General features: G+C 67.6%; 57 protein-coding genes and 1 pseudogene (2 of these 58 only partly in view). 18 read left to right on the top strand and 40 right to left on the bottom strand.

Translation table 11 applies throughout. From position 1 onward, the window contains the following. From ACIA12_RS00765 to ACIA12_RS00745, 5 genes and pseudogenes are all read right to left on the bottom strand, one after another. A protein-coding gene (locus tag ACIA12_RS00765) for a S8 family peptidase (RefSeq protein WP_396364670.1) crosses the window boundary here: on the bottom strand, positions 1 to 862 show its beginning. 947 nt of this gene lie to the left of the window's left edge; 862 of the gene's 1809 nt are visible here — the first part of the coding sequence; it begins with the start codon at positions 860 to 862; its stop codon lies off the left edge, out of view. A gap of 34 nt (positions 863 to 896) precedes the next feature. Further along, complete coding sequence (locus ACIA12_RS00760; RefSeq protein WP_396364669.1) at positions 897 to 1280, bottom strand: phospholipase D-like domain-containing protein; 384 nt, start codon at positions 1278 to 1280, stop codon at positions 897 to 899. After that, positions 1253 to 2056, bottom strand: a complete 804-nt coding sequence (locus tag ACIA12_RS00755) for a phospholipase D-like domain-containing protein (RefSeq protein ID WP_396364668.1) — start codon at positions 2054 to 2056, stop codon at positions 1253 to 1255. Before ACIA12_RS00755 ends, ACIA12_RS00760 begins: the two co-directional genes overlap by 28 nt. Positions 2057 to 2415: 359 nt before the next feature. Continuing rightward, a pseudogene (locus ACIA12_RS00750) lies at positions 2416 to 2929 on the bottom strand (integrase core domain-containing protein); the annotation flags it as partial. Between the two features lie 136 nt (positions 2930 to 3065). Further along, positions 3066 to 3983: a DUF3560 domain-containing protein gene (locus ACIA12_RS00745; protein ID WP_396364667.1), complete on the bottom strand. Its 918-nt coding sequence runs from the start codon at positions 3981 to 3983 to the stop codon at positions 3066 to 3068. Positions 3984 to 4133: 150 nt separating this feature from the next. Between ACIA12_RS00745 and ACIA12_RS00740 the strand changes: the two genes are divergently transcribed. After that, positions 4134 to 5414 (top strand): tyrosine-type recombinase/integrase, encoded by a 1281-nt coding sequence (locus tag ACIA12_RS00740; RefSeq protein WP_396364666.1) that lies wholly within the window; start codon positions 4134 to 4136, stop codon positions 5412 to 5414. A gap of 72 nt (positions 5415 to 5486) precedes the next feature. Here ACIA12_RS00740 and ACIA12_RS00735 read toward each other — a convergent pair whose 3' ends face one another. The 16 genes from ACIA12_RS00735 to ACIA12_RS00660 form a co-directional block, all read right to left on the bottom strand. Then, the gene (locus ACIA12_RS00735) at positions 5487 to 6704 is read right to left on the bottom strand and encodes an acyl-CoA dehydrogenase family protein (protein WP_396364665.1); all 1218 of its coding nucleotides are present in this window, start codon (positions 6702 to 6704) and stop codon (positions 5487 to 5489) included. Next, positions 6704 to 8029, bottom strand: coding sequence for an acyl-CoA dehydrogenase family protein (locus ACIA12_RS00730; RefSeq protein WP_396364663.1), 1326 nt, complete (start codon positions 8027 to 8029; stop codon positions 6704 to 6706). The genes ACIA12_RS00735 and ACIA12_RS00730 overlap by 1 nt, the downstream gene beginning before the upstream one ends. Positions 8030 to 8137: 108 nt before the next feature. Beyond that, complete coding sequence (locus ACIA12_RS00725; RefSeq protein ID WP_396366009.1) at positions 8138 to 9388, bottom strand: RNA polymerase sigma factor; 1251 nt, start codon at positions 9386 to 9388, stop codon at positions 8138 to 8140. 135 nt (positions 9389 to 9523) lie between these two features. Continuing rightward, on the bottom strand, positions 9524 to 11116 hold the full coding sequence (locus ACIA12_RS00720) for a phytoene desaturase family protein (RefSeq protein WP_396364662.1): 1593 nt from the start codon (positions 11114 to 11116) through the stop codon (positions 9524 to 9526). A 10-nt stretch (positions 11117 to 11126) separates the two neighbouring features. Then, positions 11127 to 11882 (bottom strand): CGNR zinc finger domain-containing protein, encoded by a 756-nt coding sequence (locus ACIA12_RS00715; RefSeq protein WP_396364661.1) that lies wholly within the window; start codon positions 11880 to 11882, stop codon positions 11127 to 11129. After that, positions 11879 to 12727: an MBL fold metallo-hydrolase gene (locus tag ACIA12_RS00710; RefSeq protein ID WP_396364660.1), complete on the bottom strand. Its 849-nt coding sequence runs from the start codon at positions 12725 to 12727 to the stop codon at positions 11879 to 11881. Before ACIA12_RS00710 ends, ACIA12_RS00715 begins: the two co-directional genes overlap by 4 nt. Before the next feature lie 158 nt (positions 12728 to 12885). After that, positions 12886 to 13707 (bottom strand): HpcH/HpaI aldolase/citrate lyase family protein, encoded by an 822-nt coding sequence (locus ACIA12_RS00705; RefSeq protein ID WP_396364659.1) that lies wholly within the window; start codon positions 13705 to 13707, stop codon positions 12886 to 12888. After that, positions 13708 to 14895, bottom strand: a complete 1188-nt coding sequence (locus ACIA12_RS00700; protein ID WP_396364658.1) for a CaiB/BaiF CoA transferase family protein — start codon at positions 14893 to 14895, stop codon at positions 13708 to 13710. A gap of 16 nt (positions 14896 to 14911) precedes the next feature. Next, on the bottom strand, positions 14912 to 16900 hold the full coding sequence (locus ACIA12_RS00695; protein ID WP_396364657.1) for an SUMF1/EgtB/PvdO family nonheme iron enzyme: 1989 nt from the start codon (positions 16898 to 16900) through the stop codon (positions 14912 to 14914). Beyond that, positions 16897 to 17781 (bottom strand): ribokinase, encoded by an 885-nt coding sequence (locus ACIA12_RS00690; protein WP_396364656.1) that lies wholly within the window; start codon positions 17779 to 17781, stop codon positions 16897 to 16899. The genes ACIA12_RS00695 and ACIA12_RS00690 overlap by 4 nt, the downstream gene beginning before the upstream one ends. Further along, on the bottom strand, positions 17774 to 19207 hold the full coding sequence (locus ACIA12_RS00685; RefSeq protein WP_396364655.1) for an ADP-ribosylglycohydrolase family protein: 1434 nt from the start codon (positions 19205 to 19207) through the stop codon (positions 17774 to 17776). Before ACIA12_RS00685 ends, ACIA12_RS00690 begins: the two co-directional genes overlap by 8 nt. Then, a complete protein-coding gene (locus tag ACIA12_RS00680) occupies positions 19204 to 20340 on the bottom strand; it encodes an ADP-ribosylglycohydrolase family protein (RefSeq protein WP_396364654.1) in 1137 nt (378 codons plus the stop codon). The genes ACIA12_RS00685 and ACIA12_RS00680 overlap by 4 nt, the downstream gene beginning before the upstream one ends. Then, positions 20340 to 21623 (bottom strand): ABC transporter substrate-binding protein, encoded by a 1284-nt coding sequence (locus ACIA12_RS00675; RefSeq protein ID WP_396364652.1) that lies wholly within the window; start codon positions 21621 to 21623, stop codon positions 20340 to 20342. The genes ACIA12_RS00680 and ACIA12_RS00675 overlap by 1 nt, the downstream gene beginning before the upstream one ends. Positions 21624 to 21643: 20 nt before the next feature. Then, positions 21644 to 22477 carry a carbohydrate ABC transporter permease gene (locus ACIA12_RS00670; RefSeq protein WP_396364651.1) on the bottom strand — a complete coding sequence of 278 codons (834 nt, stop codon included), beginning with the start codon at positions 22475 to 22477 and terminating at the stop codon, positions 21644 to 21646. Further along, a complete protein-coding gene (locus tag ACIA12_RS00665; RefSeq protein WP_396364650.1) occupies positions 22474 to 23397 on the bottom strand; it encodes a carbohydrate ABC transporter permease in 924 nt (307 codons plus the stop codon). Before ACIA12_RS00665 ends, ACIA12_RS00670 begins: the two co-directional genes overlap by 4 nt. Further along, positions 23394 to 24425 (bottom strand): LacI family DNA-binding transcriptional regulator, encoded by a 1032-nt coding sequence (locus ACIA12_RS00660; protein WP_396364649.1) that lies wholly within the window; start codon positions 24423 to 24425, stop codon positions 23394 to 23396. The genes ACIA12_RS00665 and ACIA12_RS00660 overlap by 4 nt, the downstream gene beginning before the upstream one ends. Positions 24426 to 24627: 202 nt before the next feature. Between ACIA12_RS00660 and ACIA12_RS00655 the strand changes: the two genes are divergently transcribed. Next, positions 24628 to 25767, top strand: a complete 1140-nt coding sequence (locus ACIA12_RS00655; protein WP_396364648.1) for an LLM class flavin-dependent oxidoreductase — start codon at positions 24628 to 24630, stop codon at positions 25765 to 25767. A 37-nt stretch (positions 25768 to 25804) separates the two neighbouring features. Here ACIA12_RS00655 and ACIA12_RS00650 read toward each other — a convergent pair whose 3' ends face one another. The 3 genes from ACIA12_RS00650 to ACIA12_RS00640 form a co-directional block, all read right to left on the bottom strand. Then, positions 25805 to 26887, bottom strand: a complete 1083-nt coding sequence (locus ACIA12_RS00650; RefSeq protein ID WP_396366008.1) for a potassium channel family protein — start codon at positions 26885 to 26887, stop codon at positions 25805 to 25807. Next, a complete protein-coding gene (locus ACIA12_RS00645; RefSeq protein WP_396364647.1) occupies positions 26853 to 27863 on the bottom strand; it encodes a GNAT family N-acetyltransferase in 1011 nt (336 codons plus the stop codon). Before ACIA12_RS00645 ends, ACIA12_RS00650 begins: the two co-directional genes overlap by 35 nt. Before the next feature lie 99 nt (positions 27864 to 27962). Then, positions 27963 to 28355, bottom strand: coding sequence for a hypothetical protein (locus tag ACIA12_RS00640; protein ID WP_396364646.1), 393 nt, complete (start codon positions 28353 to 28355; stop codon positions 27963 to 27965). A 66-nt stretch (positions 28356 to 28421) separates the two neighbouring features. Here ACIA12_RS00640 and ACIA12_RS00635 point away from each other — a divergent pair, with 66 nt between their 5' ends. The 6 genes from ACIA12_RS00635 to ACIA12_RS00610 all read left to right on the top strand — a co-directional run bounded on the left by ACIA12_RS00635 (position 28422) and on the right by ACIA12_RS00610 (position 36086). Continuing rightward, the gene (locus tag ACIA12_RS00635) at positions 28422 to 29027 is read left to right on the top strand and encodes a hypothetical protein (RefSeq protein WP_396364645.1); all 606 of its coding nucleotides are present in this window, start codon (positions 28422 to 28424) and stop codon (positions 29025 to 29027) included. Positions 29028 to 29389: 362 nt separating this feature from the next. Next, positions 29390 to 30478, top strand: coding sequence for a glycoside hydrolase family 5 protein (locus tag ACIA12_RS00630; protein WP_396364643.1), 1089 nt, complete (start codon positions 29390 to 29392; stop codon positions 30476 to 30478). Between the two features lie 161 nt (positions 30479 to 30639). After that, positions 30640 to 31374: an ABC transporter ATP-binding protein gene (locus tag ACIA12_RS00625; protein ID WP_396364642.1), complete on the top strand. Its 735-nt coding sequence runs from the start codon at positions 30640 to 30642 to the stop codon at positions 31372 to 31374. Continuing rightward, positions 31371 to 34148: an ABC transporter permease gene (locus ACIA12_RS00620; RefSeq protein ID WP_396364641.1), complete on the top strand. Its 2778-nt coding sequence runs from the start codon at positions 31371 to 31373 to the stop codon at positions 34146 to 34148. The genes ACIA12_RS00625 and ACIA12_RS00620 overlap by 4 nt, the downstream gene beginning before the upstream one ends. A gap of 134 nt (positions 34149 to 34282) precedes the next feature. Continuing rightward, a complete protein-coding gene (locus ACIA12_RS00615) occupies positions 34283 to 36001 on the top strand; it encodes a glycerophosphodiester phosphodiesterase family protein (RefSeq protein WP_396364640.1) in 1719 nt (572 codons plus the stop codon). Further along, a complete protein-coding gene (locus ACIA12_RS00610; protein ID WP_396366006.1) occupies positions 35925 to 36086 on the top strand; it encodes a hypothetical protein in 162 nt (53 codons plus the stop codon). The genes ACIA12_RS00615 and ACIA12_RS00610 overlap by 77 nt, the downstream gene beginning before the upstream one ends. Here ACIA12_RS00610 and ACIA12_RS00605 read toward each other — a convergent pair. Then, positions 36083 to 37138 carry a glutamate--cysteine ligase gene (locus ACIA12_RS00605; RefSeq protein WP_396364639.1) on the bottom strand — a complete coding sequence of 352 codons (1056 nt, stop codon included), beginning with the start codon at positions 37136 to 37138 and terminating at the stop codon, positions 36083 to 36085. The genes ACIA12_RS00610 and ACIA12_RS00605 overlap by 4 nt on opposite strands. Before the next feature lie 97 nt (positions 37139 to 37235). Here ACIA12_RS00605 and ACIA12_RS00600 point away from each other — a divergent pair, with 97 nt between their 5' ends. Both ACIA12_RS00600 and ACIA12_RS00595 read left to right on the top strand, forming a co-directional pair. Beyond that, a complete protein-coding gene (locus ACIA12_RS00600; RefSeq protein WP_396364638.1) occupies positions 37236 to 37973 on the top strand; it encodes a HipA family kinase in 738 nt (245 codons plus the stop codon). Next, positions 37970 to 38377, top strand: a complete 408-nt coding sequence (locus ACIA12_RS00595) for a DUF3037 domain-containing protein (RefSeq protein WP_396364637.1) — start codon at positions 37970 to 37972, stop codon at positions 38375 to 38377. The genes ACIA12_RS00600 and ACIA12_RS00595 overlap by 4 nt, the downstream gene beginning before the upstream one ends. A gap of 3 nt (positions 38378 to 38380) precedes the next feature. On the opposite strand, the gene pgm is transcribed toward ACIA12_RS00595, so the two are convergent. From pgm to ACIA12_RS00565, 6 genes are all read right to left on the bottom strand, one after another. Next, positions 38381 to 40003, bottom strand: a complete 1623-nt coding sequence (gene pgm, locus ACIA12_RS00590; RefSeq protein WP_396364636.1) for a phosphoglucomutase (alpha-D-glucose-1,6-bisphosphate-dependent) — start codon at positions 40001 to 40003, stop codon at positions 38381 to 38383. Positions 40004 to 40078: 75 nt separating this feature from the next. Further along, positions 40079 to 41575 (bottom strand): fused MFS/spermidine synthase, encoded by a 1497-nt coding sequence (locus ACIA12_RS00585; protein WP_396364635.1) that lies wholly within the window; start codon positions 41573 to 41575, stop codon positions 40079 to 40081. 51 nt (positions 41576 to 41626) lie between these two features. Next, entirely contained in the window at positions 41627 to 41992 is a 366-nt protein-coding gene (locus tag ACIA12_RS00580) for an MmcQ/YjbR family DNA-binding protein (protein ID WP_396364633.1), read from the bottom strand. Positions 41993 to 42012: 20 nt separating this feature from the next. Next, the gene (locus tag ACIA12_RS00575) at positions 42013 to 42675 is read right to left on the bottom strand and encodes a response regulator (protein WP_396364632.1); all 663 of its coding nucleotides are present in this window, start codon (positions 42673 to 42675) and stop codon (positions 42013 to 42015) included. Beyond that, entirely contained in the window at positions 42672 to 43910 is a 1239-nt protein-coding gene (locus tag ACIA12_RS00570; RefSeq protein WP_396364630.1) for a sensor histidine kinase, read from the bottom strand. Before ACIA12_RS00570 ends, ACIA12_RS00575 begins: the two co-directional genes overlap by 4 nt. Before the next feature lie 41 nt (positions 43911 to 43951). Further along, positions 43952 to 44485, bottom strand: a complete 534-nt coding sequence (locus ACIA12_RS00565; RefSeq protein WP_396364629.1) for a hypothetical protein — start codon at positions 44483 to 44485, stop codon at positions 43952 to 43954. A 272-nt stretch (positions 44486 to 44757) separates the two neighbouring features. Between ACIA12_RS00565 and ACIA12_RS00560 the strand changes: the two genes are divergently transcribed. Next, positions 44758 to 45327 carry a hypothetical protein gene (locus tag ACIA12_RS00560; protein ID WP_396364628.1) on the top strand — a complete coding sequence of 190 codons (570 nt, stop codon included), beginning with the start codon at positions 44758 to 44760 and terminating at the stop codon, positions 45325 to 45327. 169 nt (positions 45328 to 45496) lie between these two features. Here ACIA12_RS00560 and ACIA12_RS00555 read toward each other — a convergent pair whose 3' ends face one another. Together ACIA12_RS00555 and ACIA12_RS00550 are read right to left on the bottom strand one after the other, a co-directional pair. Then, a complete protein-coding gene (locus ACIA12_RS00555) occupies positions 45497 to 46000 on the bottom strand; it encodes a hypothetical protein (protein WP_396364626.1) in 504 nt (167 codons plus the stop codon). Between the two features lie 172 nt (positions 46001 to 46172). After that, on the bottom strand, positions 46173 to 46724 hold the full coding sequence (locus tag ACIA12_RS00550; RefSeq protein WP_396364624.1) for a YceI family protein: 552 nt from the start codon (positions 46722 to 46724) through the stop codon (positions 46173 to 46175). 145 nt (positions 46725 to 46869) lie between these two features. Between ACIA12_RS00550 and ACIA12_RS00545 the strand changes: the two genes are divergently transcribed. From ACIA12_RS00545 to ACIA12_RS00535, 3 genes are all read left to right on the top strand, one after another. Next, entirely contained in the window at positions 46870 to 47271 is a 402-nt protein-coding gene (locus ACIA12_RS00545) for a hypothetical protein (protein ID WP_396364623.1), read from the top strand. 257 nt (positions 47272 to 47528) lie between these two features. Beyond that, positions 47529 to 47789 carry a hypothetical protein gene (locus ACIA12_RS00540; RefSeq protein ID WP_396364622.1) on the top strand — a complete coding sequence of 87 codons (261 nt, stop codon included), beginning with the start codon at positions 47529 to 47531 and terminating at the stop codon, positions 47787 to 47789. Positions 47790 to 47808: 19 nt separating this feature from the next. Then, positions 47809 to 48657 (top strand): class I SAM-dependent methyltransferase, encoded by an 849-nt coding sequence (locus tag ACIA12_RS00535; RefSeq protein ID WP_396364621.1) that lies wholly within the window; start codon positions 47809 to 47811, stop codon positions 48655 to 48657. A 27-nt stretch (positions 48658 to 48684) separates the two neighbouring features. Here ACIA12_RS00535 and pyrE read toward each other — a convergent pair whose 3' ends face one another. Together pyrE and ACIA12_RS00525 are read right to left on the bottom strand one after the other, a co-directional pair. Beyond that, positions 48685 to 49203 carry an orotate phosphoribosyltransferase gene (pyrE, locus tag ACIA12_RS00530; RefSeq protein ID WP_396364620.1) on the bottom strand — a complete coding sequence of 173 codons (519 nt, stop codon included), beginning with the start codon at positions 49201 to 49203 and terminating at the stop codon, positions 48685 to 48687. Between the two features lie 202 nt (positions 49204 to 49405). Further along, positions 49406 to 50638, bottom strand: a complete 1233-nt coding sequence (locus tag ACIA12_RS00525) for an exonuclease domain-containing protein (protein WP_396364619.1) — start codon at positions 50636 to 50638, stop codon at positions 49406 to 49408. Positions 50639 to 50825: 187 nt separating this feature from the next. Here ACIA12_RS00525 and ACIA12_RS00520 point away from each other — a divergent pair, with 187 nt between their 5' ends. After that, positions 50826 to 51488: a DUF6308 family protein gene (locus tag ACIA12_RS00520; protein ID WP_396364618.1), complete on the top strand. Its 663-nt coding sequence runs from the start codon at positions 50826 to 50828 to the stop codon at positions 51486 to 51488. Between the two features lie 33 nt (positions 51489 to 51521). Here the strand turns inward: ACIA12_RS00520 and ACIA12_RS00515 are convergent, their stop codons facing one another. Further along, entirely contained in the window at positions 51522 to 52160 is a 639-nt protein-coding gene (locus ACIA12_RS00515) for a hypothetical protein (protein WP_396364617.1), read from the bottom strand. A 17-nt stretch (positions 52161 to 52177) separates the two neighbouring features. Here ACIA12_RS00515 and ACIA12_RS00510 point away from each other — a divergent pair, with 17 nt between their 5' ends. Beyond that, positions 52178 to 52333: a hypothetical protein gene (locus ACIA12_RS00510; RefSeq protein ID WP_396364616.1), complete on the top strand. Its 156-nt coding sequence runs from the start codon at positions 52178 to 52180 to the stop codon at positions 52331 to 52333. On the opposite strand, the gene ACIA12_RS00505 is transcribed toward ACIA12_RS00510, so the two are convergent. Continuing rightward, positions 52330 to 52821, bottom strand: a complete 492-nt coding sequence (locus ACIA12_RS00505) for a metallophosphoesterase family protein (RefSeq protein ID WP_396364615.1) — start codon at positions 52819 to 52821, stop codon at positions 52330 to 52332. The two genes, ACIA12_RS00510 and ACIA12_RS00505, sit on opposite strands and share 4 nt — an antisense overlap. Positions 52822 to 52825: 4 nt before the next feature. After that, positions 52826 to 53812, bottom strand: coding sequence for an oxidoreductase (locus ACIA12_RS00500; protein ID WP_396364614.1), 987 nt, complete (start codon positions 53810 to 53812; stop codon positions 52826 to 52828). 173 nt (positions 53813 to 53985) lie between these two features. On the opposite strand from ACIA12_RS00500, the gene ACIA12_RS00495 reads away from it, so the two are divergent. Then, positions 53986 to 54297: a hypothetical protein gene (locus ACIA12_RS00495; protein WP_396364613.1), complete on the top strand. Its 312-nt coding sequence runs from the start codon at positions 53986 to 53988 to the stop codon at positions 54295 to 54297. A 51-nt stretch (positions 54298 to 54348) separates the two neighbouring features. Here ACIA12_RS00495 and ACIA12_RS00490 read toward each other — a convergent pair whose 3' ends face one another. Together ACIA12_RS00490 and ACIA12_RS00485 are read right to left on the bottom strand one after the other, a co-directional pair. After that, positions 54349 to 54711: a hypothetical protein gene (locus ACIA12_RS00490; RefSeq protein WP_396364612.1), complete on the bottom strand. Its 363-nt coding sequence runs from the start codon at positions 54709 to 54711 to the stop codon at positions 54349 to 54351. Further along, positions 54708 to 54932, bottom strand: a complete 225-nt coding sequence (locus tag ACIA12_RS00485; protein WP_363824967.1) for a hypothetical protein — start codon at positions 54930 to 54932, stop codon at positions 54708 to 54710. Before ACIA12_RS00485 ends, ACIA12_RS00490 begins: the two co-directional genes overlap by 4 nt. Before the next feature lie 274 nt (positions 54933 to 55206). On the opposite strand from ACIA12_RS00485, the gene ACIA12_RS00480 reads away from it, so the two are divergent. Further along, positions 55207 to 56112, top strand: the start of a protein-coding gene (locus ACIA12_RS00480) for a hypothetical protein (protein WP_396364611.1). Its footprint extends 3489 nt past the window's final position; the window shows 906 of its 4395 coding nt (coding positions 1-906); it begins with the start codon at positions 55207 to 55209; the stop codon falls past the right edge of the window.

Below are 56112 nucleotides of genomic sequence, written 5' to 3'. Positions count from 1 at the left end.
CAAGGCTGATGTTCACTACACAGGGCCGATCCCCGGCCTCGTCGAATAGGAAGCGCGCCGCCTCGAGTTGCTGTACGGAGTCTCCGAAGGAGGAGTCGACCACCGCCTCCCCTTCCCAGGCGATATCCGAGACAGCGGGCTCTGCGAACGCAATGTCCGCCTCCGGCGCCACACCGGACATGCCCGAACCACCACCGTTGCCTGCCGCGATGTCGGTCACATGCGTTCCGTGAGTGCCTTTCGGCCGCCCAGGGCTGTCCGGCGCGGGTCCGTAGCCGAGTGCGTCGTACTGGTTCGGCAGGCTCAGCGCTAGATCGATGTCCCGAGCGCTGTACCGCTTGCCGTAGCCGAACGGGCTGTCCGGCGTGGACGGTCCGTCCTGGTGCCACAGCGCGACCACCCGCGTGGACCCGTCCGGTCGCAGAAAGTTCCGGTGCGCGAAGTCGAGGCCCGAGTCGATGATTCCGACTACGACCCCCGATCCACCCGCCGCGAGTGAGCCTGGCGGCAGTGCAGCCGGGTCCGCTTCGATCTCCGGGACAGTGGCGCTCAGCAGAGGTCGCACCGGTTGTGCAGCCTTCATACTGCGGACGCCGTCAGCCTGGCGGACGGCCTCGATCCTGCCCAGCGCCACCCGGGCAGTCAGCAGCCAGCCGTCATCGACCTCACCGATCACCGCACCCAGCCGTACATCGCTTCGAGCGGCGAACCGCTCTGGGTCGTCGACGAGCACCAGCACGCCGACCTCGGCCACGTCGCTCGACGCCGTGGCCACGGTCCGCAGCCCGCGCCGACGGCGCTCCACGGCGCGCTGCAGCCTCGGATCCATCTCCGAATAGATGTCGGTGGTCTCCAGATACATCACGATCCCCCTTGGTTCTTTGTTCGGTAGCTCGTCAGCTCGGGTCGTACAGAACGCTGCCCGCGATGATGCGTTCGATCTCGGCCTTCAGGTGCCGTGCGAGTTGCCTGCACGGGTTCGCATCGACGACGAGTCCTTCGACCTCGTCGTGAACCGAGCCGATGACGAAGATGTTCTCGTCGTTGTAGTCGTTGGCCGGGGCTGTGTAGTTGAAGCTGCCGGCGACGACGACCTGCTCGTCGATGACCATCAGCTTGTGATGCAACTTGCGCAGATTGCCGAACACACCCGTTCTCTGCGGGATATACAGCTCGATGTTCGGATGGACAAGCCAGGCAGGCGCTGCCCACTTCTGCCGCGCCTGCCCCGGGTCGAACACACCTTTGATCTTCATCCCGCCGCGGGCCAGCGCGAGCATTGCGTCTCGATACCGGAGGAGCCGGCGAAGGTAAAGATCGCGAAGAAGATCTCTTTCTCGCCTTTGAGCATCTGTTTGATGATTTCCAGCTCGGGAGTGTGATCAGGAGCGAACAGAATCTTCACCGGGACGCCCGCCAGGTCGTATACCTTCGGCACGTCGCCATGCATTCCGCGACCGAACGACCCGCGCCGCAACTGGGCGACCTCGGCCTGGTACTGCCGGCAGACGAATGCGCTGTCAAAAACGACCACGTGATTGAGATTGCGGTGCGTATCGGTCTCGGTGAAGTTGGCCGAGCCGCTCAGTAGCGCTGCGGTCGGGCACGACTTCCCGTCGCGGTAGTCGCGCAGGATGAACTTCTGGTGGAACAACTTCGGGTTGAAGTCACCGCGCACCTGGACATCAGATCGCAGCAAGGCCGCGAGGATGCGGCGGTTCTCGGCCAACTGGGTCTCGTCATCCAGCCACTGGGTCCGGAACAGTGCTTGCTCGGGCGTCTCGCCATTCCTCGGCTTCGGCTGTTTGGGAGGTCGGCCTTGGAGCAGGCTGCGCAGGTAGTCCTGCTCGAGGAAGACCTCGACGTCGATCCCACGCCAACGGGCATCCAGAATCGCCTGGGCGATCTTCGGGTTGTCGATCTCCTGGACAGCGATGTCCAGCGATCTCTTGGCACCGTTCAGAAATTCGATGATCACCGACTCGAGATCGTCGGGTGCCCCGAGCTCCACCGGCCCCAGGTAAGCGTTGATCTTCCCGTCCGCGAATGCGGTCATCTCGTATCCCAGGTTCGAATGCCGTGCCGTCGTCGCAGAGACGTATGTGGCCGCCGTGTCAACGGTCGTCTCGCACCGCCATCGGCCAGACCGCGCTACCGATCTCCCCCGGATCCTGCTTCTCCTCTTTCGATTTCTCGATTCGGTAACTGGATCATGTACTAGCTATTGCAGGCCCTCCCCTGATCCCCCAATGTCCTCCCCGCCACAGGAATTGTCCACAGCCCCTGAGCCCTCCTGCCACCAGTGCGAGAATGTCCGCGCGTGCGCACCCGGCGGTTTCTCCGCTTCCGGCGACAGCCAGTGGACCTGGCTAGGCGTCAACTGCCACCTTGTCGATCCCCACGACCCGGAGCCGGCTAGCTGTACTGCCCAGGCAGGTTAGTTAAGCGGGTGACGGGTGGGACCTTGCCGATCGCGGTGTGGGTCGGTGGTGGTTGTAGTGACGGAGCCATGCTGGCAGGCGATCGCGGCGGGCTTGCTCGGTGGGGTAGAGGCGGGCGTCGGCCCAACCGTCGGCGAGGGTGCGGTGGAAGCGTTCGGTCTTGCCGTTGGTCTGGGGACAGTAGGGGCGGGTTCGTTTGGCCTGATGCCGAGTTCGGTGCAGGTGTCGGTGGCGGCGATTTCGTCGTCGTTGATTTCGGAGTAGGCGACGCGGGAGTGGTCATCGATGACGGTGTGGACGTAGGCGGTGCCCATGTTGGGGGTCGCTGCGGGTAATGCGTCGGCCTGTGCGGGCTGCGCTCGCGTTGCGGTTGCGTTAGCCGTGTGTTTGCCCAGGTAGCGCCAACCGCCGCCGTCGGGGATGTTGCCGAGCCGCTTGACGTCGACGTGGAGCATCGCACCGGGATAGCCGTGTTCGTAGCGGCGGATCTGCGGCAAGGCCGGGCCACCATGGCCGTTCAGCCCGCGACGAGCGCCGGCCCCTCTTCCTCAACATGTCTTTCGAGTGGATTGAAGCATGGGGCCAGCGCAGTCGTTCGTCAGTGCTGGGCATCGAGGCTTGGGGTCATGGCGCTGGCGGTTCGTTGTTGGCTTCGATGTCGTTGGGTGAGCGGTGGTCCGTGATGTCGTGGTACGGCGCCCGTGCGGTCCATGGGAAGCCCGTCTCGACGCTCACTGACTTCTGGTTCACTCGTTCTACTCGACGCCACAAGCCGCTCACGCGGACAAGATCTCCCTTGCTGATCGTCTCGGGCGAGTACGTCGGTTGCGTAGCGGCGTTCTCGTCACGAATCCCGTGCCAGTAGGCGATCTGGTCCTCAAGGTCGTTGCGCTGCTGCACCAACTCGTCGGTCAGGAACCCGGCCTCCAAGTACCGATCCACCTTGCGCAGCCGGCCTTCAAGCCTCTCGATCCGCCGCCCGACTGCTTTGACCGAATAGCGGTATTCGGTCGCGCCGGCCAACGTATCGGCGCGACGTTGGTCTTCGTCCGCAGCACGGCTTTCCGCAACGGAGTTGCTGGTCAGGTCCTGGATTCGCTCGATATCCCGACGATGTCGCCGTTCTGAGTGATGACCGACGATGATCGGCTGTCCGAGCGGGATTCCGTCACTGATCTGGTGGACCGCAGCATCCATCGCCTCGGCCGCACTGCGGCGCTTCTCCGCGCGCTCCTGCAGCCGCTCTCCACGCGCCTCGATACGTTCCGCACGCTCGGCCTCGCGTTCCTCGATCGGCCTCATCGCCGAGTCGTCGATGTCGACCGAGACTTCGAACCCAGCGACCGCGAGCGCTTCCTCGGTGAGTTTGATGACGCCGGTCTTCGCCGACCGGTCCCGGGAGTGGGGCAGGAACCACGCGCCTAGGTGACCAGACCATCGCCAGCCCTTGGCCTTGAGGATCTCCCCCGCACCATCACCTCTCCGTGTCCCACCAGCCACGGTGCCTTCGGCATGACGGTGCACGATCTCGATCTCAGCCATCGTCCTCCACCTCCAGAGATTCGTTCCGCAGTTCCTCAACGGGTCGGCGCGGTCAACTTCTGGAGTGGTTATCCACAGGGAGCAAGATTCATGTCCCAGTTCCCTGGGCGCCGAGCGACGTTGAGTGCTCGACGAACCAGGAGGTTGCAGATGGCGTATGCGAAGGATCAGTGGACGAAGCCGGTCAGGCAGGCTGATGGGCAGGTGCGGCGGGAGCGGAACGAGAAGCGGTGGGGGCGGGGCAAACGGTGGTTGGGGGTGTGGCTCGATCCGCACGGGGATGAGAAGTCGAGGGCGTTCGAGACGAAGACCAGAGCGCTGCAGTATGCCACCGGGATGGAGACGGATCGGGATCGTGGGGACTACCTGGATCCGAACGCCGGAAAGGTGCGTCTAGATGAGGTTTGGCCGCGGTGGATTAGGTCTCGGACGATCGATCCGGCCAGCGAGATTCAATACGAGTCCAAGTGGCGGCTGCACGTCCAACCTACGTTCGGACGGCGGATGCTCAAGAGCATCCTCCCGTCGGAAATCGCCGTCTGGCTGACCGATCTGATCGGCGTGTACGGCCCGTCAACGGCGCGGAGTGCGTTCCTCGTGCTGTACGGATGCCTCGAACTTGCAACTGCCGACGAACTCATCAAGCGCAACCCCGGCAACTCGAAGATCGTCAAGAAGCCCGCCCGACGATTCTCCCAAGTCGTGGCATGGTCCGACGAAACGGTCGAAGGGATCATCGCGGAGCATCCTGCGGAGTTCAGGCTCATTCCGGTGATCGGCTCGGCAACAGGTCTGCGGCAGGGCGAACTGTTCGCACTCTCGGTTGAGGACTTCGATTTCGAGCAACAGGTCATTCGAGTTCGGCGTCAGGTGAAGAGGCTCCGCAACAAGTACGTCTTCGCCCTGCCCAAGAACGACAAGGAGCGCCTTGTGCCCATGTCCCCGGCGCTGGCCAAGCTGGTCAAGCAGCACATAGCGCAGTTCGGTACGACGACCATCTCCCTACCTTGGGAGCAAACTGACGGCGAACTCCAGGAGCACGATCTCCTCTTCGTCTGGTCGGACGGCCGGATAATCCGAGCCGGTGTCTACAACCTGATGATCTGGAAGCCTGCACTCGCAGAGATCGGCCTCATCGCGCCGCCTGTCAAGGGCACGCGAGGCCGATGGATCTTTAAGACCGACTACACCAAAGGAATGCATGCGCTGCGCCACTACTTCGCCAGCATCACACTGGCGGATGGTGTCAACATCAAAGAGCTGTCCGAGTACCTCGGACACTACGATCCCGGGTTCACGCTTCAGATGTACACCCACATGCTCCCGTCGTCCTACGATCGCGCCAGGCAGGCCGTCGACCGTCGTCTCGAACGACTTGCTTCGCGGCTGACGGAGCAGCGACGGAGCAGGGACGATTCCACCGCAGCATGAGGCCCGGCATCCACACCGCCGACAGTCCAGCATCGACCGGCGAATCCGCCGCCGAATCCCTTCTGATTAAGGCTATTTCAGTTCAGCTGAAGTCTTCCCGAGCAGCCTCCTCGCGACGATGAGCTGCTGAATCTGCTGGGTTCCTTCGAAGATGTCCAGGATTTTGGAGTCTCGGGCCCACTTTTCGAGGAGTTCGTGTTCGGAGTAGCCGATGCTGCCGGCTAGTTCTACGCAGCGGAGGGTGATGTCGTTGGCGACGCGGCCGGCTTTGGCTTTGGCCATGGAGGCTTGGAGGGAGTTGGGTTGGGAGTTGTCGGCCATCCAGGCGGCTTGGAGGGTGAGGAGGTAGGCAGCTTCCCAGTCGGCTTCCATTTGGAGGTACGAGGCCGCGGCGGCGGGTTGTCTGAAGATCGGGCGGTCGTAGTCGACCTCGACGCCGGCCTCCGACAACAGGGAACGGGTGACCTCCAACGACGCGCGGGCGCAGCCGACGGCCATGGCGGCGACCAGTGGACGGGTGTTGTCGAAGGTCTGCATGACGCCGGCGAAGCCTTTGTCAGCGTCGATCTCGGGGGTGCCGAGCAGGTTGGCGGCTGGGACGCGGCAGTTCTCGAAGCGGATCGTGGCGGTGTCCGACGAGCGGATCCCCAGTTTGTGTTCGAGCCGCTCGACCGTCATCCCCGGGGTGTCCTTGAAGACGACGAAGGACTTGATCGCGGCCCGCCCGACAGACTTGTCCAGCGTCGCCCACACGACGACCGCGTCGCAGCGGCCGCCGGCGGTGACGAAGATCTTTTCGCCGTTGATCACGTAAGAATCGCCGTCGAGCCGCGCCGTCGTCCGGATGCTCGCCGAATCCGAACCGCACTCCGGCTCCGTGATCGCCATCCCGGCCCAGACGCCGTCGAACCGCCGCAACTGCTCGTCCGACGCCACCGACGCGATGGCCGAGTTCCCAAGCCCCTGCCGCGGCATCGACAGCAACAGCCCGACATCGCCCCAGCACATCTCCATCACGGACAGTACCGACGACAGGTTCGACCCGTTCTTCACCTTGCCGTCGTCATCTTCAGCACCAGCAGTACGCCGTACGCCGCCGGCCCCCGCCCCTGACCCGGTACCGGACGCCCCCAACCCGTCGACCATCGCCGCGAGCATGTCGAGCTCCTTCGGATACGCATGCTCAGCCAAGTCGTACTGACGCGAATTCGGCCGCAACATCTCCGCCGCGACCTGATGCGCCTGATGAATGAAGGCGCGAAACTTCCGCGGCGTCTCAAGGTTGATCATCAGACCAGCACCGCGCCTTCCATCACGCCGACGGCCCGCAGGTCGCGGTACCACCGTTCCACCGGATGCTCCTTGACGAACCCGTGCCCGCCGAGCAGTTGCACCCCATCCGTCCCGATCTGCATACCCTTCTCGGTGCACAACCGTCGTGCGAGCGCGACTTCCCGAGCAAACGGAAGCCCTTGCTCAGCACGCGATCCGGCCCGGTACGTCACCAGCCGCATCCCCTCGAGCTCGATCGCGATGTTGGCGACCATGAACGCGACCGACTGCCGATGACTGATCGGCTCGCCAAAAGCGGTCCGCTCGTTCACGTACGGCGTGACGTAGTCGAGCACCGCCTTCGCAGTACCGAGCGACAGCGCACACCACCCGAGCCGCGACAGCCGAACACATTCCGCATAGTCCGACAGCGTCCCCAACTGCACAGCCGGTACGTCCTCCAGCAAAACGCGACTCAATGAAGCCGCCCGCAACCCCATCGACGGCTCAGCCTCGATCGTCACACCCGGATGCCCCGACTCGACCAGGAACAGTGCCGGCCCCTGATCCTCCAGTTGAGCGGCGATCACGAACACCTCGGCCTCGGCACCCCGTGGCACCAACGACTTGACCCCGTTGAGCAGATGCCCGGTTCGTTGCCGCGTCGCCCTGGTCTTCAACGCGAAGGGATCGAACAGCGCACGCGGCTCGACGATCGCCAGCGCGGCGGCCGGTACCGACTCACCCGTGAAGGCCGGCAGGTACGTCGCCTGTTGCGTCTCGTCACCCCACAACGAGATCGCCGTGCTCACGGCCGCGGGCGCCAGACACGCGACAGCCTGCCCCATGTCGCCATGCGCCATCGCTTCAGCAACCAGTACGCCGGTCATCGCCGACCGCTCGCTGACGATCCCACCGAGCTCTTCCGGTACTTCGATCAGGCTCAACCCGAGCTCCGCCGACTGAGCGAGCACCTTGGCATCCGTCGTACCGGCGACATCCGCCTCAGCCGCCGCGGGCCGCAGTACCTCCGCCGCGTACTCCGTGACGACCCCGACCACCATTTGCTGATCCTCGGTCGGCGTCAGATCGAACCGCCCGGTCCCCTTCGCAGCGGGCAGCCGCGACGGCTTGGCCAGCTTCGACGCCGCGACAAAACTCCGCGTCAGCGCCCCAGCCGTCCGGAACCCGGTCTTCGTCGCCTCGAACACCACCCGCTCGGTCTGCTTGCGCCACCCGAACCGGTCGATCACCTGGGACTTCGCCAGCCGGTTCAGCAGCGCGACCCCGACCCCGATCGGATCCCGCCGGCGACCGGGCTTCGCACTCTGCTCGATGACCATGCAGTAACTGTAAACCGAAGTTACAACCCAAGTCACGTGACCCAGGTCACGACCGCCCCACCCCCGGGCCCGCCGCGGCACCGGGTAGACGAGCGTGGTCGAGCAGATTCAGGAGCCGTCGGCGATCTGAGCGGCCTTGGCGGTCAGGTACCGCTGCTCAGGCAAGGACGTCGTACGCCGCGCTGCCGCGAGGTAGTGCTCACGAGCCTCGGCCACTCTCCCAAGGCGCTCGAGCAGATGCGCCCGGACGGCGTCCAGCCGGTGACTGTCCGTCATCCGGTGGTCGTCGTCGAGCGTGCTGAGCAGCTCCAGCCCGGCCTGCGGGCCCTCGACCTGGGCGAGGGCGATCGCGCGGTTGAGCGTCACCATAGGGTTCGGCGCGACCTTCTCCAGCAGCAGATAGAGCCCGAGGATCTGGTTCCAGTCGGTCTCCTCGGTGCTCGGCGCCTCGGAGTGGATCGCCGCGATGGCCGCCTGCAACTGGTATGAGCCGACCTCGCCACGCGCGAGCGTGCGCAGTACCAGCGCGGACGCCTCCTCGATCGGCTCACGCCGCCACAGGCTGCGGTCCTGCTCGTCGATCGGGATCAGGCTGCCGTCCGGCTTGGTCCGCGCCGCCCGCCGCGCATCGGTGAGGAGCATCAGCGCCAACAGGCCGGCGACCTCGCCTTCGTCCGGCAGCAACTGGTGGAGCATGCGCGCCAGCCGGATCGCCTCGGCGGTCAGCTCGACCCGTTGCAGATCGGGACCGGAGCTGGCCGTGTAGCCCTCGTTGAAGATCAGATAAAGCACCTGCAGTACTACCCGCAGGCGATCCGCCCGCTCCTCCTCCGGCGGCAGCACGAACCGGCTGCCGGCCGCCTTTATGCTCTTCTTCGCCCGGCTGATCCGCGGCGCCATCGTTGCCTCCGGCACCATGAACGCCTTCGCGATCTCAGCCGTCGTCAAGCCACCGACCGCACGCAACGTCAGCGCCACCTGCGAGGCGGGAGTCACCGCCGGGTGGCAACACAGGAACAGCAACGTCAACGTGTCATCCGACTCCGGTACCTGATCCTGGTCAGCGCCCGGCGCGACCAGTTCCTCGGTCCCCGCCATCGCCGCCACCGAGTCCTCACGCCGCCGCCGAGCACTCTCACTGCGGAACTGATCGGTCAGCTTCCGGGTGGCAACGGTGATCAACCATCCGCGGGGATTCCCCGGCACCCCATCGCTGGGCCACTGAGTGGCTGCTGCCAGCAACGCCTCCTGGACGGCGTCCTCACACAGATCGAACTGCCCATGCCGCCGAGCCAAGAATCCCAGAACCTGAGGCGCCAACTCCCGCAGCAACCCCTCGACCCGCTCGCCCGAATTCATCCCCTTCACACACCCACACTCCCACCCCGCCGGTGCAGCAGCCCCGAGGGGCCTGTGGATAACCACCGTCCGCGCGAGGCCTCAACGGATACGCTCAGTTTGGAAGGACAGAAGGCGGCGGGCGGCGGCGGCGGCTCAGCGCTGGAGGTGGCGGAGGGCGGCTGTGGTGGGGATGCGGGTCAGGGGGCCGAGGAGGGAGGCGTCGCGGAGGGCGGCTCGGGCGGCCAGGTGACCGCATGCGCCGTGGACACCGGGGCCGGGGTGGATGGCGGAGCTGCCCAGGTACAGGCCGTCGATGACGGTGCGAGGGCTGCCCAGGCCGACGGTGGGGCGGAAGATGAGTTGCTGGTGGAGTTGCGTAGTACCGCCGCCGAGCGCGCCGAGGCCGAGGGAGGCGTTGGCTCGGACGAAGTCGCTGGGGCGTTGGAGGTCGCGGCCGACGACGAGATCGAGGAAGCCTGGGGCGTGGCGTTCGATGGCGCGGTCCATCCGGCCGGCCAGCTTCTCGGCATCGGCGTCGTCGGCCAGGCCGCGGGGTAGGTGCGAGTAGGCCCAGACGGCCTCGGTGCCTTCCGGGGAACGCGACGGGTCGGCCTTGGTGGTCTGGCCGATCAGCAGGAAAGGTGCCTTGGGCAAGCGACCGGTGTCCAGGTCGGCGCTGACGTGGACGAGGTCGTCGGCGGTGCCGCTGAGGTGTACTACGCCCGCTTCGCGGGCCTGGGTGCCGCGCCATGGGATCGGGCCGCTGAGGCGGTAGTTGAGTTTGACCGTCGGGTAGTCCCATTCGAAGTTCTCGAGGTCGCGCCGGAGCCCGGCCGGGATGCTTGCTGCGGGCAACAGTTCGGCGTACAGAGTCTGGGCGGAGACGTCGGCGATGACGGCACGCCGGACGGAGATCGTCTCGCCGCTCGCGGTCCGTACTGCGGTCGCCTGGCCGGCCGAGACGTCGATCGAGGTGATCGGGGTGCCCGTCGAGAGGAGGGCGCCGGCGCGCTCGGCCCGGCGTACCAGGGCCGAAGAGAGCATGCCCGAACCGCCTTGGGCGACAGGGAAGCCGACGTCCTGGGCGAGCATCGCGAGCAGCCAACCCATCGTCCCGCTGACGCTGCCGGTGAGCGGAGCATCGGCGTGGAACGCGTTGCCGGCGAGGATCGCGCGGCCGCGTTCGCCCTCGAAGAGCTCCTGGCCCATCCGGTGCATCGGCATCGCCATGAACCGGGCGAATCTGGCCAACTCCCCCACCGATCCGAGCTTGCGCGCGAGCCGGAGGCCGGGGGCGACAGGTGGCCAGGAGGTGAGCAAGGACTGGAGGAAAGGCGCGCGGATGTTGGTGTACTCCTGGTAGAGGCGCAGCCAGGTGTCGCCATCCTTGGAGTGGTCGCGGCCGATCGAGGCGGCGGTGTCGGCTGGATCCGGGTGGATCGCAGGCGCGTCCTCGTCGTCGGGGTCGATCAGGTGCGCCAACGGGAGCGGGGCGTGGGACCAGCGGAGTCCGAAGTTCTCAAGCTCGAGCGCACGTAGTACCGGCGAGGCCACTCCGAGTGGATAGCTGGAGCTGAAGCGGTCGCTGATCCAGCCGTCGCTGGTGGTCGAGCGCACGGCACCGCCCAGCTCGTCGGCGGCTTCCACGACCAGGACGTCCCAGCCGGCGTCGGCCAGGGCGATCGCGCTCACCAGCCCGTTCGGTCCGGATCCGATCACCACAGCATCAACCACGCGCGGCAGCATGCTTCCGACCTTAGCTGCTCGCCTCTTTGTTCCGGGCGCGGAAGGCCCGCAGGTTCGCAGGATTTCCACAGGTCTTCAGCGAGTGCCAGACGCCGCTGTTGTTCCGCGACCGGTCGTAGAACACCACCTGGCACCTGTCGTTCTTACAAGCCTTCAACCGCCGCCAGGTATCAACCTGCTGCCCAGCCAGTACTTCCGCCAGCACCCGCGAGATCACGTACTCCGCCCCGCCGCCGCCCGGCCACAACTCCACCACCCCGTCCACCCCCAACACCAACTCCGCCGCCACACTCCACCCACCGGCGGCAACCGGGCTGGCGCTGAGTGGGTTGGCGGTCGACGCCGTGGCGTCGAGCGGGGTGACGGTGTCGGCCGCGACCGCCCCTGGGGCTGTCGCTCCGCTCGCCAGCTCTCCTCCACCCGGCAGCGCCGCTCCGCCCGGCGGCCTCCGCTCCCCCGCCGCGCTTAGCGCGGCACCGGCTGCAGTAGCAGGTGCGCCGCCCTCGTCCACCGGCTGCGACTGCTGGGCGTCGGGGGTGACCAGGCGGTGCAGTTCGGCGCGGAACGTTCGCAGGCGTTGGAGGTCCGCAGCGCTCAGCTGTACCCCGTCAGCGAGCGCCTCCGCGACCCAGGCCGTCGCGGTTGGTACGTCGGCCAGGAGGTCCGGTTGGGTGCCTACTCCTCTGGTGTTGAGGAAGTCTTGGGGCAGGGACAGCCCGTCGGGGGCGGGATCGAGGGTGTAGCGGGTGGTGGCGAGCGAAGTCATCGGGCGAGCAGCGCCAGGGCGCCGTACCAGAGTGGGCTGAGGTTGAGGCGGTCCGGGTGGAGCGCGGTCATCTGGTCGAAGAACTCCTGCGGAGTCGGCCGGCCGGCGAGCAGTTTTCTCACGTCCTGAAGGTACTGCTTGGTCTGCTGCAGGATGATCGGGTCGTCGGGCAGGTCGCGGTTCTTGTGACCGGCGACCACAGCGGTCGGCTCGAGAGCAGCCACCTGGTCCAGCGCCGCGATCCACTCCTCGAATCCACCGTCACCGCCCTCCACGATGTACTGGTGGATGCCGTTGTAGGCGACATCTCCAGCCACCACCAGACCAAGAGAAGGCACATGCAGTACCGACGTCTTGTCGGTGTCCGTGTGACCGGTCTCGACCGCCGTCAGCACCTCCCCTTCAAGCACGATCCCCTCAACCGGTACCGGCACGGCAAGCACCGGCGTCACCGGGATCTGCCCCGGGAAGATCCGGTCCCACAACTGCTCCCGCCCCACCCCGGCCTGCTGATGCATCATCTCGATCGTCCCCGGCGTCGCGTAGGCGACAGCACCCGGGAAGCGCTTGACCAGCTCCCCCGTGCCGAACCAGTGGTCCCCATGCCCGTGCGTCGCGTAGATCGCGATCAGCCGCTTCCCCGACCGCTCGACCCAGTCCCCGACCTCCTGGATGTGCTCGCTCAGGAACGGCGGATCGACCAGCACCGCGTCGCGCTCGCCGGAGATCAACGTGGTGGAGAGCGGGTTCCAGTACAGCGGATCGCCATTCGGCATCCGCTGGTCACCGGAACGCAAGGCGCTCGGACTGACATGCACCTGGTAGGACAGCTTGGTTGTCGTCATGAAAGAACCATAGCTCGTTCACCTCTTGCACATCAAGCCGACTCTCCACGCATGCACAACTCGACGGCTCAGCCCGTCGCAAGGCGGAAGGTGGGCCGTCGAGGCAGGTTGTGCATGCGTGGCCGTCCGCCACCCATCGGTCCGGGCGAGCGGAGGGGTCAGAGGTCGATCTGGCCCATCAGTTCGACGATCTCGCGGGCGCGGCCGAGCATCGCTGGGTCGACCATGCGGCCGTCGGGAAGGACGAGCACGCCGCCCTCGGCGAATCCGGCCTTCTCGTCGGCGGCCAGGAGTGCGGCGGCGTCGGCGACCTGGGTGGCCGTCGGGGTGAAGCACTCGACGATCGTCGGCAACTGCCGGGGGTGGATCGCCGTCCGCCCGACGAAACCGAGCGCGCGCCCGTCCAGCGACGTACGCCGCAGCCCGTCCTCATCGTCGACGTGTGGGTAGACCGACATCATCGGCGCCCCGAGCCCAGCCGCTCGCGAGGCCGACACCAGACGGCCGCGGGCCCACGCCAACCCGTCCGGCCCGTCGACACCCAGCGAGCTCGCCAGGTCGGCTTCGCCCAAGGCGACAGCAACCACGCGCGGATCAGCCGTCGCGATCTCGAACGCCCGCTCCAGCCCCAGCGGCGTCTCGATCAACGCCGTGATCCTTGCCGACGGCACCCGATCCAACACCCACCGGACGTCGTCGGCGCTCTCCACCTTCGGCACCCGCACCCGCGCGGCCGGTACCGCGGCCAGCGCCGCCAGATCGTCCTCGATCCACGGAGTCCCCGGCGCGTTGACCCGAACCTCGACCGGCGTCCGCCCGGTGAACGCGGCGATCCACGCGACGGCCCACCCCCGCGCATCCACCTTGTCGTCCACCGGTACGGCGTCCTCGAGATCGAACACCACCAGATCGGGGCCGGCGGCAACAGCCTTCGCATACCGGTCCGGTCGATTGGCCGGTACGTACAAAGCCGTCAGCACCTAAACAACTCCTGCCTCACGCAAAGCTGCCAACTGCTCCGGGGATACGCCGATCTCCGCCAGCACCGCGTCGGTATCGGCGCCGTGCGGCCGGCCCGCCCAGCGGATCGAGCCCGGAGACTCGGACAGCCGGAAGAGCACGTTCTGCATCTGTACCGGCCCGCCGAGCTCCTCGTCGTCCACCTCGACGATCGTGTTCAGCGCGGCGTACTGCGGATCCGCCATGATCCCGCGGATGTCATGCACCGGCCCGACCGCCGCCTCAGCCTTCTCGAAGGCGACCATCACCTCATCCAGGGAGCGCTCTCCGATCCAGTTGCCCACGGCATCGTCCAGCTCGTCGGCATGCTCGGCCCGCTCCCGTCCACTCCCGAACCACGGCTCGGCAACGAGATCCGGCCGGCCGACCAGGGTCACAACCCGCTCAGCGATGCTCTGCGAGCTCGTCGAGACAGCCACCCAGCGACCGTCAGCAGTCCGGTACACGTTGCGCGGCGCGTTGTTCGACGACCGGTTCCCGAGTCGCGGCTGGACGTACCCGGTCTGCTGGTACGCCGTGATCCCACCACCCAGCATCATCAGGATCGGCTCGATGATGGCCATGTCGATGACCTGGCCGGCCCCCGACTGATCGCGCTCTCTCAGCGCGACCAGTACCGCGTAAGCCGTAGCAAGCGCAGTGATCCCATCGGCCAGCCCGAACGGCGGCAGCGTAGGCGGCCCGTCCGGCTCTCCTGTCACGGCCGCGAACCCACTCATTGCCTCAGCCAACGAGCCGAACCCGGGCCGCCGCGACCACGGACCGACCTGACCAAAGGCAGTCACCCGCGCGATCACCAACCGCGGATTGACCTCCAGCAACACCTCCGGCCCGAGCCCCCACCGCTCCAACGTCCCCGGCCGGAAGTTCTCCACCAGTACGTCGTTGGCGCGGACCAACTCGAGAAACACCTCCCGCCCTTGCGACAGGTCGAGCGTCGCCAACCGCTTGTTGCGCCCGAGCGTCTTGAACCACAGCCCGACGCCGTTCTTGCTGGTTCCATGCCCCCGCGCGGCATCCGGCCGCGACGGATGCTCGATCTTCGTCACGTCCGCCCCGAAGTCGCCGAGGAACGTAGCCGCCAGCGGACCCGCGAACAGCGTCGCCGCCTCCAGCACCTTCACGCCTTCGAGCGGCGCCGGCCTCATAGCAAGTCTCCAACTCTCATCCCGCGCACCGGAAACCGATGGTCTCCGAGCGATCCAGCCCGCCACCCGTGAGCACCAGCTTGAAGCTGACTTCCGGGTCCTGCGGCCCGCCGTCGGCGTACCAGTCGGAGCCCTCGGCAACGAAGTACGAGCCGCCCTTGAGGATGCAGAACCGGCTCCGGCCGTCGCGGTGCTCGCTCTCGGTCAGGTTCCAGACCAGCGGCTCGGAACGAGTGAACCGATCCAGTCCAGCTGCGACCTGCCACTCGTCCTCGGTGGGAAGCCGGCCCCCACGCCAGGCCGCATAGGCGCGCGCGTCGGGCAGATCGACATACGTGACCGGTTGATCCTCCGTACCGGCGACGGGCGCGCCGTCGACCCAGTGCGCGAGGAACCGATTGGCCACTTTCGGCTTGTATCCGGTCGCTTTCAGGAACTCGGCGTACTCCGCGTTGCTCACCTCGCGCACAGCCACCGACACCCCAGAGAGCGCGATCTCCCGCGTCACCGTCTGGATGTCGTGCAGCCGTGGAGGCAACGGCTTCCACTCCTCCACGTACGGCGCCTGGTCGTACAGACCCGTCTCGCGCCGCCGGTGCCGCACCATCAGAGAGCGCTCCCCAGCCGGCACCTCGACCGCGTCGTCGGCAAACCCGCCGGACACCTCCGGAACAGCCACCCGGACAGCCGGCCTCATCGGGAACGCCGAGTCCTTCACGTGCGGACGCGACATCGTCCCCAGCCGGCGAGCGGTCGCCCGGCACTCCTGGCCGGCCGTCGCGCCGACTCGCACGATCCCGGCCACCCCGCGCCCCGGTACGACGAGGTGCACCCCGTCCTCGTCGGCCGTGATCGGCACGCCCGACGTCACGTCGTACCAGTCGCCGACCTGATCCTCCGAGCGCAGGACGATGCCCTCGAAGTCCTCGTCGTCGCGGTTGATCAGCGTCCAGAAGGTGATGTCGGCCAGCTCGAAGCGCGACCCGAAGACGCCATGCTCGCGGGCCTTGTCGGGAATCTCCGGAGTCAGCGGAATCCAGTCGCCGCCGATCAGTACCGGCGAGAACGCTCTCTGCGCCGCCACCATCCGGCGCAGCGTCGACCGGTCGCGGGCGTTCCAGCCGACCCAGGCCGAGAACACCGACTCCCAGACGAGGATGCCGACGCCGTTGACCCAGGCCGACTGCAACTCGTCGCTGTGGTCGCGGTTCCAGCGGCGGGTGTGGTGCATCATGTGCCGGCGCTCGAACAGGTGCGCCCGCAGTACGCCGGGTGCCCGGGTGTCGGCGAACCACTGCGCCCAGGACAGCGCATGGTCACTGATCCTTGCCAACGGCAACCTTGACTCGCCTTCGAAGGCGATCGCCGGGTTGGCCCGCTTCAACGGCCGGGTGAACGCCGGGTCGGCCTGCTTCAACGTGTCGAGAAAGGCGCCGTCGGCACCGAAATCGCCAACCAGGGCAGCGAATTCGTCGCCGTCGGGACGGGCGGCCCGGCGCGTGCCGACATCCCACGGGTTGTAGTCGAAGAACACCTTGAGCCCGAGGTCGTGCAGCTTGTCGACCAGTTGCTTCAGGCCCGGTACGTCGCGGTAGAAGTCGAACTGGTTGCGCGAGTCGATCCCGATCACCGGGTACGCGTGCCAGAGCACCACGGCGTCGTACCCGCCGAAGTCGTCGATACCGTGCTGGACGAACTTCTCCGGCGTGAAGACGCCCTCGTCGACGTCGTACAGCTGGTCGTCCCACAGCCAGACGAGCGCCACCGAGTACGCCGTCTGGGTCCACTCGCGGCCGGGCTCCTCGTAGTGCAGGCCGCCGTCGTACGCCGTCCGGTCGTAGGCGCCCATCAGCCACTCGGCCAGCTTGCCGCGCCAGCGGGGCAGGTCGGTCGGGTCGTCGGGGGCGCCGAGGATCTTGGCGTCGTCGAGGAAGGCCAGATCCGCACGCAGGCCGAGATCGACCTTCGCGGGCTGATCGATCGGCCTGGGCTCGAGGGGGTTCACAGGTATACCTCCGCAAGGCGCGCGTCGATTGCTTCCCCGTGAGGCACCGAAGGGATCGCCCCCGCGGTTTGAACGCTCAATGAAGCAGCAACGTTAGCGCGTCGGACCGCATTCGTCAGGTCGCGGGCTGTAGTTGATCCGGCAGCGAGCGTCGCGGCGAGGACTCCGCAGAAGGTGTCGCCGGCGGCGGTGGTGTCGACGACCTCGACCGACACGCCCGGGATACGAATTTCCGCGGCATCGCGGGACAGGATCACGGCTCCCTCGGCGCCGAGCGTGACCACGGCGGCCGGTACCCGGGTGAGGAGGTCCTTGAAGTCCTTGCCGGCGATCGCCTCGGCCTCGGTCTCGTTGACCACCAGCAGGTCGACGTGGGCGAGCAGCTCGTCGGACAGGTCGGTCGCGGGCGCGGCGTTGAGGATGAAGTACGCGCTCTCTTCGGCGGCCGTCTGGACCGTGGAGAGCGGTATCTCGAGTTGGGAAAGGACGATTTTCGCTTGGCCGATTCCGGTCAGCGCCTCGGCGGAGAGCTTCAGGTCGGCGTTCGCGGAAGGGGCGACGACGATCGAGTTCTCGCCGTCGGCGGCGACGGTGATGATCGCCGTACCGGTCGGGTTGGCGGAGGTGGAGACGAGCGAGAGGTCTACTCCGGAGCCTTCGAGGGCATCACGGAGCAGCGCGCCGCCGTCGTCCCCGCCGAGCGAGGCGACGAACGCCGTCGAGGCACCGGCGCGGGCCGCGGCGACCGCCTGGTTGGCGCCCTTGCCGCCGGGTCCGCGCGTCAGGTCGCTCGCCAGCAGCGTCTCGCCAGGCCGTGGGATCCGCTGGACCGCCAGCACCAGGTCCACATTCGCACTCCCCACGACAACAACCTCAGCCACGCCCCGCCTCCACCTTCCGTGCTGCCATCGTCCGTGCTGCAAGTTCGCTGATCGCCACCTGGTTCATGCCGGGCAGGCTGGTTGCCAGCCGGTCGTCGAGTGGTTCGGTCCACTCTGCCGGAACCCCGAGCACCGCGCCAAGCACCGCACCCACCGTCGCGCCGGCCGAATCCGTGTCCCAGCCGCCCATCACCGCACGCCCGATCCCGGTCGCGAAGTCAGGCGCGGTGAGCGCATACGCGGTCAGCGCCGAGTTGTTCACCGAGTGCACCCAGTGCAAGTGCCCGTACTCCGCGTGCAACGCGTCCAACGCGTCATCCAGAGGTGTCTCAGCCAGCCCCAACCCGAATCGCACGGCCTCAGCCAACTCGCCCGCGGGGTCAACCACCCCCAGCCCCGCCTCGGCAACCTCAACCGGATCGTCAAGCACCATCGCCGCGGCCGACATCGCCGCCACCCACAGCGCCCCATCCACCCCCGCACCCGTATGACTCAACCGAGCATCCACCAACGCCAACCGAGCAGCCCCCGACCGATCCCCCGGCCGCACCCACCCGTACACATCAGTCCGAATCTGAGCCCCGATCCACTCCCGGAACGGATTCCGCACCACCGCAGCCCGCAACGGATCCACTCCGTCGAGCAGATTCCGGTAGGCAACCCGCTCAGCCGTGAACACCCGCCCCGCCGGCAGATCATTCAGCCACGCGGCCGCCACATCCTCGGTGCTCAGCCCATCCCCATGCCGCTCCACCAACTGCAACGCCAGGATCGCAAAGTTGAGATCGTCGTCCTCTGGCATCCCGTCGATGACCTCCCGAAGACTCGTCGGCTTCGACCGCCGATTCCAAGGCCACCGCCCAAGCACCTCATCCGGCACCCCCACCGCGGTGATGTACTCCCGCAACGGCCACTGCCCCGAGGACTGAAGAATCTCCCGAATCCCCTCCCGAGGAATCTTCTCCACCGGCTTCCCCAACAAGTTCCCCGCAGCCCGCCCAAGCCACGCATCCAACACTCGCCCGCTCGCCGGCTCCGCCGGCTCGCGGGCGGCGGATGGGGAGCGCAGAGCGAGGGGCGCGTCATCGCGTCGCCGCTCCGAGCTGGGCCGGCCTACGGCGCTCCGCGCCGTGGCCGCCTCGCCGACGACGGGCGCGCTCTGCGCGCGGCTCAGCAGCGGGAGCGGCGGGATCTCGGGGGCGACCCAGCCCGCGAAGCGAGTGTCCAGTTCTTCCAACAGGTCGCGGGCGAGCGCACGCAACTCTGCCCCGGCAGGCTTGTCCGAGGCACCGGATACCGGGGCGTCCGTCGTACCACCGGCAGATACCCACCGGGCGGCGATGTCGGAGACGTCGACGCCTTCGGTGGTGGATTGGACCAGTTGGTGCGGGAGGAGGTCCTCTGGTTGCACCCAGGTCAGTCTCATCGGGTCAGTCTCTCCAGCGTTTCGGTGCGGTGGGCGAAGCGGCGGGCGTCGGACAGGTGGAGTTCCAGTGCGACCGATGCCATCACCCGTCCTGGTTGTTCGAGGTCTGTCTTGCTTGCGTCCGCGATCGCCGACGCCCAGTCGGCCGGTACGCCGGCCACGCCACTCAACGCCCCCGTGATCGCCCCCGCCATCGACGCGATCGAGTCGGCGTCGCGTCCGTAGTTGGTGCCGCCCAGCACGGCTTCCCGAACATCCCCACCGGAGACCAGGACGAAACCCAGCGCGACCGGCAATTCCTCGATCGCCTTCGTCCGGCTCGGCCGGCGCGCGTCGAGCGACTGGTTCCGGTACTCCGGCCCGACGGTGTCGAACGGCTCGACCGCTCTCCGCAGTACCGGGATCGCGGACTCCCAATCGGTCAACCCGTCGGCCGCCTCAGCCACCGCCTCGACGGCCGCCCGGGTCCCGTCCTTGGCCAGCGCCAGCGCGGCCGCGACCGCCGAAGGAGCCGTTGCCTCCGGCACCATTGCGGCCGCGACCGCAGCAGCCAACACCCCAGCAGCCTCACGCCCATAGCTCGACTGATGCGCCCCAGCCAGCTCGATCGCCTCGGCATAGGCCCCGGCCGGATCACCCGCGTTGGCGATCCCGACCGGCGCCACATACATCGCCGCACCACAGTTCACGATGTTCCCGACGCCGGCCTCGCGCGGATCGACGTGCCCGTAGTGCAGCCGCGCTACCAACCACTTCTCGGCCAGGAACACCCGCTGCAACAGCAGCGCCTCGGTCTCCAGCTCGGGAATCCAGCGCTTCTCCGTCAGCAACTTCGGCACCAGCGACTCCGCGATCGAGTACGCGTCGAGGTGCGTCCGCAGCTCGTCGTACACCTCGACCAGCGCATGCGTCATCAACGTGTCGTCGGTGATGTGCCCGTCGCCCTTGTGGTACGGCGCGATCGGCCGAGCGTTGCGCCAGTCGTCGTACCACGGACCGACGATGCCGGTCACCCAGCCACCGTGCCGTTCCCGGATCGCCTCCGGGGTCCAGCCCTCGACGGCGCCACCGATCGCGTCACCGACCGCCGACCCGACGAGGACTCCCACTGACTTCTCTTCGAGCACCGACATCAGGAGTTGACCTGCCCCCACCCATCGCTCAGCTTCTTGCCCAGGGCATTCAGATCGATCTTGTTCGCGAGGAACTCCTGCAGCGCCGGAGTCGCGATCTGGTCCTTCCACTTCGGGTAGTTCTCCACGCTCTGGAACGGCGCCTTGGTCAGCTCCTCGCCGCTGGCCAGGGTCTGGGTCCAGCCGTTCTTGCCGCCGGTCGCCTTCTCGATCGCGTCCCGGGCCGCCTTCGTGGTCGGGATCAGCCAATCGCCCTGGCCGACCGCGGCCAGGTTGTCGGCCTTCATGAAGTAGTCGATGAACTGCGCGGCCTGCTTGACGTGCTTGCCCTCGGCCGGCACCGACAGCGTCTGCGGGTTCGCGGCCTGCTTCTCCGACGTGCCCTTCAGCGGCGGCAGTACCTCCCACTGGAAGCCCTTCGGCGCCTGCTCGACGATCTGCTGAGCCGCATAGTTGCCGCCGACGATCATCGCGTACTTGCCACCGAAGAAGCCCGGCAGCACATCGGACCCGCTCTGGGTCAGCGACGTCGGATCGATCGACTTGTCGGTGTAGGCCATCGCGTGGATCCGCTTCGGCACCTCGAGCTCGGCGTCGCCGATCTTCGCCTTGGCGTCGCGACCGGAGCCCTCGAAGAAGACGCCGTCGAAGTTCATCCCCAGGTTCAGCACGGTCGCGGTCGGGCTCTTCAGTCCCCAGCCGAGCCCGTACTTCCCGCCGGCCGTGAGCTTCTTCGCGTTCGCCTGCAGGTCGTCCCAGCTGAGCGAGTCACCCGTCGTCGCGATCCCGGCCTGCTTGAGCAGCGTCGAGTTGCCGAACACGACGTAGGACTGGAGCAGCGTCGGCGCCGCGAACACCTTGCCGTCGCTGGAGACCGTGTCCCACACGCCCTGCGAGACGGCGTCCTTCGTCTCCTGACTCAGGTACTGCGAAAGATCGGCGAGGTACCCCTGGTTCGCGAACCCGGTGATGTCGGCCGACTCGTCCTGGATCACGTCCGGCGCCGTACCGCCCTGGAACTGGGTGACGAGCTGGTCGTGCACCGAGTCCCAGCTGCCCTGGACGTACTCGACCTGGATGTTCGGGTTGGCCGCGTTCCAGTCCGCGACGATCTTCTTGGTCGCGGCGACGGTGGTCTTCTGGAAGGCCAGACTCTGGAACTTCAGCGTCACCTTCTCGGTCGACCCACCGTCCCCGGAGCCGCTGTCGTCACTCCCGCCACAGGCCGCAAGCGTCACCAGAGCGCTTGCCGCCAGCAAGGCGATGATCGGTTTTCTCAACATCTCTACTCCTCAGGGGATTTCTAGCCTTTTACGGCGCCGGACAGCAGACCGGAGGTCAACCGGCGCTGCAGGAAAGCGAAGAACACAAGACTCGGTACGGTGGCCAGGACGGACGCCGCCGCGAGTGGCCCGAACTGGACCTGGCCCTCGGCCCCGACGAAGCGGGCGAGCACCAGCGGCAGCGTCTTCAGTTGCGGGTCCTGCAACAGGACCAGGGCGAAGAAAAACTCGTTCCACGCCGAGATGAAGGTGAACATGGCGGTCGCGATCAGCCCCGGCCGCAGCAACGGCATCACGATCGACACGATCGTGCGGACCCGGCTCGCGCCGTCGACCGACGCCGCCTCCTCCAGCTCGCGCGGTACCGCGGCGACGTACCCCTGCAGCATCCACAGGGCGAACGGCATCGACCAGACCATGTAGACGATCACCACGCCGGGGATCGTGTTGGTCAGGTGCAGCGGCCGGAGAATCATGAACAGCGGGATCACGATCAGGATCACCGGGAACACCTGACTGACCAGGATCCAGCCGTTCGTGATCGGCCGGAGCCGGCTGCGGAACCGCGCGAGCGCGTAGGCGACCGGCAGCGAGACGACCAGGACGAGCACCGTCGACGCGACCGAGATCTGCAGGCTGTTCCACATCGAGTGGACCAGGCCCTGCTCCCGCAACGCGTCGGCGTAGTTGGACAGGTCCGGGTGCTTCGGGAGAATCGACGGCGTGACGCTCGCGAACTCTCTCGGCGATTTCAGAGAACTGGAGATCAGCCAGAGCAGCGGGAAACCCAGGAAGACGAGATAGCAGATCACCGCGACGTACTGTGCCGCGCGGGCGGCTGGTCGCGTTCTCATGCCTCGCTCCTCAACCGGTTCCGGAGATAGAACGCGAGGAACACGATGATGATCACGACCATCACGTCACCCATCGCCGCGGCCATCCCGAAGTTCCCGTACCGGAACGCCTCGTTGTAGGCGAACAGCATCGGCAGCATCGTCTTGCCACCCGGTCCGCCCGCGGTGAGCACGTAGACCAGGCCGAACGAGTTGAAGTTCCAGATCATGTCCAGGCTGGTGATCGCGACGATCACCGTCCGGAGCTGCGGCAGCGTGATGTTCCAGAACTGCGACCACGCGCCGGCTCCGTCGACCGCGGCCGCCTCGTACAGAGAGCGGTCGATGCCTTGCAGACCGGCCAGCAGGGTGACCGTCGTCATCGGCATGCCGACCCAGATACCGACCACGATCACGGCCGGCAGCGCGGTGCTGAAGTCGCCGAGGAAGTTGATCGGATGGTCGGTCAGGTGCAGCTTCTGCAGGATCTCGTTGACCGGGCCGTTCGTCGGGTGCAGCAGCAGTCGCCACATGATCGCGACGACGACCGGCGGCATCGCCCACGGGATCAGCGCGAGCGTGCGGGCGACGCCACGGAAACGCAGATTGGTGTTCAGCAGCAAGGCCAGGCCGAGCGCGGCGACGAACTGCAGAATCGTCACCGAGAGCGTCCAGATCAGCCCGATCTTGAACGAGTCCCAGAACAGGCCGTTGTGCAGCAGCTTGCCGAAGTTGCCGAAGCCGATGAAATTCGTGTCGACGTGCAGCCCGGCGCGAGCGTCGGTGAAGCCGAGCGCGATCCCCCGGATCAGCGGATAGACACTCAGCAGCAGAACGGGCAGCAACGCGGGCAGGAACAGAAAGATCGCTTCTCTGTTCTGCTTCGGCCGGCCGGTCTTGGGAGACTGCTCCGGAGCAGCCGTCAGAGTCGCGGCACTCACGGCGTCGACCTCCGCACACTCAGGGTCGGCTGCACCACGATCCGCCGCGGCGTCCGGGTGTCGTCGTCGATCCTTGCCAACAGCAACTCAGCAGCCCGCCGGCCACGCTCGGCCGACCCGAGGTTCACACTCGTCAACGGCGGAAAACACTGCTCCGCCAGCTCACTGTCATCCATCCCGATCACCGCAACGTCATCCGGTACGACGAGTCGCCGCGTCGCCAACTCATGCATGATGCCCACGGCAAGCAAGTCGTTCGCCGCGATCACCGCATCAAGCCGACCACCCCGCGCCTCCGCGCCGGAGCTGCGCACACCAGTGTCCAGCCCGGACAACAGTTCCACGCCGGCTTCCCGACCGGCCGCGAAGGTGAAGTCCCCCGCCTCCACCTCGGCCACCGCCCGCAGCCCGTTCGCCTTCATCGCGTCAGCGAAACCCTTCGCCCGCGCCGTTCCCGGCACGGTGTCTACCGGACCGTTCACGAAGGCGATCCGCTTCCGGCCGGTCGCCAGCAGATGATCGACCGCCAGCAGCATGCCCTTCGGCGAGTTCGCCCGCACAGTGTCGACCCCGGCCGACGACGGCACGTTACCGGCAACGACCACCGGCACCTCGCACTCGCGGATCGACTTGATCAGGTCGTCGTCCACCCGCAACGGGCTGATCACCAGGCCATCGGCGTACCCCCGAGCCATCCCCCGGACCAGCGCGACCTCGTCGACGACATCCGGCCCTGTCGTGGTCACCACCAGCCGGTACCCCGCCGCCGAGACAACCTCCTCGACCGCGCGCATCATCGTCACGTAGACCGGGTTACCGACGTCGGCCACCGCGAGGGTCAGCTGGAAGGTCCGCCCGACCTTCAGCGACCGCGCCCGCGAGTCAGGCACATACCCGAGCTCTTCGACCGCGCGCCGAACCCGCTCGACCATCTCCTCGGTCGCGGGCAGCCCGTTCAGCACCCGCGACACCGAAGCCACCGAAACTCCGGCGGCCCGAGCCACTCCCGCGATCGTCGGCCGGCTCACGCAGCCTCCTGTAATCGTTCTTGTAATCGTTTACAGCATCGACTCTAAAACCCTTCCCGAGCCGTCGTCAACACCGGACCACCAGTCACCTGGTCTGTACTCCGGGCAACCACCGCCGCCCGCCATCCGAGACGTCGCGGGCAGCCCTCGCCATGTCAACTAATCTCATGAACTTAATAGCCCATCGCCCAGGAGCAGCCCGATGACTCTGACCTTTCACTGGTTCCTGCCGACCTCCGGCGACTCCCGCAACATCACCGGCGGAGGGCACGGCGCCGACGTGGTGCATCGCGACCGGCGGGTGACTACTCGCTACCTGCGCCAGATCGTCACAGCGGCGGAGGAGCTCGGGTTCGAGGGAGCGCTCACGCCAACCGGGTTGTGGTGCGACGACGCCTGGCTCTCGACGGCTTCGTTGCTCGACTCAACGGATCGACTGAAGTTCCTGGTCGCGTTCCGGCCCGGGCTGATGTCGCCGACACTGGCCGCGCAGATGGCGACGACCTTCCAGAACCAGTCGGGCGGCCGGCTGCTGCTCAATGTGGTGACCGGTGGCGAACCGGCCGAGCAGAAGGCGTTCGGGGACTTCCTGAGCAAGGACGAGCGGTACCGGCGTACGGATGAATTCTTGGCCATCGTTCGCAGGTTGTGGGAGCACGGCGACCCGTTCGACTTCCGGGGCGAGCATCTGCGGGTCGAGCAGGCCCGGTTGGTGTCGGTGCCGGATCCGGTGCCGCAGATCTACTTCGGTGGCTCGTCGGCCGCCGCCGGTCCAGTGGCCGCCGCCCGCAGCGACGTGTACCTGACCTGGGGCGAGCCGCCCGCCGCTGTTGCCGAGAAGCTCGGCTGGATCCGCAAATTGGCCGCCGAAGCCGGTCGTACCGTGCGCTTCGGCATCCGGTTACACGTCATCACAAGGGACACCTCCGAGGACGCCTGGCGCGAAGCGCGTCGCCTCCTCGCGGCCCTCCCGCCGGAGACGATCGCGAAGGTCCAGGCGGGCCTGCACAAGAGCGAGTCGGAGGGCCAGAAGCGGATGCTCTCCCTGCACGGCGGCTCGGCCGAGGATCTGGAGATCTACCCGAACCTGTGGGCCGGCGTCGGCCTCGCCCGTGGTGGTGCCGGCACCGCCCTGGTCGGAAGCCACGAAGAGGTTGCCGACCGCATCAAGGAGTACGCCGACCTGGGCATCGAGGAGTTCATCCTCTCCGGCTACCCCCACCTAGAGGAGGCCTACTGGTTCGGCGAGTCAGTACTCCCCCGCCTCGAACGCGACGGCCTCTGGACCCGTCCAGGCGAAGCTCAGCTCAGTACGGAGAACGCAGTACCGTTCGCAGTCTGAGCAGCTTGAGTGGGTCGAGCGGGTCGAGCGGGTTGAGCTACTCGTCCTGGTCGTCGGCGCCCGGACGCTCCGCCCAAGGGGTCTCCTTGGCGGGGCGGACGACGATGAGTTTGTCGCCGGCGGCCAGGACGGAGACGGACGAGTCGTAGTACCGGTGGACCTTGCCGTCGCGGACGACCGAGACGACGCGGTCCGGGACCGACGAGGGCGCCTTGCCGACCTCGCGGCCGAGCACCGGGCGCTCGGCGACCTCGAGGCCTTCGCCGTACGTGAGCAGGTCCTCCATCACCTCGCCCAGGTTCGGGCTGACGGCGGAGAGGCCGAGCAGACGGCCGACCGCCTCCGACGAGGTGACGACCGCATCCGCGCCGCTCTGTCGCAGCAGGGGGACGTTGTCTTCCTCGCGGACCGCGACAACGATGTGCGCGTTCGGGTTGAGCTGCCGGACGGCGAGGGTGACCAGGACCGCCGAGTCGTCGCGATCGGTGGTGACGATCACCTCGCGGGCCGTCATCACCTCGGCGCGGCGCAGTACAGTCCGGTTGGTCGCGTCGCCGTGGAAGGCGGCCATCTGATCGTTGCCCGCGTCACCGATCGCCTGCGCGCGCGGGTCGATCACCACGATGTCGGTGCGCTTGACCCCGTTGCTGAGCAGGGTCTGCACGGCCGAGCGGCCCTTGGTGCCGTAGCCGACGACAACAACATGGTCCTTCATGCGCTTCCTCCATCGCGAGTCGCGCATGATGCGGCGACCTTCGTTCGCCAGGACTTCGAGCGTCGTGCCGACCAGCACCACCAGGAACGCGATCCGCAGCGGGGTCACGACGAAGGCGTTCACCAGCCGGGCCGTCGGCGTCACCGGAGTGATGTCGCCGTACCCGGTCGTGGTGAGCGTCACGGTCGCGTAGTAGATGCTGTCGATGAAACCGACGCTGCCGTCGTACGTGTCCCGGTAGCCGCCCCGGTCGACCAGCACGATGCAGACCATCAGCACCAGCAGGCCGAGCGCGATCATCAGCCGTCTGGACAACTCCACCACCGGCGAGCGTGTGCTCGCGGGCAGGTTGACGAGAAGGCCGTGGGGGTTACGACCGGGCAGGGATGGCACGCGTCTGACGATAGGCCACCGACGGCCGATCCACCGCATGCGACAGGCTCTGGTCGGACAGTGCGACGGTCACCATCAGGTGGCCACTGTCCTGTACGACCCTGGTGCGCATCCGCAGACCTTCGACGGTCCGCAGCATCGCGACGTTCTCCGGCTGCACCATGCAGACCACTCGGTCGGCACCCAGGTCGCGGGCCTCCTTGATCACCCGGCGCAGCAGTTGCGAGCCCAGACCATGCCGCTGCCAGCCGTCCTCGACCAGTACGGCGATCTCCATCGCAGAGCCACTCAGCTCGTCCCAGGGAGCGGCCGTGGCCATCCCGACGACGGCCTCACCGGCTGCGGCGACGATGGAGATCCCACCGGCCGGGGCCGACAGGTGGCGCGCGGTACGGGCGGTGAGCTTGGGCATGGGGACGTGGTACCGGCGGGTGCGGCTCTCGTACGAGCACCGGTCGTGCATGGCGACTACTGCCTCGGCATCGTCGACAGTGGCCTTGCGCAACTCCGGTACTGCGCTGCCGGGCCGAGGCGGCTCCTGGACCGGGCTGGTCTCCCGCTCGGCCAGCCGGCCGGCGATCTCGACCAGTACGTCGGCCCGCGCCCACTCAGCTGGGGTGTACTCGTCGAATCCCTGCAGGTTCTCCAGTTCCTCGTCCACGGAGATCGGGTCGTCGAGGAGCCGCAGTACTGCACGCAGGTACCGGGTGGGGCCGTCGTGGAGGACGTCGGCCTGGCACGGGCGGACCGTAGTACCGGTGCAGCCGGCTTCGGCGACGAGTGCGGTGAGGTCGTCCGCTGTCCAGCCGACGCCGGTGGAGACGACGAGCTCGTCGACCGCGCCGGACTCGGCGGTGAAGACCTCCAGGCTCAGAATGTTGATCTCGTCGGCACCACAGCGTGCGGCGAGCTCGGCCAGTGCACCCGGCCGGTCGGCGAGTTCGGTCCTGATCTTCCAGAGCATGGTGACGCCCTCCCTCGTGGACACGTTCTTCCACTGTGCGCGGGAGCTGTTGCCACCCCGGGTCCTGCGTGTTACAAGCAGGTCAACCCTGCTGAGCGGTCCCCGGCCGAGCTGGAGCGACCCCTACCGGCGGCGCTTGATCTTCGGCAGCCGGTCAGTCAGCTTCACCCTGCTGGCGGCCAGCTCGAGGGCGTTCTCGCGCCGATCCAGATCCGCGTGCCGCAACAACTCCGGATAGGTCGACTGCGGCACCGGCGGATACGTCGTGACGATCGCATCCCCGCTGAACACGAAGAACACCGCCTGCCCGTCCTTGATCACCTTCAACAGCGACCCGTCCCGCACGGTCACCGCATGCTCGATCGCCTTCTTCCGAGCAGTCCGCTTCGCCAACGCCGCCTGCAACGCCTGCTGAGCAGGCTCCCGCCCATGCTTGACCGCCTCGAACGCCATCGGCCCATACCGCACGCCGTACTTCACAACGTTCTTGGCCAACTTCCCTTTTCCACCCGCCATGCTCCGACTGTACTGACTGCGCCGGGTCGGCATGCGGAGTTGGGGACGGTCGGGCACGATGGGCGGGTGACTGTTCCTACGCCGCGCCGGCCGATTTTGCCGGGTGCCAAGTTGTTCGAGTCGTTGCCGGGTGCGCACGACCCGGCCGCGGTGGCCGAGGTGGCGCACCGGACGGCGGAGTTGCTGGTGCGGGGTGCGCGGTCGAGTGAGGATGCCGAGGTGATCGCGCGGGTGGTCAAACTCGCCGACGACTACGGGCTCGACGAGCTCGCGGACCTGTGGTCCGACTCGCCGGCGGACTCGCTGCCCGGCACGTTGTGGCGGCTCTACTTGCTGCGCTCCTGGGTGCACGGCAACGCCGAGGAGGTCTCCCGCGAGTACGCGACCGGCCGCAAGTACGCCGAGGTGCACGCCGTGGTGGCCGGCGTCGCCGATCCGCCGGGGCCGACCGAAGTACGGGACATGGTCGACGCCGTACTACGAGGGGTCGCGACCGGCGATTTCGCCACCACCCTCGACCGCGCGGCCGCCTTCGCAAGGATCGTCGCGACCGGCCGGGCGCATCTGGCCGACGACACCCACGACCTGGTCCGATCGGCGTCCAAACTCGTCGAACTGGCCGACCAGTTGCAGACCGCCGCACGCACCGAACGGACCGGTAACCTGTGGTGATCCGGGCGCGGTACTTGCATCGGTAGATCCGGGATGTTATGGGCAACCGACCCGTGAGAACTCAACAGGACAAGGCATTTGCCCACCGGTTACACTGATGAAGGTGTCGGGCCGCGGTAGCCCCGGGTCCCAAAATTAGCCGCTTCGAGCGGCCTCGCGCCGTGAGGCGCTTCCCGGTCCGGCACCCACAATCCCGCAGCTCCGGTCAGCATCTCGCGCTGGCCGGATTTTCTGCGTTGTTATCTTTCTGTGACCTAAACCATTAACTTTTGCCGTCCGTCCTGATAGGCAAGGACGTGCGGAGGTGGGGCCGTAGCCCGAAGCAGTAGAAAACCTGGGGACTGAACAAGGAGAAGAACCCAGTGCGGAAAGCCCTGGCCGCGGCGGCTGTTGCTGCCCTGATCGCATTACTCACCGTCACCACTCGACCCTCGACAGTGTCGTTGCCCCCCGCGGAGGCGCAGAGCCCGCTGACCGTGCGGGTGTCCGGCAACCAACTCGTCGACCAGACCGGCGCCAAAGTGCAGTTGCGCGGCGTCAACCACTCCGGCGCCCAGTACGCGTGTTCCGAAGGCTGGGGGATCTTCGACGCTCCCGCCACCGACGCGACCATCGCGGCCATGAAGGCCTGGGGCGTCAACGCGGTCCGGGTACCGCTCAACGAGACCTGCTGGCTCGGCAGCACTCAGATCCGGGCCGGCCTGCGCGGTTCGACGTACCGGAACGCCATCGCGGCCTGGGTCACCAAGCTCACCACCGCCGGCATGACCGTGATCGTCGACGAGCACTGGACGCAGACCGACGCGAAGAAGGCGACCGATCAACGCGTGATGCCGTCGCGGGCCTATGCACCCCTGTACTGGCACTCGGTGGCCGACACGTTCAAGGGCAACCCCGCTGTCATCTTCGACCTCTTCAACGAGCCGTACCCGGACAGGAACCGCGACACCACCGCCGCCTGGAAGTGCGTCCGCGACGGCGGCACATGTCCCGGCGTCGGCTTCGTCACGGCAGGCATGCAGGAACTCGTCACCTCAGTACGCTCCACCGGCGCCAAGAACGTCATCCTGGTGCCGGGCCCGGAGTACGCCGGATCGCTGCGCCGCTGGCTGGAGTTCAAGCCCGTCGACCCAGCGAACCAGCTCGCCGCGTCGGTGCACATCTACGGGCTCCCGCTCGATTCGCCGTACCGGGATCAAGCGCGCTGGCCCGAGATCGACACGGTGGCGGCCAAGGTACCGGTCGTGATCGGCGAGATGGGTGACACCGACTGCACCCACCGGTTCACCGACAAGCTCACCAAGTACGCCGATACGCGCAACATCTCGTATCTCGCGTGGGGCTGGGTGGTCAGCGACTGTGCCGACGAGCCGTCACTGATCAAAGACTACAAGGGCACCCCGTCAGGCTTCGGCGCCGGCATCAAGGCGGGCCTGCAGAAGCAGCGCTGACCCAGCGAACCAGCATGCCCCCGGCCGGGATCTCGGGGTCCGGTCGGGGGAAACCCCCTGTCGCGATCACTGCCAGTGAGAGCAAACTCGGAGTCACGACGGTTCGGGGGCCGCTGAGACGCCAGTGCACCGCGTTGGCGCACTGAGGGAGGGCGATCGGTATGGAGGGAAATACAGTCGTGCGTGCGACCGACCTGGTTCGCACATACGGCGAGGGCGACACCGCGGTCAAGGCGCTGCGGGGGGTCGGGGTGGAGATCACCGCCGGCCAGTTGACGGCGGTGATGGGACCGTCCGGCTCGGGCAAGTCGACGTTGATGCACATCCTGGCCGGGCTGGACAAGCCGACCTCGGGGTCGGTGCAGATCGGCGGCACCGAGATCACCACACTCGGCGACGACGACCTGACCAAACTGCGCCGCAAGCACATCGGCTTCATCTTCCAGTTCTTCAACCTGCTGCCGATGCTGACGGCCCGGGACAACATCGTGCTGCCGCTGACGATCGCCGGCGAGAAGGCGGATCCGGCGTACTTCGACGAGCTGGTGGCCCGGGTCGGCCTGGCCGACCGGCTCACGCACCGACCGGCCGAACTGTCCGGCGGTCAGCAGCAGCGGGTGGCGATCGCCCGCGCGCTCGTCTCCCGCCCGACGGTGATCTTCGCCGACGAGCCGACCGGCAACCTCGACTCGCGGACCAGCAACGAGATCCTGCAGCTGATGCGCAGCTCGGTCGAGGAGTACGGCCAGACGACCGTGATGGTCACCCACGACGCCAAGGCGGCCGCGATGGCCGACCGGGTGCTCTACCTGGCCGACGGCGAGATCGTGAAGGAGACCGGGCGGACCGACCAGCACGAGATCCTGCAGATCATCGACTCGCTGGACCTGCAGTGATCGGCTTCGCGCTGCGCGGGCTGCTCAGCCGCAAGCTCCGCACGGCGCTGACCGCGATCGGCGTCGTCCTCGGCGTCGCGCTGGTGTCCGGCACCTATGTGCTGACCGACTCGATCTCGAGCGCGTTCGACTCGATCTTCTCCGACAACTACAAGAACACCGACGCGGCGATCACCGGCAAGACCGCGTTCGACGTACCGGACGGGACCGCGCCGGCACCGCCGTTCGACGAGTCCCTGCTGACGAAGGTGACGACGCTTCCCGAGGTCGGCGTGGCCGGCGCGGCGGTGTCGGGCGAGGCGCAGCTGATCGGCAAGGACGGCAAGGCGGTCGTCTTCGGGGGCGCGCCGAACCTCGGCTTCAGCGTCGACCCGGCACACCCCGAGTTCAACTCGCTCGCGCTGGTCAATGGTGAGTGGCCGGGTCCGAACCAGGTCGTGATCGACACCCAGACCGCCTCGAAGAAGGGCTTCGCGACCGGCGACACGATCGGTGTGCAGGCCCGCGGCGAGGTCCAGCCGATGCGGATCTCCGGTCTGGTCGAGTTCGGCTCGGTGTCGTCGATCGGCGGCGCGACGCTGGCCGGCTTCCAGCTGCCGACCGCGCAGAAGCTGTTCGACAAGCCGGGCAAGCTGGATCAGATCCTGCTGAAGGCCAAGAGCGGCACCTCGCCGCAGCAGTTGATCGACGCGGTCCAGAAGGTTTTGCCGGAAGGCACCCAGGTACGGTCCGCCGAGGACCAGGCCGCCAAGGACGCGGCCGGGACGAGCGACTTCCTGAACTTCTTCCGGACCTTCCTGCTGGTCTTCGGCGGGATCGCGCTGTTCGTCGGCTCGTTCGTGATCGCGAACTCGCTGTCGATCACGATCGCCCAGCGCACCCGTGAGTTCGCCACCCTGCGGACACTCGGCGCCTCCCGGCGCCAGATCCTCAACACCGTCGTGCTCGAGGCACTCCTGACCGGTGTGGTGGCGGCCGTCGCCGGACTGTTCCTCGGTCTCGGGATCGCGACGGGGTTGTTCAAGATCTTCGACGCGGCCGGACTGACCCTGCCCAACAACGGGCTGGTGTTCCGCGGCCGGACCATCATCGTCGCGCTGGCGGTCGGCATCCTCGTGACTTTGCTGGCGAGCCTTCGACCCGCGATGAGAGCAACGCGGGTGCCACCGATCGCGGCCGTTCGCGAGGGCGCTTCGTTGCCGCCGGGCCGTTTCCACCGATACCGCGGTCTGGGGGCTGTGGTGCTGACGCTGGCCGGGGTCGCGCTGGTCGTGGTCGGGCTGTTCGTCAACGGGCTGGGCACGGGCAATCTGCTGACGTTGCTGGCGGTCGGCGTACTGCTGATCTTCATCGGGATCGCGTTGTTCGCGGCGCAGTTGGTACGTCCGTTGGCGGCCGCGTCCGATCCGGTGGCTCGTGGGTCGGTACTCGTGCTGACCGTCCTCGCGTGGCCGCTGTTCTCCTTGCCCTATTGGCTTCTGCGGCGGGGGTACTGGGGTCCGGGTTCTGGGTTCAAGCGGGCCGGCGGGTTCGTCCTCGGCGCAGTGCTCAATCCGGTGCTGCTGATCGTGGTCACCGCGATGGCGATCCGGCGCCGGGTGAGTTCGTGGCAGCCCGAGTGGCCGGCCGAGTTCCCCGGCGTACTGATCGACGGGCCGGCGGCTGGGATCGGCGGGCAGAACAGCCGGCGCGATCCGCATCGGACCGCGTCGACGGCTGCCGCGCTGATGATCGGGCTGGCCCTGGTCACACTGGTGGCGACGCTCGGCGCGGGCATCATCAAGCCGTTCGAGGACGCCGTCGACCGGATCTTCAGCGGCGACTACGCGGTCGCGGCGCAGAACAACTTCAGCCCGCTGCCGCCGACGGTCGCGGCCGCAGTCGCCAAGGTGCCCGGAGTACAGGCCGCGTCGAGTGTGCGTGGCGGGCAGGGGCAGGTGTTCGGCGACACGATCCAGGTCAGTGCGGTCGATGAGCAGGCGCCGTCGGTACTGCGCTTCGACTGGAAGAGCGGCTCTCAGGAGACGCTCGGGACCCTGGGTGCCGACGGCGCGATCGTCAACGAGGACTACGCGGACAAGCACGATCTCAAGCTCGGTTCGGCCTTCTCGATGACGACCGTCGCGGGCAAGACCTTGCCGCTGACCGTGCGGGGCATCTTCATCCCGCCCGCGGGTGGCTCGCCGTTCGGCGACGTGACGATCTCCACGACGACGTTCGACGCGGCGACCCCGCAGCCGTTGAACCTCTACACCTTCCTCAAGATGGACGGCGGAGTGACGGCGGCGAACACCGCAGTACTGGAGAAAGCGCTCTCTACGTTCCCGAACGCGAAGGCGCAGACCCGGGAGCAGTTCAAGGACGCCCAGTCGAACGGGATCAAGAGCCTGCTGAACGTGCTCTACGTGCTGCTCGCTCTGTCGGTACTGGTCAGCCTGTTCGGCATCGTCAACACGCTGGTGCTGACGGTGTTCGAACGGACCCGGGAGCTCGGCATGCTGCGGGCGATCGGCCTGACCCGACGCCAGGTGAAACGGATGATCCGGCACGAGAGCGTGATCACGGCGCTGATCGGCGCGGTGATCGGCATCGTCCTCGGCCTCGGCCTGGCGTCGCTGCTGGCGGCCCGGCTGGACGAGGTCGCCTTCGCCGTCCCGACCGGGCAGCTGCTCATCTTCGCCATCGTCTCGGTGGTCGTGGGCATCTTCGCCGCGATCTGGCCGGCCCGCCGGGCGGCCCGGCTCAACCCGCTGGAGGCACTGCAGTACGAGTAGCAATCCGTGAGAGGCCGACGGCGCACTAGCGGTCACCCGTCGGCCTCTTTTCGGCTACCTTCGCGAGGGCCGGGGTATCCCTGCGACGGGAACCATCGGCGCCAACCGCCGTCCCCTACGCGAAGGAACTTCTCATGCGCCGCCTCCCCCGCGCGCTGCTCGTTGCCCTCACCGCAGGACTGCTCAGCTCTTCCGTGGCCGCGCTGCCGGCCAGTGCCGCTCCCCCGGCTGAGGCCGGTCACAGTCGCGAGTTCGACATCCAGGCTCACCGCGGCGGTCTCGGGCTGACCGTGGAGAGCACGATCGCTTCCTTCTCCCGCGGCCTCGAGGTCGGCGTCAGCACCCTCGAGCTCGACGTCCAGATCACCGAGGACGGCTACGCGGTCGTCACCCATGACCGCCAGGTCACCGGCGCGAAGTGCAAGGACACCGCGCCCTACACGCCCGGCGACCCGGAGTACCCGTACGTCGGCAAGTTCATCAACACGCTGACGCTGAAGCAGGTCAAGCAGCTCGACTGCGGCTCGCTGCCGCAGTCGAACTTCCCCGGCCAGACACCCGACCCCGGCGCGCGGATGCCTGAGCTGCGCGAGGTGTTCGCGCTGGTCAAGCGCTTCCACGCCGACAAGGTCAAGCTCAATGTGGAGACCAAGGTCGAAGCAGGTGCGCCGACCCAGACGGCACCGCGCGAGCAGTTCGTCCAGGTGGTCGCGGCCGAGATCCGCAAGGCCCGGATCGGCCGGCAGGTGACGATCCAGAGCTTCGACTGGGGATCGCTGATGCGGATGCGGCAGGTCGCGCCCGAGCTGCCGATCGTCGCGCTGACCAACTACGACTTCCTGCAGACCGGCCAGCCCGGCAAGTCGCCCTGGTTGGGCGGCCTCGACATCGACGACTTCGGTGGCGATCTGGTGAAGGCGGTCGCATCGTTCGGGGCCGACGCGATCTCGCCGGTGCACGGGTTCCCGCAGGACGGGAAGGTGACGGATCCGGCGTACCGGCCCTATGTCACCGCTGACATGGTCCGGTCGGCTCACCAGGCCGGGATCAGGGTGGTGCCGTGGACCGTCGACGATCCGGCGACGATGCAGTCGCTGATCGACAAGGGTGTCGACGGCATCATCTCGGACTACCCGGACCGGGTGCGTTCGGTGGTCCGGTCGAACGGGTTCCGGTTGCCGGTCGCGTACGACGCGCCGGCCGTCCGCGCGCTGTCGTCGGCGCACGCTCACAACGACTACGAGCACCGGCGGCCGCTGTTCGACGCGCTCGACCGTGGCTTCAACAGCGTCGAGGCCGACGTCTGGCTGGTCGACGGCGAGCTTCGCGTGGCCCATGACCTGGAGGATGCGGTGCCGGGTCGCAATCTCGAGAGCCTGTACTTGAAGCCGCTCGCTCAGCGGGTTCGCGAGAACCATGGCGAGGTCTATCGGCACGGGCGCGACTTCCAGTTGCTGATCGACATCAAGAGCGACGGGCCTTCGACGTACGCGGCCGTTGATGCGGCGCTGCGGAAGTACAGGTCCATCAGCACGGTCTTCGCCGGCGGCCACACCTACCGCGGCGCCGTCACCTCGGTGATCAGCGGCAATCGCCCGCTGGACGTGCTGAAGGCACAGAAGGTCCGATACGCCGGTTACGACGGCCGACTCACCGACCTGAACTCAAAGCTGCCCGCCTCGCTGATGCCCCTGGTCAGCGACAACTGGTCCAACAACTTCACCTGGCGAGGCATCGGCCCGTTCCCGGAGCGCCGAGCGCGCCAAGCTGCAGCAGATCGTCACGACCGCACACGACGCCGGCTACCGCGTCCGCTTCTGGGAGACCCCCGACATCCCCGGCGCCGCCCGTGAAGCCGTCTGGTCGGAACTGGTGGCCGCTGGGGTCGACCACCTCAACACGGACGACCTCCACGGCCTGGAGGACTTCCTCCGCTAGTCACCCACCGCAGTGAGGGCAACGACGTCGAGGCCGGCTCTGAAGGCCTGGCGTTGTTTGACGGCGCCGTTGCCCTCCCGGAGTACTCGTTGGATGGTCTCGGCGACCATGTCGGCCTCATCCAGCTCGCGGAGTGCTTTCGAGACATGGCGCTGCAGGAGGCCGAGCAACTCGGTCATCGGCAGCGGGCGAGCTGTTGCGACCTCCAGTCCGTTGCTGGTGATGCCGTCGCGTGCTGCTAGCCAGTAGGCGGCTCGTAGTACCTCTGGCTCCAGCTTCGGGCCAAGGCCGCCGTCGTCGAGTGCAGTCATCACCAAGGCGCGGACGAGCGTCGCCAGCAGTACCGTCTCGTCGACGGTCAGCGGTACGTCGCTGACGCGTACCTCGACCGTCGGTAGGTGGCTGGACGGCCGCACGTCCCAATAGACCATCCGCTCATCCATGATGGCGCCGGTGGCGATCTGCATGGCGACCAGTGCTTCGTAGTGCTCGGCGGACTCGAAGTACGGCGGTGGGCCGGAGCAGGGCCAGCGCGACCACATGATCGACCGCCAACTGGAGAAGCCGGTGTCCTGCCCCAGATAGACCGCACTGTTGGCCGTCAACGCCAGCAGTGCGGGCAACCACGGCCGCAGGTGGTTGCTGACCCGGATAGCCGCCTCCTTGTCCGGTACGTCGATATGCACATGACACCCACACACGGCCTGCTCGCGAGCCAGCAACCCGTACTTCTCGGCCATCTCCTGGTAGCGCGGCTTCTTGGTGATCAGTTGAGCCGCAACTCCACCGGGAGGCGCAGCGATCGCCAGCAACCGCGCATGCTCGTCCGCCGCGGCCTCCGCGAGCTTGGACCGCGCCCAGCTCAACTGATGGCGCAGTTCATCAGCCGTTTGACACACTGGCGAGTTGATCTCGACCTGTGCCCTGGTCAGCTCCAGCTCGACGTCGACTCCCTCGGTGCTCGCGGCGACGGCTTTGCTGCGTGGCACCGGGTCGCCACCGGCCGAGACCAGCAGCAACTCCTCCTCGACGCCCATGGACGGGTGGCTCAAGCTCTCTCCTCTGTCGCGGTGCCTTCGAGGTACCCGGCGCCCAGTCGGCGGAAACCGTGCCGCTGCCGGCTGCCGGACATGCACTAGGCTCGGGCGGGTGAGTCTGCCGATCGTGACTGCCACCCGGTATGTGTTGCCGTTGCGGGAAGGCGGTTCGCTGCCTGGCGTTGTCGAAGGCAACGATCTCGGCACCTACGTGCTGAAGTTCCACGGCGCCGGTCAGGGCCCGAAGGCGCTGGTCGCCGAGATCATCGTCGGCGAACTGTTCCGCCGGCTGGATCTGCGGGTGCCGGAGCTCAAGCTGATGGAGCTCGACCCGGTGATCGGCAAGTCCGAGCCCGACCAGGAGATCCAGCAACTGCTGCTGCGCAGCGCCGGCCTGAACCTGGCCGTCGACTTCCTGCCCGGCTCGTTCGGCTACGACGGCTCCAGCGGCAGACCCGACGAGGCCACCCAGGCCAAGATCCTCTGGCTCGACGCGTACGTCGCCAACGTGGACCGCTCCTGGCGCAACCCGAATCTGCTCGTCTGGCACAAGCAACTCTGGCTGATCGACCACGGAGCAGCGTTGTACTTCCACCACTCCTGGATGTCCGCCGAGAAGTTCACCGGGCTCCCGTACGACGCGCAGGATCACGTGTTCCGCGACGTCGCACCTTCGGTACCGGCCGTTGACGCCGAGTTGGCGGCCGCGATCACTCCCGAACTGCTGACCGAGGTGATCGCGCTGGTGCCCGGCGAGTGGATCGAGGACGGCGACCGCGAGCGGTACCTGGGCCACCTGACCGCCAGACTCGACGATCGGTCCGCTTGGCTGCCGGGCGGTGCGCAGTGAACCTGCTGCCCTTCGACCCCGCGGTGAACCTGGTGCCCTTCGACTACGTCATCCTGCGCGCGGCACCACGCATCCACCGCGGCGAGTTCGTCAACGTCGGCGCGGTGCTCTACTGCCGCTCGCTGGACTTCCTGGGCGCGTCCTGGGACGTCGACCCACTCCGGCTGCGTGCCCTCGACCCAGCGGTCGACGTGGACGTGGTGTGCGCATCACTGGAGCACCTGCGTGCCATCTGTGCAGGCGAGCCGGAGGGCGGCCCCGCAGCCGCCACCCGAATCGGCGAACGCTTCCGCTGGCTCGCTGCGCCCCGGAGTACGGTCGTCCACCCCAGCCCCATCCACAGCGGCCTCACCAACGACCCAGGCGCCGACCTCGACCGCCTGGTCGACGCCTTCGTGCGCTAGCAGTCAGCTGAGGGCCTGGGAGACCACGTCCCGGGCCTCGGCGAAGACCTCGGCCAAGTGCTCCTCACCCTTGAAGGACTCGCCGTAGATCTTGTACAGGTCTTCGGTCCCGGACGGGCGCGCGGCGAACCACGCCGACTCCGTGGTGACCTTGAGCCCGCCGATCGCGGCACCGTTGCCCGGCGCACTCGTCAGCCGGTCGAGAATCGGCTCGCCGGCCAGCTCGGTCGCGGTCACGGCATCGGCCGACAGCGCGCCCAGCTTGGCCTTCTGCTCTCGACTGGCCGGCGCATCCACCCGGCTGTACGCCGATGCGCCGAACTTCTCGACCAGCTTCGCGTGCGCCTGCGACGGCGTCTCGCCCGTCACGGCGGTGATCTCGCTGGCCAGCAGCGCGAGCAGGATGCCGTCCTTGTCGGTCGTCCAGACCGTACCGTCGAAGCGCAGGAAGCTCGCGCCCGCGGACTCCTCGCCGCCGAAGCCCACCGAGCCGTCGATCAGGCCCGGCACGAACCACTTGAACCCGACCGGCACCTCCCACAGCCGGCGGCCGAGGTCACCGACCACCCGGTCGATCAGCGATGACGACACCAGCGTCTTGCCGACCGCGACCTCCGGTCCCCACTGCCGGTTGGCGAACAGGTACGAGATGGCGGCGGCGAGGTAATGGTTCGGGTTCATCAGGCCGGCGTCGGGCGTGACGATGCCGTGCCGGTCGGAGTCGGCGTCGTTGCCGGTCGCCACGTCGTACCGGTCCTTCTGCGCGACCAGCGAGGCCATCGCGTACGGCGACGAGCAGTCCATCCGGATCTTGCCGTCGTGGTCGAGCGTCATGAACGACCAGGCCGGGTCGATCCGCGGGTTGACCACGGTCAGGTCGAGGTGGTGCCGCTCGGCGATCGCGGCCCAGTAGTCCACGCTCGCGCCGCCGAGCGGGTCGGCGCCGATCCGGACACCGGCCGCGCGGATCGCGTCCAGGTTGAGCACGGACGGCAGGTCGTCGACATAGTGCCCGAGGAAGTCGTACTCCCCCGCCTGCGCTCTTGCTGCCTCGAACTGCACGCGGCGTACTTCGCGGTTGCCGCCGGCGATCAACTCATTTGAGCGGGCCGCGATCCAGCCGGTCGCGTCCGAGTCGGCCGGGCCACCGTGCGGCGGGTTGTACTTGATCCCGCCATCGCGCGGCGGGTTGTGGCTCGGTGTGATGACGATGCCGTCGGCACCTGCTCCCGCGCCGCGGTTGAGCCGCAGGATCGCATGGGACACGCCTGGCGTCGGGGTGAGCCGGTCCGCGCTGTCGACTAGGGTCTGCACGCCGTTGCCGGCCAGGACCTCGAGCACGGTCCGCCATGCCGGCTCCGAGAGGCCGTGGCTGTCCCGCCCGACCAGGAGGGGCCCAGTGGTCCCCTCGCCCGCACGGTACTCACAGATGGCCTGCGTGATGGCCAGGATGTGTGCCTCGTTGAAGGCGCCGTCGAGGGACGAGCCGCGGTGGCCCGACGTACCGAAGACGACCTTCTGGGCGGGGTTCTCGACGTCCGGCGTGATCCCCTCGTACGCCGCGAGCAGCGCGTCGACGTCGACGAGATCCTCGGGCTGAGCGGGCTGGCCTGCGCGTGGGTGCATGTGCACATGCAACAAGCCTTCGGCCCGGATCACAACTCCACCCGTGGCGCGTCTCGCTGCTCGGTGTCGGCCGTCTCAGGTCGGGAAGGGCGTCAGGAGTTGATCTACCGGCGCGTAGTCATCGGTGAGCAACGGTGCGTCGCCGATGAACTCCCGCAACGCGCCGGCGTCGTCGATGTAGCCGCCGGTCGTGCCGAGGCGCTGACGGATCGCGGCGCCGGGCAGTGGCTGGTCGGCGGCCAGCAGGACGAAGTTGCCGCCTTCTTTTCCCGCCAGCTCGGCAGGTTTCGCGATCAGTGCGACGTACGGGAATTCGGCGGCGACGGTACGGAGCTCGGCCTTGAGGAACGCAAGCGGGCCGAAGTCGATGATGTTGGCGATCAGGAGCCCGTCCGGCTTGAGCACCCGGCGCAGGTCGGCGACGATCTCCTGGGTGGTCAGATGCCAGGGCACGGCGACCCCGCCGAACGCATCCATCACCAAGAGATCGCGGCTGTCGTCCGGCTCGGACCGTACGCCGAGCCGCCCGTCCTTGATCTGGATGTCGAGATCCGGACCGGGCCGGGCGCCCAGCTCGGCCTTGTCGAGCTCGATCACGCCGGGGTCGATCTCATAGACCTTGTTCTTGGTCGCCGGCCTGGTCGCCGCGAGGTAGTGCGGCATGGTCAGCCCGCCACCACCGATGTGCAGCGCCTGCAGCGGCGACCTGTCCGGCCACCTGGACTCGATCGCCGTCGCGAAGTCCTTCGTGTACTGGAACTGCAGGTAGGTCGGATCCGCGAGGTCGATGTAGGAGTGGCGCAGCTGGTCGAGGTAGAGGAGGCGGCCGTTGGGCCGCGCCGGGTCCTTCTCGATCCGGGCACAGTGGTAGGCCGTCTCGACCTCGCAAGGCCGCGGCGCGACCAGGGTGAGGCCCGCACCGATCAGTGCGAGAGCCAGTGGTCGGCTAGCGGCCTTCAGACCGCGGAAGAAGATGGTCAGGGCAGCTCCGGCGAGCACCAGCAGGCCGCCGAGGCACAGGACGATCGTGCTCGTCGGGACCTTGGCAACGAACACGAAGCCGGTCAGTACGGTGCCCGCGATCGCACCGACCGTCGCGTAGGCGGACAGCCGGCCGACGACCGTACCGGTCTGGCTCAGCTTCGAAAGCCTGAGCTTGGTCACCATTGGCGTCACCGCCGCGAGCAGTGAGGCCGGCAGGAAGAGCGCGACGGCCACTGCCAGGAAGACCGCCTCATTGCCGCTACCCCGCAGCGTTTCGCCGGTCCAGCGCACCACCGGCAGGATCAGCAGCACCAGTGCGCCGGCGAACAGGATCATCGGTCCCAACGTCCGGGTGGGCGGCGTGGTGTCGGCAATTCGGCCACCCATCGCCGCACCGGTCGCGATGGCCGCCAGGGCGACGCCGATGACGGCGGTGTTCGTCTCCAGGGTCAGGCCCAGGTACGGCGCTACGAGGCGCAGTGAGACGAGCTCGAGCACCATCACGGCGGCTGAACTGCCGAAGGACAGGGCGATGGCGACTTTGTCGTTGATCGCCTTGGCAGGTGCCTCTAGGGCGGTCTCTTCCACCGCGCCACCCTATCGGCCGTCGATCCCGCCCCCCGGCGACCTCACAGTCGCTCAGCTGCCGGGCTGATCGAGTTGGGCGACCAGGGATTTGGGGGCAACCTGCCGGTACGCGTCCTCGACCAGGTCGGCCAACTGCGGCCAGTCGACGTCGGGAACGTCGAGGTAGACGCCGAGCCAGCCGCGGTGCCCGACGTACGGCGGACGGAAGAAGTGCTCCGGGTCGCTCGCGATCAGCGACTCCTGGCTGCCTTCGGGGGCCGCGCACCAGAAGGCCGTTCGGTCGTCATGATGCTGATCGGCGAACATCACGAACGTCTTCTTGTCCCGGACGAACCACGTCGGCTCGCCGTGGCTCAACCGCTCGGTCGTCTCCGGCAGCGCCAGACACAGCTCGCGCAACCAACCCAGTGCATCCATTCCTGTCTCCTGTCCCGCTGTCAGTGACGCGGACCTGGTGCGACGACGCCGGCTTCGTAGGCGTAGACGACAGCCTGCGCCCGATCCCGCAGGTTCAGCTTGGTGAGGATCCGGCTGACGTGAGTCTTCACGGTCTGCTCGGCCAGTACCAGGCTCGCCGCGATCTCCCGATTCGACTGCCCCCGCGCTACCAGCCGCAGTACGTCGGTCTCCCGCGGCGTCAGCTCAGCCGCGGCCGCCGGCAACACCGGCCGTACCTTCACGAAATCCTCGACCAGCCGCCGGGTGATCGAGGGCGCCAGCAACGCATCGCCCGCCGCGACGATCCGTACCGCCGCCGCCAGTTCGTCCGGCGACGAATGCTTCAGCAGAAACCCACTCGCCCCCGCCCGCAACGCGTCGTACACGTACTCGTCAAGGTCAAACGTCGTCAGCATGATCACCCGCGGCGGCTCCCCCGGCGCGACCTCGGCCAGTATCCGCCGAGTCGCCTCGAGCCCATCCATCCGCGGCATCCGCACGTCCATCAACACCACGTCCGGCCGAACCCGCCCCACCACCTCGACAGCCTCCACCCCATCGGCCGCCTCCCCCACCACCGTCATACCGTCCTGCGCCCCCAGCAAGGCAGCAAACCCACCTCGCACCACCGCCTGATCATCCACAACCACTACGGAAATCACTCCGCGCCCTCCGCGTCAGCGGGTTGGTCGTCCAGCGGTAGCACGACTTCCACCCGGTATCCACCGTCCGCAGACGGCGCCGCACGGAAGCGACCATCCAGCAGACCGACTCGCTCACGCATCCCGACCAGCCCATGCCCACTCCCCGACCCGACCGCAGCATCCGCAGGCCCGTTCACAACACTCACAATCAACTCGCTACCGATCCGTCGAACCCCAACCTCCACCATCGCCCCCGGCGCATGCCGCACCGCATTGCTGACCCCCTCCTGCACCACCCGGTACGCCGTCAGCTCCACCGCAGGATCCAGGCCAGGTAAGGACTCGACCTCCAACCGGACATCGGCGCCCGCTCGTCGGGTGGTGGCGATCAGCTCTGCCAGGTCGGCCAACCCCGGTTGCGGACCCAGCTCGGAGCTCGCTCGGCCAGTGCCCGGGTCCTCGCGGAGCAGGCGCAGTACTCGCCTCATCTCGGTCAGCGAAGAGCGAGCGTCCTCGGCGATTCCGGCGAACTCCACGCGAGCGTCGTCTGGCAAGCCAATCAGCCGATGGGGTGCGCTGTCTGCTCGGACCACAACGACCGACAGATGGTGCGCGACGACGTCGTGCAGCTCCCGTGCGATGCGGGCCCGCTCTTGCCACCGAGCTCGTTGGGCCCGCTCGACCGCACTGATCTCCTCCTGCTCCAGCAACTGCTGCCGTGCATCGGCTCGAGACCTCACCAGGTCGGCAACCACAACCGCTACCGCAGACAACAACGCCATCGTCAGCAACCCGGCCCACGACCCACGCTCCGGCGTCAACACCATCCCCACCACGCCAACCAGTTGCGTCGCCACCCACCAACCGCCGAGGACCCAACGCGAGGATGCCCAGCGTGTCGAGCCGCGACCACCTCCGACCGCCAAGCCAGTGGCGCCTCGCGCGCCGGCGATCGCCAGTACCAGGGAATGGCCGAAGACTCCGGTGACCGGCCAGGGCCAGGCTTCGTCGGGTGATACCGGAATACAGACGATCGCGGTCAGGACGGAGGCGGCCAGCGAGACCGGCAACGCCCACGGCGGTCTCAACCACACCAGGGCCAAGGCCAGCGCTCGCATCACCCCGAGCGCAAAGGCTGCTCCGATCGGCAGTTGATAGTGCTGCCCGAGGTCGGTGCTCGTCAGCACCAGCAACGCGCCGACCCCGAGCGCCACCCAGATCCCGGCTCGCCCTCCCGGCCACCTCGAGCTCATCTCACGACCTTAGTCAGATACCGGCTCAGACCGCGCCACCTTCAGAGTTGTCGGGTCCAGGAGTAGAAGAAGGCTGTGCCGGCCAGGGCCAGGAGGATTGTTGCCGGGAGCACCAATCGGGAAGTGGCGGAGCCGTAGAGACGGCGGATCGAGGCGGCTTGCAGGAGGGCGAGGCCTCGGAGGATGAAAGGGAGGATGCCGATGATCGGGATGGAGATGGCGGCATGTACGGCCCAAGCGCCGGCCTTGGTGGGACCGCCCCAAGTGCCTGGGCCGACCGGGCCGTCCTCGACGAGTCCATAGAAGGGGCCGCGGACGACGGCGGTGACGAGCAGCATCAGGAGGAAGCAGCTCAGCAGGCCCAGCACGAGGCTCACCAGGGCGCTAAGGAGTGAGCTGACGAGTCCAGGGCGGCGCAATCTGATCGGGTCCGGCGAACCATGGAAGTGGGCGAGTTTGCGCCAGCTTTGGTGGACGGCGCCGGAACGGCCGAGCAGCGTGCGCACCAGCGCCAGCAGGCTCACCGGGACCAGGGCCAGGTCGTAGCCGATCGAGCGGATCAGCCGGCTTGTCAAGGAGCGGCGACCGGATAGCGGTCCCGCTGGGGGCGGTACTGGGCTTCGAGCTGTGTCCGTCACGGTTGCTCCCTTGTCTCATTGGCTGAGATCGAGCCTAGAAATCAGCGGCGGCGGAAACATCGCGCCAGGGAGCCAAATGGCCTCCCCTACCCCGGTAGGGGGTTTAATGTGACCTAGGTCACAGTGACCACGGTGCGTGTCGCAGCGTTACACGGTCAGTGCCGGAGGGTGCGAGCGGCAGTGCCGCGCCGACAGGAGGTTCGGACAACATGCGCATTCGGAACCTGGCGGTGACCGCCACGCTGATCCCGGTCCTGATGCTCGCGGGCTGCGGCCATGACGACACCGCCGAGGTCGCAGCGTCGTCACCCGGCGCCCACAAGGCCGCCAAACCCGGCGTGGCCGACGCCGTCGCCAACGGCTCCCAACCCGGCGCCGGCCCGGCCGCCTCGAACGACCCGGTGATCAACGCGTACTACGACTACCGCGTCGCGTTCGACGTGATGATGCGCAGCGGCGGCCGGTCGACCAGCCAGCTCGCGCCGGTGATGACGCCGACGATGTACACGGCGATCGGCCAGCAGGCGAAGTACTTCCGGGCCAAGCGCCTGCACAACACCGGCGTCACCAAGGTGTTGTGGGCCAAGCGCGTCCTGCGCTCCAACGGCGTGATCGTCCGCGCCTGCTACGACACCAAACAAGCCCGCACGGTCGACAGCTTTGGCAAGAGCGTCCTCCCGGCCGGTACGCCGACGCGCTGGCTCGACCAGATGCGCGTCGAACTCGTCCAGGGCCACTGGGTCGTCGACGGCGGCAGCACCACCCCGCAGTCCTGCTGACCTAGCCCCCGGGCGACGAGCAGCAACTCGTAGTACCCCGTTAACGTCTCCGTGCCGCCGTCCATCCTGGGCACACCTCGCGGTCCGGAGCCAACTCACAGCGCGGAGAGCAGCCACCTGCTCTCCGCGCTGTCTGTTTCCAAGCTCGGGTCGGTTTTTACAAGCCAGGTCAGGCGTGCCGGGTGGCCTGCTTGAGAAGCGACTCGACCGCGTCATGGAGAGCCGCGTCGTCGGCCGGACCAGACCAGACGATCACCCGCGCCTTGTCGCCGAGCGTGGCGGCGACGAGCTCCCGGGCCGGCGTCGGATCGCCTTGATTGAGCAGTACGACGAGCCGCCGGCCGTCCCGTTGCAGCCGGTCGAGCAACGGCGGCAGGGTCGAGCCCCGGAACAGCCCCGGGTCGCTCTTCACCTTCGTCTCGATCATCACGCCACGACCGCGGACCACCAGCAGGAAGTCGGCGCGATCCCGGGTGAACTCGCGATCGTGATAGACCCGCGCCTTCGGCCACAGCCGTTCGAGCGCCGCATCGACCTCGGCGTCGTACCGGGCGGACAGCCGGCTGATCTTGGAACTCGTCCCCCGCGGCCGGAACTCCTCCGGCGCACGCGGCCCTCGACGCCGGCGCCCGAACAGGGGCCGGAGCCAGCGATACAACGACGTGTCGATCATCGGCGGACCCCCTGGACCTGGGATGACACTCAACCCGATTGTCCCCGGGCCGAATGCGGCAAACCACGTCCAGGCGGTGGCCGCCGTGATTGTGACAGCATTGCGACGAACCGACCGGCTGTCGCAACATCGGGCTCGGCAGGAGTGAGGGCGTCCGGCAGAGCCGCGGGGATCAGGAGTTCTTGATCGCCGAGACCTCGATCTCGAGGGTGACCTTCTCACTGACCAGCACGCCGCCGCCCTCGAGGGCCGCGTTCCAGCTGACGCCGAAGTCCTTGCGGTTCAGCACGAGCGAACCCTCGAAGCCCAGCCGCACGTTGCCGAACGGGTCGACGCCGCGACCGGTGTACTCGAAGTCGACGTCGACGGACTTCGTCACGCCACGGATCGTCAGGTCGCCGGTCACGATGAAGTGGTCGTCGGCGGCCGGCGCGACCGCGGTGGAGACGAAGGTGATCTCCGGGTGGTTGTCCATGTCGAGGAAGTCGTTGCCGCGCAGGTGCTCGTCACGCTGGGAGTTGCGGGTGTCGATGCTCTTGGCCTGGATGGTCACCTGAGCCGTGGAGTTCTCCGGCTTCTCGCCGTCGATGTGGGCCGACCCCGCGAACTCGTCGAAACCACCTCGTACCCGGGCGACCATCGCGTGCCGGGCACTGAAGCCCATCCGGCTGTGCGAGGCGTCGATCGTGTAGTCGCCGGTGAGTTCGGAATAGTCAGTGGACATGCAGCCCGCCTCCCAAAGAGGAATAGTTTAACTTTGCATCGTCAACCCTGGCAGGATTGGGTTGATTCGTCAACTGACCCGCGGTGACCGGTTCGTGACGCAGAATCGGCAGGCAGCCGAGACCGTCGGCCGACGAGGAGGTCCAGTGAGTTCGACGCAGTGGAAGGTCCACTTCAAGTCGGCCCCGAGCGAGGTCTACCGGGCGATCAGCACACCGCTGGGCCGCTCGCGGTTCTGGGCGGAGTCGGCGGGCGAAGCCGACGGGGTGATCCATTTCGTGCTGCCCGGCGACCGGACCGACGACGCACCGATCGAGCGAGCCGTCCGCGAGCAGCTGTACGTCGTCCGCCTGTTCGGCGAGCGCATCACCTTCGCCCTGGCTCCCGACGAGAACCGCGGTACCGACCTCACCTTCACCCACGAGGGCGAGCCCGACCCGGCCACCTGGGTCTCCCTGCTGCTCCGACTCAAGGCCCACGTCGACTTCGGCGCCGACCTGCGCAACCACGACCCCGCCCGCACCCGGACGTACGTCGATGGTTGCTAGCAGCAACAAACTGGGTCGGTCTCGCCAACGGACTTTGCTGAGCTGGCCGGGCCGGTTGAACTGCTCAGGCCGCCTCGGACCGTAACCCAACGATCACAGCCGGTACCTGTCAGCGATCTGTCATCGGCCGGCCCTCCGCCGACGCGGATCGCCGGCTTCGACGCCGCGAAATCGCGCTGCCGGGAGGTGCATCGTTGAGCGGGTTGCGGGCACTAGGCTGGACATCACGGGCAGGCCGGGCACAGGGAGAGGTCGCGATGTCGGAGTTCAGAATCACCCACGAGATCCACCAGGTTCATCCGGACATCCGCGAGAAGCTCACCACCACGACGATCGAGGCGATCAACGAGTCCAGCTCGCGCTCGCCGGAGGACGCAGCGCTGGTGCTGCGCCACAAGCTCGGTGAGATCGGCGTGCACATGAGCGAAGAGGCCTGCCTGGCCGCCGTCGAGCGGATCCGCCAGGGCAAGACGCTGCGCTTCGAGATCGAACAGGTCGACGACGAGGCCGATCGCTAGCTCGCGAGCGGCTGAGCCGATGCCGAGTTCCGAGGAGATCCGCGACGGTCAGCGCGCTGCGTGGGCCAGGCTGTCCGCAGGCTGGGAGAAGTGGGACGCGGTCATCATGGACCAGCTCGGTCCGGTCGGCACGGCGATGATCGAGCGGCTCGACATTGCAGCGGATCAACAGCATCTCGACATCGCGTCTGGCACGGGTGAGCCGGGTCTGAGCATCGCGAGGCTGGCGCCGCGCGGTCGCGTAGTACTGACGGACCTCTCGGCGGAGATGCTGGACGTGGCCGCGCGACGAGCCGCGGCGCAGGGGATCGCCAACATCGAGACCAAGGCCTGCAGCGCCGACGACCTGCCGTTCGCCGACGCGAGCTTCGACAGCGTCTCGGTGCGGTTCGGCTACATGTTCTTTCCGGACATGGGGAAGGCGACCGCCGAATTCGCGCGCGTACTGAAGCCCGGCGGCCGCCTTGCCGCGTCGGTATGGGTAAGCCCCGAGCAGAACCCCTGGACCTCCATCGCCATGGACGCCATCGCCACCGAGACTGAGCTACCTGCACCCCTCCCAGGCGCTCCCACCATGTTCCGCTGCGCCGCCCCCGGCTACATCACCGCCCTGTACGAGCAGGCCGGCCTCCACGACATCGCCGAGTGGAACGTCCCCCTCGAACTCGTAACAGACTCCCCCGCCCAGTACTGGTCCATGATCAGCGAACACGTCTCCCTGGCCGTCGCAGCCCTCCAACAGCTCGACGCCCCGGCCCAAGCCCGAATCCGAGCCCACGCCCTCACCAACGTCACCCCCTTCAAAAAGAACGGCCAAATCCGAGTCCCCGGCCTGGCCCGCTGCATCGTCGGTACAAAACCCTCTTAGACCCCCGACGAACTGCCGGGTCAGCGGTCAGGACAGGAAATCGGCCGCGGTCAGCAGCGAAATCAGCTCGATGCCGTCTGCGGCGAGCGTTTCGGTCCCACCCAACTGGCGGTCGATCACACAGAGCGCCTGCGAGATCTGGGCACCGAGCGCGCGCAACTCCTGCGTGGACAGGACGATCTGACCGCCCTTGGTGACGACGTCCTCGACAATCAGCACCTGCCGCCCGGCTACCTCGGCCCCCTCCGCCAGGCGGCAGGTTCCGTAAGTCTTGGCCTCCTTACGCACAAAAGCACACGGCAACCCCGTATGCCGCCCAAGCGCAGTAACAACCGGAATCCCACCCATCTCAAGCCCCGCAAGCACCTCAGTCCCGGCCGGCACCAGCGGCACCATCGCCCCAGCAACCGCATCCAACAACACCGGATCCGCCTCAAACCGGTACTTGTCAAAGTACTCACTCGCCGCAATCCCCGACCGCAGCACAAACTCCCCAGTCAAATGCGACGCCCGATAAATCCGCTCCCCCAACTCCCCAATCTCCACCCCAGCACCCTACCCAGCCCCCACCCCAACCAACGCTGACCACCACCCCCACCACCCACCCAACCCCAGCCGCACCCCTCCCCCTCACGCCACCCCCACAGCCCGCCCGTCACCCCCGCTGTCCACCCCCACCACCCACCCAACCCCCAGCCGCAGTTCTCGGGCTTGGTTGGTTCTGGTGGCTGACCGTTGGGTGGGGCTGTCAGCCTGCTTTGTGTTGGGTTGGGGTGGGGAGCATTCGGATGAAGTCTTCTAGGGCGATGATCGGTATGCCGAGGTCGCGGGCTGCTCGGGCCTTGACTGAGAGGCTGTCTACGTCGGCGGCGACCAGGAAAGTCGTGTCCGGGTAGATCGCCTCCTGCGGCACGAAGCCCGCCGCGACAGCGCGGTTCCACCAGACCTCCCGCGGCTCCACCATGTCCCCGGTGAACACCAGCCGGCTACCAGCCGGGAACGCCTGCGCTCCAGGCCGAGCCGGTACGGCGTACTCCCCGCCGCTCACCCGCAGCAGAGCATCGTCGACATCCGCCGCCCGTTGCCCGAGCATCACCGCAACGCGATCGAGGTCGGTCCGCTCCTCCAGGCTGACCACTCCTCCGCTCCACAACGCATCCGCCAGATCCGCGACGTAGACCCGATGCAACTCGTCCACCTCCGATCGCGTCAGCCCGAGATCCGTCGCGACGTGCACCAGCTGATCCGCCTCGGCCTCGTTGATCTCCCGATCGGCCAGGATCATGTCGAGCACCGCCAGGTACGAATCGGCTTGCGGCGGCTCAGGCACTCGCGGCAACTGATCCACCAACCTGCTCATCCAGCCATGCCGACCGCCCGCATGCACCGGTCGCGCCGTCGCCACCCCATCCGCACCCGGCAACGCCGGCCAGGGCAAATGCCTGATCTCCTCGTATGCCCACTGCCAGGGCGGAGGCGACGGAAACGACCGCAGATAGTGGCTGAACAGCTGCGCCGTCGCCCGGGTGTCCGCCAGCGCGGAGTGCCAGCCCTCGATCGAGATCCCGGCCGCGGAGCAGCAGGCACCCAGCGTCCGCTTGGCTCCCGGATGCAGATAGCCGGCCAGCGCCATCGTGCACATCGACCGCTCGGTGATCAGCGGCACCCGGAACCCGATCCGGTCGAACTCGGCCCGCAGGAACCCGAGATCGAACTCCACGTTGTGCCCGACCACCATCCGCCCGGCCAGCAGCGACCCCAGCCGGCCCGCGATCTGGGCGAAGTCCGGCGCCGCCAGCACGTCCGCGGTCAGGATCCCGTGAATATGTTGCGGCCCGAGGTCGCGCCGCGGATTCAGCAGCGTCACCCATTCCCGCTCGAACCGGCCCTGCGCGTCGAGCAGCACGACGGCGACCTCGATCACCCGGTGCCGGTACCCCGGCGACAGCCCGGTGGTCTCGGTGTCGATGACGGCATACATCCGGCGCCTCCTTCAGCGTCGCTGCCAACTGTGACAAGCCAATCACAGGCCACCGACACTTTTCGGAACAGCGCAGCCGGAACCGCGCAGATCCGATGTAACGCGGCAACGATTCCACTCGATAGCCCAGGTGGAAGCGCGGGGGGAAGCCGGCAGGCGCCGCGGCCGACAAGTTCGCGGGGGGACCATGCAACTCACCATCGACACCAGCCTCTCCACCAGGCTGCTGGACATCGTCGCCGATCCGCAGGCAGTACAAGACCTGCGCGCGTACTTCGAGGACGGCCCGCCCAGCACCGGCTACCCGGGCCGCTGGTTCGAGCAGATCGGCTCGCCGGCCGACCAGGAGCGCGACCGCGACCGGCTCACCTCGGATGACATCGTCGCGTTGTCGGCGCTCAGCATCCGCCTGCCGATCACCGTCTCGGCCAAGCTGCTCGGGGAGGACTCCGCCGAGATCACCAAGCTGCTGACCGAGATCCCGGCCGACGTCGACCTCTGGGACGTTTCCCGCTCGGACCTGAGCCCGCGCTCGGCGGCGTACCGGCTGTTCACGAAGTTCCGGGCGATGGCGTGGAACGGCGGCGAGCACGGTACGTCCGGCGTCACCGCGAGCAAGCTGCTGGCCCGCAAGCGGCCGCGGCTGATCCCGATCTACGACCATCAGGTCAGCCAGCTGGTCGACCTCGGCAAGGGCGCCAACTGGTGGATCTCGTTGCACGAGGCATTGACCGAGGAGGTCCGCGACCACCTCACGCGTGCGCACAAATCGGCCGAGCTCGGCCCGAGGATCACCCCGCTGCGCACCCTCGACGTGATCCTCTGGATGCGCGCCCGCCACACCGACTGAGCCCGCCACACGCCACCGGCACGACAGCCGGTACTACGCCGGCGGGATGTCCACCGCGATCTCCTCGCCCAGCTTCGCGCCGCCGATCAGGTCCAGGTCGTCGCCACTCCAGAAACGACCCGGGTCGTACCAGTTCAGCCGTCTGGCGGCGGCCGGGAGCAGGCCCATCTCCTCATACGTCACCGCGACCACCTCAGCGCAGTACGCGCTCTCCAGCTTCAGCTCCCGCTCGCCCCGACGGAGCTGCGGGATCCGCCCGCGCAACCACCGCGACGCCAGCCGGGCCGTCGACGGGAACGGCGTACCGTCCAGGCGCGCCACAGTGCGCAGTACGGCGTCCTCCGTCTCCCGGGTGACCGGGTACTCCAGCTGCCGCAACCAAGCCCGCTGGCCGTACTTGCGCGACCAGGTCAGCACCGCGTCGCGCAGATCATGCAGCTGTACCCCGCGCTGGTGCTGACCGGTCCACACGTCGGGCAGCGACCGGCCGAGCTCGGCATGCCACATCAGCGGCGGCAGGTCCTCCAGTACCACCGCCATCCCGACGTGGTTGACCGGGCTGTTGGTGGTCAGCTGGATCGCCCGATCGGCCGCGCTCCCACCGCGGAACAGCCAAATGTCACCCGTTCGTGTCAGTTCCGTAGCGTCATCCAGTGCTATCCGTGTCTCCACGTCGCTAGGTTAGTGACATGAAGGCATGGAAGGTCGTAGGACTGGCAGGTCTCGTCGGCGTCGCCGCCACTGGCGTCGTCATCGCGCGAGGCGAGCGCAAGCGCAAGTCGTACACCCCGGAAGAGGTCCGCGACCGCATCAAGACCCGCGTCAAGGAAGCCGCGAACGCCTAGAGGTTGTGCAGTTCAACTTCTTTCAGACGGCCTGACTCGATCACGGCCGTCTGATAGGTGCAGTACGGCTGGCTCCGCCGATCCGTCGGCGAGCCCGGGTTGAGCAACCGCAGGCCCCGTGGTGACGTCGTGTCCCACGGGATGTGGCTGTGCCCGAAGACGAGCAGGTCGACGTCCGGATAGGCGCGCTCGCAGCGCTCCTCACGGCCTTTCGCCTGGCCGGTCTCGTGTACGACCGCGACGGACAACCCGTCCAGCGTCACCCGGGCGACCTCCGGCAACCTTGCCCTGAGCAACGGTCCGTCGTTGTTGCCCCAGCAGCCGATGAGCTGCTTCGAGCGCTCAGTCAGCTCGTCGAGCAGCTCGACGCTCACCCAGTCACCGGCGTGGATCACCACGTCGGCTTCGTCGACCGCTGTCCACACGGCGGCGGGCAGCTTCTTCGCACGGACCGGCAGATGAGTGTCCGAGATCAGCAGCAATCGCATCCAGCTACTGTCCCACGGCCTCGATCAACTCCCGCTCGCGTGCGGGGCTCAAGCCGGCCTTGCGCTCGCGCTCGAGGCCGAGCTCGCGTTCCCACGCGAGGGTGTCGACCAGAAACTCCTTGCGTGATCGATGCTTCAGGCCGGCTGCAGTGGCCGCGGCCCCGCTGCGGTTCGACCAGCCCTCGTACCCGGGCGCGGTGATCCACATCGCGAGCGACTCCGGCCCCATGTACTGCTCGACCTTCTGCTCCTCCAGCCACTCCTGCGACGCCAGCACCACCGGCCCGGTGTGCCCACCTACCTCGCGTACCAACGAGATCCACTCACCGAACGGCACCACCGGCCCGACCGTGTCGAAGGTCCCGGTCGTACCGCGCTCGGCGCAGTCCAACAGCCAAGAAGCCAGGTCCCGTACGTCGATCACCGACGTCGCGAGGTCAGGCGTGTCAGGTACGAGCAGCGGCTCTTCCGGCGCCCGCGCCGCCCGAGCAACCCAGGCCCCGCCCCGATCGCTGGTATCCCCCGGCCCACCGATCAGCCCCGCCCGCACGATCAGCAACCGATCCCCGACCGCCGCGATCGACGCCAGCTCGCAAGCCACCTTGGCCTCGCCGTACAGCTCCCGATCGACGACCTCCTGATCGGTTGCCTCCCGCAACGGCGCCGACTCGTCCGCCCCCGGTACGTCGAACGCCGCATAGACATTCCCCGTCGACACGTAGGTCCAGTGCCTGGCGTCTTTCAGGGCTGCCAAGGCCTCCCGCACGAACCCCGGTTGCCACGACACCTCGAAAACCGCGTCCCACTCCCTATCCCGTACTGCGTCGTACGCGCCGGGCTGCCCTCGGTCCGCAGCGACCAGCGTCGCCCCCGCCGCGACCGAACCGCTCTCACCCCGCGCCAGACAGGTCACCGCATGCCCACGCACGAGCCCTTGCGTCGCGAGCTCGCGCCCGAGGAACGCCGTACCGCCCAGAATCAGAATGTCCACGCGCCCAAGCCAAGCAGGCGGCACGGACAAATCCCACCCCCTCTGCCGAGGGCAGACAGCCACGCTCAGTGGCCTGCCGTTCCCGCCGCGTCATAACTGTCCGTCACCACTTGCGGGGCGCACGGGGCAGGCGCACTGTCGGCAGTAGGAGTACCTAGACAGCAGGGGGAATCATGGCTGGTTTCGTTCAGATCATCGAGTTCCAGACCTCCAAGCCGGACGAGGTCCGTGCGCTCGGTGAGGAGTTCCGCAAGAACCGGGAGGCGTCCGGACCCGGCACCTCGCCGGTCCGGATGATGGCCTGTGCCGACCGGGACAACCCGGGCCATTACTTCAACATCGTCGAGTTCGCCTCCTACGAAGAGGCGATGGCCAACTCCGAACGCGCCGACACCACCGAGTTCGCCACCCGGATGATGGAGCTGTGCGACGGGCCGACGACCTTCCGCAACCTGGACCTGCGGGAGACCGCCGAGATGACCTGACGGGCTGAACGGGACCGGCGCCGGAGGGAGTTCGGCGCCGGCCCGTTCGGGTCAGACCGGGTCCGCGGCGCCGGATCCGGTCGTGGTCTGCCGGCCGGACGCGAACTCGTCCGGCGGGGGTTCGGGGGCCGGGTGCAGGTCCGGCCAGGGCTGGGGCGGCAGATCGGCGCGTTTCGGCAGCTCCGGATCCGGCCCCGGGTCAGGGTCCAGCCACTCGATCTCGGTGGCGCCATGGTGACCGTGGATCGCGATCACCGAGTCGATGCTGTCCCACACCGTGGTGGTCGGATAGTCGCCGTACCAGCGCAGCGCGACGGCTTCGTCGGTGAACTGAACGCCCTCGGCGACAGGTCCGGTGCCACTCACCCCGGAGACGTCGTGATGGCGGATCAGCCGGAAGCGACGGGCAGTCATTTCGGTGCGACCTCCCAGAGCCGTTCGCCCGGCAGCGCCCGGCCGCCGGGATCCGCGTCGGGGATCGGTTCACTCGTCACCTTCAGGCCGGCGAACCGGCGTGACATGGCGGCGGCATAGCGGTCGGCCACGTCGGCCTCCGCCCGGTAGTCCGCGACGACGTGGTCCCCGAACCACACTCGTACGCGGCGACGTTGTTCTCCCGCCGGATCCCCGGGCATCAGTGCACCCGGCGTCCGGTCGAGGGCGTGCGCCGGCGACCCGTTGGTGTTCCCATCAGCGGCATCGAATAGCTGTCGTTCACTTCGATCACTTCCACTTCCCTGTGGGGATGGGTTCACTCGTAGTGACGAGCCCGTGACGGGTTCATGACGCGGATTCGGCGAATCTTTTGCGAGACTGCCGATTGCCCGATCAGGCCGCGTTTCGGGCGGGCTCCCGGCGCCTGGGCCGGATGCTCTGGACCGCCCCCGGTGGATCCGGAGAATCGGTGGGATGGGTGACCTGCGCGATCAACGGGAGGACTCGGCCGGCCCGGCCAGGCAGAACGGCGGGCCGCAGGGTGCGGCGCTGAGTCCTGCCGCCGGCAACCTGCTCGGACTGCAGGCCTCGGCGGGCAACGCGGCCGTGGCGCAAGCGATGGCGAGCGACTCCGAGATCAGCAGCACCCTTGAGGCGATCTACTCGACCCTGCACGTCGGCGGCATGTCCGACGACCGGGTGGAGAACGTCTTGCGCCTGCTGCTGGCCAACTACCCGTCGGCCGCGAAGCTCAAGGCCGGGTACCAGAGCCAGTACAAGCTCGATCTGTACGGTGACCTGGCCACCCTTCCGGCGGAGAAGGCTGTCCGGGCACGGGACTACTTCGACGCGGGCACCCTGCGGACGATGACCAAGCTGCTGATCTCACTCGAAGGCCTCGGTACCGACCTGCCGACGCTGTGGCGCGTCCTCGGCGACGCGCACGCTGAGGGCGAGCCGGAGACGAAGTGGACGAAGGTCGTCGACAGTGCCCGGCTGGGCGACCTGTCGGGCTACAGCGCCTTCGCGGGCGAGACGCTGGACGTCGCGCTCGACGGTGACCTGGACGGGCACGAGCTGATCCGGGCGCACGCGATCCTCAAGTACGGCAGGCCGCGCGACATCGACGAGCTGGTGATCGCGATGGAGCAGCTCGGTACCGACGAAGCGAAGCTGTTCGAGGCGCTCGGCACGGCCGGCAAACGGGCGAAGATCGAGGAGGAGTACCGCGACTACGAGCTTCGCAAGTACACTGCGACGCCCAACGGGCACGGCGTACTGCTGGAGGATCTTGGCGCTGAGATGGACGGCGAGGACTACCGGCACGCGCTCGCGCTGCTCGGTTACGACGAGAAGCTCAAGAAGCTGGCCGCCGACCAG

The sequence above is a fragment of the Kribbella sp. NPDC051620 genome (genome assembly GCF_044453825.1).
GTDB lineage: Bacteria > Actinomycetota > Actinomycetes > Propionibacteriales > Kribbellaceae > Kribbella.
The sequence above is the reverse complement of the archived record's forward strand: the minus strand, read 5'-3'. Positions and strand labels throughout refer to the sequence as shown.

Bases quoted from the DNA above. Each gene is read 5' to 3' on its own strand.
- ACIA12_RS00505 (WP_396364615.1), bottom strand. From the start codon at position 52,821: ATGCGATTGCTGCTGATCTCGGACACTCATCTGCCGGTCCGTGCGAAG.
- ACIA12_RS00725 (WP_396366009.1), bottom strand. From the start codon at position 9,388: ATGAATTCGGGCGAGCGGGTCGAGGGGTTGCTGCGGGAGTTGGCGCCT.
- ACIA12_RS00740 (WP_396364666.1), top strand. From the start codon at position 4,134: ATGGCGTATGCGAAGGATCAGTGGACGAAGCCGGTCAGGCAGGCTGAT.
- ACIA12_RS00675 (WP_396364652.1), bottom strand. From the start codon at position 21,623: ATGTTGAGAAAACCGATCATCGCCTTGCTGGCGGCAAGCGCTCTGGTG.
- ACIA12_RS00700 (WP_396364658.1), bottom strand. From the start codon at position 14,895: ATGAGGCCGGCGCCGCTCGAAGGCGTGAAGGTGCTGGAGGCGGCGACG.
- ACIA12_RS00555 (WP_396364626.1), bottom strand. From the start codon at position 46,000: ATGATCGACACGTCGTTGTATCGCTGGCTCCGGCCCCTGTTCGGGCGC.
- ACIA12_RS00495 (WP_396364613.1), top strand. From the start codon at position 53,986: ATGGCTGGTTTCGTTCAGATCATCGAGTTCCAGACCTCCAAGCCGGAC.
- pgm (WP_396364636.1), bottom strand. From the start codon at position 40,003: ATGCACCCACGCGCAGGCCAGCCCGCTCAGCCCGAGGATCTCGTCGAC.
- ACIA12_RS00730 (WP_396364663.1), bottom strand. From the start codon at position 8,029: ATGGTCATCGAGCAGAGTGCGAAGCCCGGTCGCCGGCGGGATCCGATC.
- ACIA12_RS00755 (WP_396364668.1), bottom strand. From the start codon at position 2,056: ATGACCGCATTCGCGGACGGGAAGATCAACGCTTACCTGGGGCCGGTG.
- ACIA12_RS00685 (WP_396364655.1), bottom strand. From the start codon at position 19,207: ATGAGACTGACCTGGGTGCAACCAGAGGACCTCCTCCCGCACCAACTG.
- ACIA12_RS00525 (WP_396364619.1), bottom strand. From the start codon at position 50,638: ATGTATGCCGTCATCGACACCGAGACCACCGGGCTGTCGCCGGGGTAC.
- ACIA12_RS00550 (WP_396364624.1), bottom strand. From the start codon at position 46,724: ATGTCCACTGACTATTCCGAACTCACCGGCGACTACACGATCGACGCC.
- ACIA12_RS00625 (WP_396364642.1), top strand. From the start codon at position 30,640: ATGGAGGGAAATACAGTCGTGCGTGCGACCGACCTGGTTCGCACATAC.
- ACIA12_RS00715 (WP_396364661.1), bottom strand. From the start codon at position 11,882: ATGACTTCGCTCGCCACCACCCGCTACACCCTCGATCCCGCCCCCGAC.
- ACIA12_RS00570 (WP_396364630.1), bottom strand. From the start codon at position 43,910: ATGAGCTCGAGGTGGCCGGGAGGGCGAGCCGGGATCTGGGTGGCGCTC.
- ACIA12_RS00655 (WP_396364648.1), top strand. From the start codon at position 24,628: ATGACTCTGACCTTTCACTGGTTCCTGCCGACCTCCGGCGACTCCCGC.
- ACIA12_RS00560 (WP_396364628.1), top strand. From the start codon at position 44,758: ATGCGCATTCGGAACCTGGCGGTGACCGCCACGCTGATCCCGGTCCTG.
- ACIA12_RS00485 (WP_363824967.1), bottom strand. From the start codon at position 54,932: ATGCCCGGGGATCCGGCGGGAGAACAACGTCGCCGCGTACGAGTGTGG.
- ACIA12_RS00510 (WP_396364616.1), top strand. From the start codon at position 52,178: ATGAAGGCATGGAAGGTCGTAGGACTGGCAGGTCTCGTCGGCGTCGCC.
- ACIA12_RS00735 (WP_396364665.1), bottom strand. From the start codon at position 6,704: ATGATCAACCTTGAGACGCCGCGGAAGTTTCGCGCCTTCATTCATCAG.
- ACIA12_RS00670 (WP_396364651.1), bottom strand. From the start codon at position 22,477: ATGAGAACGCGACCAGCCGCCCGCGCGGCACAGTACGTCGCGGTGATC.
- ACIA12_RS00760 (WP_396364669.1), bottom strand. From the start codon at position 1,280: ATGCTCGCGCTGGCCCGCGGCGGGATGAAGATCAAAGGTGTGTTCGAC.
- ACIA12_RS00535 (WP_396364621.1), top strand. From the start codon at position 47,809: ATGCCGAGTTCCGAGGAGATCCGCGACGGTCAGCGCGCTGCGTGGGCC.
- ACIA12_RS00615 (WP_396364640.1), top strand. From the start codon at position 34,283: ATGCGCCGCCTCCCCCGCGCGCTGCTCGTTGCCCTCACCGCAGGACTG.
- ACIA12_RS00640 (WP_396364646.1), bottom strand. From the start codon at position 28,355: ATGGCGGGTGGAAAAGGGAAGTTGGCCAAGAACGTTGTGAAGTACGGC.
- ACIA12_RS00540 (WP_396364622.1), top strand. From the start codon at position 47,529: ATGTCGGAGTTCAGAATCACCCACGAGATCCACCAGGTTCATCCGGAC.
- ACIA12_RS00680 (WP_396364654.1), bottom strand. From the start codon at position 20,340: ATGTCGGTGCTCGAAGAGAAGTCAGTGGGAGTCCTCGTCGGGTCGGCG.
- ACIA12_RS00745 (WP_396364667.1), bottom strand. From the start codon at position 3,983: ATGGCTGAGATCGAGATCGTGCACCGTCATGCCGAAGGCACCGTGGCT.
- ACIA12_RS00490 (WP_396364612.1), bottom strand. From the start codon at position 54,711: ATGACTGCCCGTCGCTTCCGGCTGATCCGCCATCACGACGTCTCCGGG.
- ACIA12_RS00710 (WP_396364660.1), bottom strand. From the start codon at position 12,727: ATGACGACAACCAAGCTGTCCTACCAGGTGCATGTCAGTCCGAGCGCC.
- ACIA12_RS00720 (WP_396364662.1), bottom strand. From the start codon at position 11,116: ATGCTGCCGCGCGTGGTTGATGCTGTGGTGATCGGATCCGGACCGAAC.
- ACIA12_RS00580 (WP_396364633.1), bottom strand. From the start codon at position 41,992: ATGGATGCACTGGGTTGGTTGCGCGAGCTGTGTCTGGCGCTGCCGGAG.
- ACIA12_RS00520 (WP_396364618.1), top strand. From the start codon at position 50,826: ATGCAACTCACCATCGACACCAGCCTCTCCACCAGGCTGCTGGACATC.